Genomic DNA, 57,196 nt, shown 5'->3' on the forward strand with positions numbered 1-57,196 from the left:
GGGGTGGGGCAGTGAGGGGCGGGTGGGCGGAGTGTTCGTGACGGTGACGGTGAAGGCGGCGCCGTCGTCGTCCTGCCCGAGCCGCACGGTGGCGGAGGCGCCGGGTGCGTGTTTGCGGACGTTGGTGAGGGCTTCCTGGACGGTGCGATAGACGGCGCGCTGTGCGGTGGTGCTGACGTCGGACGGGAGTTCGCCGGTCAGCCGGGTGTCGATGCCACTGCTGGTGACGAGCTTGTGCAGGTCGGCGAGGGTGGGCTGCGGGGTGAGCTCGCTGGCCCGGCCGCCGGAGGCGCGGAGCAGGGTGACCATGTGGCGCAGCTCGTCGAGGGTGTCGACGCTCAGGGAGCGGATGGTGCGGGCGCCCTCCTTGAAGTCCGGGTCCTTCGCCGCGACTTGGAGGGCGCCCGCCTGTACGGCGATCAGACTGACCTGGTGGGAGACGACGTCGTGCATCTCGCGGGCGAGCTGGGCGCGTTCGCGGGCGAGGACGGCCTGGGAGTGCAACAGGCGTTCGTGTTCGCGGGCCTCCTCGATCTCGGCGAGGCGGCGGGCCAGGTCCCGGCGGGCCTGGACGAGCTGGCCCAGCAGGACGGGGGCGCCGGCGGCGGCGAGTGTGTAGAAGAAGTAGACCAGGGTCCAGGTGCGTTCGTGCGAGGCGAGGCCGCTCAGCGGCCAGGGCGCGGCGGCGGCGACGGCGAACAGCACCGCGCATGCCACGAGCAGGCGGCGGTCGCGGGAGCGTTCGGCCAGCGTGAACAGGGCGGCGAACGGCGCGAAGACGATGTCCAGCATGAGGCTGGCGGGGAGGGTGAGCAAGAACACCACGAGCGGCAAGCGCCGGCGCAAGGCGAGGGCGGCGCAGGCGAGCGCGGCCACGGCCTGTTCGCGAGGGCCGGTGTCCCCCAGGCTGAACAGGACGTCCACGACGGCGACCGCGACGACCACGGCGTCGACGACCGGATCGGGGATCCGTGTCCACCATGCCCCGGGCGTGGTCATCGCCCGGACTCCGAGCGCCGCCGTCCGTCGCCGAGCAGTCCGGCCCGCTGTGCGAGCAGGGCCGCCTGGACCCGGCTGCCGACGCGCAGTTTGGTCAGGATCGCGCTGACGTGGTCCTTGACGGTGCCCGCGCTGAGGTGGATCCGCGTACCGATCTCGGCGTTGGTGAGCCCCTCCGCGATCAGTACGAGGACCTCGCGCTCGCGTTCGGTGAGCCGGCCGACCCGGGCGGCGTCCTCGTCGTCGACGGTCGCCGCGCCGGGGTGACTCTGCCAGACGGCGCGGGACGCCTTCGGCGACATCACCACCCCGCCCGCCGCCAACGTACGGACCAGCTGCGCGAGTTGGTCGGGCTCGGTGTCCTTGAGCAGGAAGCCGGCCGCGCCGGAGCGCAGCGCGGTGAGGATGTACTCGTCGGCGTCGAACGTCGTCAGCATCGCCACGACCGGCGGCTCCGCGAGCGCGCGCAACTGCCGCAGCACCGTCAGCCCGTCGACGTCCGGCATCCGGATGTCCAGCAGCACCACGTCGGGAGCTTCCCGCCGGACGCTGTCGACGGCTTCGGCGCCGGCTGTGGTCGCGACGACCTCGATGTCGTCGGCCGCGCCCAGGATGAGTTTGAAGCCGGAGCGCACCAGGGCCTCGTCGTCCACCACCATGACCCGGATCACGTGCGCCCTGCCTCGTCGTCGTAGTGCGTACGTCCTCGGCCGCACGTCGGTGTCGATTGTCACCGTTTCGACGGTAGAACGGGAACCGCCTGGTCAGGCGGGTCGGCAGGACATTCCCGCCACCCGGGGGGTGCGTTCCCGCCGTACGGGGGAGACGGCCCCGTCCCACCGCGCGGGCCCGCCGGGTGGCGGGGCGGCACCGGACGGTCGCCCGATACTCCGGGCCGCGGCCGGCTTCCAGCGTGGAACGCATGACCCACGACGCAGACCAGTCGAAGGCCTCGACGCGGCCTACGCGGGAGTCGCCGAAGACGTCCTCCCCGCGGTTCCCCGCAGGGCACGCGTCCGGGAGCCGACCACGGCCCGGGCCAGCACCTTGGGGTTCAGCAGCACCGACGGGGGCGCCGCCCGCATGCCGAACATCGCGAGGCGTCGGGCGATGTCCGGATCGGTGACGGCCGCGGTGCGGACGGCACGCCGGAGCGGGTCGGCTGGTCGGGCGAGGGCTTCCTGCCGGCCCAGGGCGTCGTACTTGTCGATGAAACGGTGGGCCCGGCGGTAGGAGCGCAGGGCGCGCCGCAGGTTCCCGCCGTCGGCGAGGGGCACGGCGGTCGCGTCGGCCAGCCAGACGGCGCTGCGGAACGCCCAGCCGCAGCCGACCGCCGGGACGGGGTCGGAGGCGGTGGCGGCGTCGCCGATCAGGGCCAGGCCGGGCCGCGGTGTGGGGTCGCGTCGTATGCACGGGTAGTCGGTGGTGCCGACGAGGTTCGACACGCGTCGTGCCCCGGCGAGCGAGGGCCCGTCCGGCAGACGTGCCACGAACCGGTCGAAGGCGGCGACCCTGTCCGCGGTGAACTCGGCGAGCCGGTCCTTCGCCGGGAAGACGCCCACCTGCGTCAGCCCGCCGTCGACCGGGATGCACACGGCGATGTCCGGGTCCAGGGACCAGACCTGGCCGTCGCCGGGGCCGTTCATCGTGGCCCCCTCGTAATAGGTCCAGAAGAGGAAGCGCCGGTTCGGGGCGCTGTCCTCGGCGACCCCGGCCAGCCGGGCGACCGTGGAGTGGTGGCCGTCCGCGCCGACGACCAGACGGGCGCGCAGGGTGGCGCGTTCGCTCCCGCCGACCGACGTGACGACTCCCGCGACGGCGCCCGTGCGGTCCTCGACGAGGTCGACGACCCGGTGGCCCCGCAGGAGATCCACGCCCGGGGTCGCGGCGGCGATCTCGCGCAGCAGCGGGTCGAGCGCGCTGCGGCGCAGACTGATCGCCGGCGGGACCCCGCTGTCCGGCCGGGGGACGACCCAGCCGGCCCCGGTCCGGACACCGAGCCCGCCGGTCACCGCCGCACCCCGTGCGAGCATCGGCTGCCAGAAACCCATGCGTTCCAGGACGCCGTGCGTGCCGCCCAGCACGAAGTGCCCGCACAGCGTCTTGTGCGCCCGGGGGCTGCGATGCCGTTCGACCAGTGCAACCCGCAGTCCGGCGCGTCCGTAAGCCGTCGCCGCCGTGCAGCCCGCGATGCTCGCGCCCACAATGATCACGTCGTGTTCCATGGCCGTCTCCGCTGCTGAGGTCCGCCTCCCGGTCCTCTCTCGTCCCGGGGTCTTCACGCAGCATGCGCGGGGCTGCCGAACGCCGACATCGGTGGTGAATACCCATCCTTGCGGGCCGTCGCCCAGCTACCGCCGCGAACCGTCGCCTGCCTACCATCGAGAACGTGAGGATCGGCGAGGGGACGCTGGCCGAGCGGGACGGCGAGTTCGCGGCACTGTCCCGCTGGTGGGAGGAAGCGGCCGCCGGAACCGGGCGTCTCGTCCTCGTCGGGGGCGACGCGGGCGCGGGCAAGACCGCGCTGATCCACGAGTTCGGCCGACGGCTCGGCGACGTGCGACTGCTCAGCGGCAGCTGCGAACCACTCACCACGCCGCCTCCGCTCGGTCCGCTGCGCGACATGGCCGACGCTCTGCCCGCCCCACTGGGCGAGCTCCTCCTCGGCACCCCCGACCCGGTGGCGGTGCGCCGTCGGCTGCTCGACGAGCTGCGCCGGGGCGGCACCCCGACGCTCGTCGCGCTGGACGACGCGCACTGGGCCGACGAGGCCACGCTGGACCTGCTGCGCTTCCTGGGCCGCCGCCTCGGAGGGTGCCCGGCCATGGTCGTCGTGGCCTACCGGCAGGACGAGGTGGGGCCCCGCCATCCGCTGCGGGTGCTGGCCGGCGACCTGGCGGCGCTCCCCGTGGTCCGGCGGCTGACGGTGCCGATGCTGTCGGAGGCGGCCATCGCACGTCTCGCCGCCGGCACCGGCGTCGACCCCGCCGAACTGCACCGCCGTACCGGAGGCAACGCGTTCTTCGTCACGCAGGTCCTGGGCGACGGCCGCGCGGCGGTACCCGCCACGGTCCGGGACGCGGTGCTCGCCCGCGCCGCGCGGCTGGGACCGGGGGCGCGGGACGCGCTCGACGCCCTCGCCTGCCTCGGGATGCGAGCCGCCCCCTGGCTGGTCGAGGCGGTCTCCGGCCGGTCGGCCGCCGAACTGGACGAGTGTGTGGAGCGCGGCATGCTCACCGCCGACCACGGCGCGGTCGCCTTCCGGCACGAGCTGGTCCGGGTGGCGGTGGAGGAGGCGATTGGGCCGGGGCGGGCGGCGCACCTGCACCGGCGGGCGCTCGCCGTGCTCGCCGCACGCCCGCCGGGCGAGGTGGAACCGGCGCGACTCGCCGATCACGCGCAACGCGCCGACGACCGGGCCGCCGTACGCGCCTACGCACCCCTCGCGGCGCAGCGGGCGTCCGCGCTGGGGGCTCACAAGGAAGCCGCCGCCCATCTTCGCCGTGCCCTCGACGTGCTCGGGGGAACGCCGCCGGCCGACCGGGCGGGGCTGCTCGAGGAACTCGGCCGGCAGTGCCATCTCGCCGACGATCTCGAAGCCGCCCTGCGTGCCCGGGAGCAGGCCGCCGACGCCTGGCGGGCGGCCGGTGACGAACGCCGGCGGGCCGGGGCGCTGGCGGGGCTCGCGATCACCGCGGCGCATCTGGCACGGGAGATCCCGCGCGGGGAGAAGGCGTGCGACGAGGCCCTCGGGCTGCTGACGGCGCTGCCACCGGGACCCGAACTCGCGCTCGCCTGCGCCGTCCGCGGAAAGTTGGCCGCCATGGCCTTCCGCAACGCGGAGGCGATCACCTGGGGCGAGCGGCTCCTCGCCATGGCCGGCGAGGACGCGGGCCCGCCGCAGCGGGCGCTCGCGCTGCTGGCGATCGGCATCGGCCGCGCCCAGGAGGGCGACGTGGCCGGCCTCGACCTGATCGGGCAGAGCGTCCGACTCCTGCGCGAGACCTCCGCCGACGACCAGGCGGGGCTCGGCTACTTCTGGCTCCAGTTGATCTGCGTGACCCGCCGCTGGTATCGGGAGGCGGAACGCTGGTACGGCGAGGCCCTCGCCTTCACCGACGAACACGGCCAGGAGATCTGGCGCCAGTGGCTGCGCGCGTTCCGGGCACGCGCGATGCTCGACCAGGGGCGCTGGGACGAGGCCGAGGCGCTCGCGTCGGAAGTGCTGCGCACGGCGGGCGCTGACGACGGGCGCAAGATGCTCAGCATGGTGGTGCTCGGCCGGCTGCGCGCCCGGCGAGGCGATGCGGACCCCCGCCCCCTGCTGTCCCGGGTCCATGCGGCCATGGTCACCGCCGAGCCGGTCGTCGGCTGGATCATCGGCTCCACGCCCGCGTTGGCCGAGACCGCCGCGTACGCGGGCGAGAGCGACCGGGTACGGGCGATCGTCACCTCCGCGCTGCCCGCCGCGGAGAAACAGGGCGAGCCCTGGCTCGTCGGCGAACTCGCCCACTGGCTGTCCCATGCCGACGGACCGGCCACCGTGCCGGCGCTCGCCGCCGAGCCCTACCGACTCCAACTGTCCGGCCACCGGCGGGAGGCGGCCGAGCGCTGGCAGCAGATCGGCTGCCCCTACGAGTCGGCGACGGCCCTCGCCGACTCCCCGGAGGAGGGCGCGCTGCGTGAGGCCCTCGCGGCCTTCGACGGCCTGGGCGCGCGGCCGATGCGTGACATCACCGCCCGTCGGCTGCGCAGGCTCGGAGTACGCGACATCCCCAGACGCCCGGTTCGCGCGGCCGGCCCCGAGGGGCTCAGCGCCCGCGAGCAGGAAGTCCTCACCCTGCTCGCCGACGGGCTGCGCAACGCCGAGATGGCCGAGGCCCTGTTCCTGTCGCGGCGCACCGTCGAGCATCATGTCGCGGCCGTGCTGCGCAAACTGGGAGTGGACAACCGGGGCGAGGCGGCCCGGTACGCCCGACGCAACGGCGTGGCCGTCCGGTGACGAGGCGCGGTGCGGCGGTACCGGAGTGAGCGGGACGTGGCGACGTCGGCCGATCATGAAGGTTTCGTTGCAGGCCGGCTCTTCCGCGCTCCGGGCACCGATACTGGCCGGGGTGTCGAGGCGGCGGGGGGAAAGCGGGGGCGGCGGTGGACTGGACGGTGCTGGGAGGGCTGGCGTCCGGACTGCTGATCGCGACCGTCACCGCTCCGGTCGGTGTGTCCGGGGCGGTCTTTCTGCTCCCGGTCCAGCTGAGCGTCTTCGCCGTGCCCAACCCCGCCATCACGCCGACCAACCTGCTGTTCAACGTGGTCGCCGGACCGGGAGCCCTGTGGCGGTACCGCCACGACGACGCCCTGCGCGGCGACCTCGCCAGGCGCCTGGTGTCGGGCACGCTGCCGGGTGTCGTCCTGGGCGCCGCCGTCCGTGTCTTCGCCCTGCCCGGACCGGATGTCTTCCGGCTCCTGATCTCCGCCCTGCTGCTGCCCCTCGGCCTCTGGCTCTGTCTGCGCACACTGGCCCCGCAACGCCACCGGCCACCGCCCGAAGGCGAGTTGTCCCCGCGGACACTCACCGGCCTCGCCCTGGCCGTCGGAGTGGTGGGCGGCGTCTACGGCATAGGCGGTGGTTCCCTGCTCGGACCGGTCCTCGTGGGGCGCGGCCTGCCCGTCGCCCGGGTCGCTCCGGCCGCGCTCGCCGCCACGTTCGCCACCTCCGTGGTCGGCGCCGCCGCCTACGCGCTGTTGTCGCTCATGGGTTCCGGGGACGCCGCCCCCGACTGGTGGCTCGGCCTCGCCTGCGGCACCGGCGGCCTGATCGGCGGCTACCTCGGTGCCCGCCTCCAACCCCTCGTGCCCGAACGTGCCCTGCGTCTGCTGCTGGGCACACTCGCGGCAGCCCTCGGCACGCTGTACGCCACCGAGGCCCTGGCCTGAGCCACCGCGGCCCGCTCTATCGGAAGGACCGCAGACGCAGACTGTTGGTGACGACGAACACCGACGAGAAGGCCATCGCGGCCCCGGCGATCATCGGGTTGAGCATGCCGAGCGCGGCCAGCGGCAGGGCCGCCACGTTGTAGCCGAAGGCCCAGAAGAGATTGCCCTTGATGGTGGCGAGGGTCCTGCGGGACAGCCGGATCGCGTCGGCGGCCACCCGCAGGTCACCGCGTACGAGCGTGAGGTCGCCCGCCTCGATCGCCGCGTCCGTGCCGGTGCCCAGGGCGAGGCCGAGGTCGGCGGTGGCCAGGGCGGCCGCGTCGTTGACGCCGTCGCCGACCATGGCGACCGTACGGCCTTCCGCCTGCAGTCGCCTGACCACGTCGACCTTGTCCTCGGGCAGGACTTCCGCGATCACCTCGTCGATGCCGACGGCCCGGGCGACCGACTCGGCGACGAGCTGGTTGTCACCGGTCAGCAGGACCGGCTTCAGGCCGAGCCCCCGCAACTCCGCCACCGCTTCGGCGCTGGTCTCCTTGACGGCGTCGGCGACGGTGAGGACGCCGCGCGCCTCGCCGTCCCAGGCGACGGCGACCGCCGTCCGCCCCTCGGCCTCCGCGGCGGCCTTGGCCTCGGCGAGTTCCCGGGGCAGTTCGACGGCCCACCGCTCGAGGAGCTTCTCCCGGCCGACGAGTACGGTGTGCCCGTCCACGACGCCCCGGACGCCGAGGCCGGCGACGCTCTCGAAGTCCTCCGGCACCGGCAGGCTCCCGGCATGCTCGGCGGCTCCGGCCGCGATGGCCTGGGCGATCGGGTGCTCGGAGGCGTGCTCCAAGGCACCGCTCCCGCGGCTTCACCACCGGCGCCGTCGTGGCCGCCGTGGCAGCGGTCGTGGCACTGGTGCTCACCCCGGGCCGCGGTCCCCGAGAGCACGTCCAGCAGCCGGAGGCGGCGTGATGTGACGGGACTCCTGGTCGATCACCGCCGGCGAGCCGCTAGGATCACGGCATGGTTACGGCTTGGTCGCCCTGGCGCATCGTCAGGACCCGCTCCGGTGCGGGTCCGCTGCTGCGCGTGTCGGCTCTGGCCGTGCTGCTGTTCGGCTTCCTCGTGACGCACGGCATCCACGCGGAGAGCGTCCAGAGACACCTCTCCACCAGTGCGACCACCCCCGCCGCCCGGCAAGCAGGCGGCGTTCACCACGCGGCCGACGAGCCCGCGCGGCTGTCCGCCGCCGACGCCGAGGACCGTCATGGCGGCCATGGGCCGTCCCACCCCGGCGAGCACTGCGCGTCCGGGCAGCCTCAGCAGGGTTCCGCCCTGGCATCGCCCTGCTCCGCGGCGTCGGTTCGCGCGTCGAGCAGTTCCCAGGACGCCTCGACCGTCCACGGGCCGGCCGCCGGCAGGCCCGTGGACGGTGCGTCTCCCGCGGCCCTGAGAGCGGCCTCCGTGGTGCGGCAGGTCTAGGAGCACGGACTCCTCCAACCGGCCTGCCGGCTGTCACCGGTTCGGCTGGTATCGCGCGACGAACGTCCCCTCCCGCGCTCATGATGGGTCGTCACGTTCGTCGAAGGCGTCCTGCCCCCACCCATGTCTGCGCCTCGCTCCGGCCTCGCCGGAGACATGGCAGCAACGCGGAGGACCTGTGCCGACACATTCCCGTACGCCCGCGAACGCCCCCTGGGCCACACCCGGCTCGCCCTCATGGCGTCGACTGGTCTCGGCGGTCCGCGGCACCTTCGTGATGACGCTCATTCTCTGCGCCGTCCTGCACGGCGTCTCCGAGGAGACGCACCCGCCGGTGCCCGTGACGGCCGGATTCTCGGCGACGGCCGCGGGCGAGGACCCGCACGGCCCTCACGCTCCCCACGGGACCGAGGACTGTGCGGCCGACGTGATCGTGCGCACCGCGGCCCAGTCGAGTGAGGACCTTCCCCTCGGCGCGCTCGCCGTCGTCGTCCTCCTTGCCGTGTCCCTGGCGGCGGCACGACCCCTCGTCCGGCATACGGGCCGCAGACGTCGCGGCACCCGCCCCGGCCGGGCTTCGCTCGTCGTCACGTCGCGATGGCGGATCTAGACCACCCGCTCGCAGCCGACCGACTTCGCGGCTGCCGCGTGCCCATGACCTGAGCGCGGACTCCCCGTCCGCCCCACGGCCATGACACGCGAGATGAACCCGCACCCGTATTCATCGAGCGAGAGTGAACACAAAAGACATGCAGTCATTGACCAAGACCGCGGTCGACGCGGGCCGGTCCGCCCTGTCCGGCCTCGTGGGCAACACCCCACTGCTGCGGGTGTCGGAGCCGCTGGCCCCGGCCGGACGCGGCTTCTGGGCGAAGCTCGAAGGGTTCAACCCCGGCGGCATCAAGGACCGTCCGGGCCTGCACATGGTGGAGCGGGCCCGCGCCCGTGGCGATCTGCGGCCCGGCGGACGGATCATCGAGTCCACCAGCGGGACCCTGGGCCTGGGGCTGGCGCTCGCCGGAATGGTGTACGGCCACCCGGTCACCCTGGTCACCGACCCAGGGCTCGAGTTGGCCATGACCCGGCTGCTGACGGCGTACGGCGCCCAGGTCAACGTCGTCTCCGAACCGCACCCGACGGGCGGCTGGCAGCAGGCCCGCCGCGAGCGGGTGCAGCGGCTGCTGGAGCAGCACCCGGACTCCTGGTGCCCGGACCAGTACAACAACCCGGACAACGTCGCCGCCTACACCCCGCTGGCCCTCGAACTCGCCTCCGAGCTGGGGCACATCGACGTACTGGTGTGCAGTGTCGGCACCGGCGGCCACTCCGCCGGCGTCTCCCGGGTGCTGCGCCAGCTCTACCCGGAGCTGACCGTCGTGGGCGTGGACACCACCGGTTCGACGATCTTCGGCCAGCCCGCCCGGCCCCGTCTGATGCGCGGACTCGGCTCCAGCATCTACCCCCGCAACGTCGCCTACGAGAACTTCTCCGAGGTGCACTGGGTGGCCCCGGCCGAGGCGGTGTGGACGTGCCGACAGCTGGCCGCCTCCCACTACGCCACCGGTGGCTGGAGCGTCGGCGCGGTCGCGATGGCGGCCGGCTGGCTGGCCCGGACCATGTCGGCGGACGCGCGGATCGTCGCGATCTTCCCCGACGGTCCGCAGCGCTACCTGGGCACGGTCTACGACGACGACTACTGCGCCGCCCACGGCCTGCTGGACTCACCACCGGCACTCGAACCGGACCTGATCGGCAGCCTGGACGAGAAGGAGGTCACCCGCTGGACCCGGTGCACCACCGTGGTCGACCCCCTCGCCTCCGAGGAGGACCGGTGATGGGGCTGTTCACCCAGGTCCGGTCGTACGAACGCGGCGTCCGGCTGTTGATGGTGAACCAGTTCACCATCAACCTCGGCTTCTACATGCTGATGCCCTACCTGGCCGCCCACCTCTCCGGCACCCTCGGCCTGGCCGGCTGGATCGTCGGACTCGTCCTCGGCGTACGGAACTTCAGCCAGCAGGGCATGTTCCTGGTCGGCGGCACCCTCGCCGACCGGCTCGGCTACAAGCCGATGATCGTCGCCGGCTGTGTGCTGCGGACCCTCGGCTTCGCGACCCTCGGTCTCGTGGACTCGCTGCCCGCGCTGCTCGCCGCCTCGGCGGCCACCGGGCTGGCCGGCGCGCTGTTCAACCCGGCCGTACGGGCGTACCTCGCGGCCGACGCGGGGGAGCGCAGGGTCGAGGCGTTCGCCCTGTTCAACGTGTTCTACCAGGCCGGCATTCTGCTGGGCCCCCTCGTCGGCATGGTCCTGACCGGGGTCGACTTCCGCGTCACCTGCCTGGTGGCGGCCGGGATCTTCGCGCTGCTGAGCGTCGTACAGATCCGCGCGCTGCCCGCCCGGCGGGCCGAGGACGCCGAGCGGCAGGAGAGCCACAGCGGTCAGAGCGTGCTCGCCCAGTGGCGCGGCATCCTCGCCAACCGGCCGTTCGTACTGTTCTCCGTCGCCATGATCGGCTCCTACGTCCTGACCTTCCAGGTCTATCTGGCGCTGCCGCTGGAGGTGCGCCGGCTGGGCGGCGACGGGCAGTTCGGCACGGCGGCGGTCGCGGTGCTGTTCGCCGTGTCCGGGCTGAGCACGATCCTCGGCCAGACACGGGTCACGGCATGGTGCAAGCAGCGGTACGAACCCGGGCAGGCGCTCGTGCGCGGGCTCGCCGCGATGGGCCTGGCCTTCGTCCCGCTGCTGGCGGCCACCGCCGTACCCGTACCGGAGTCCCGGATCGGGCTGTGGCTGCTCGCGGCGGTTCCGCCGACCCTTGCCGCCCTGCTGCTGGCCATCGGCACGATGATCGCCTACCCCTTCGAGATGGACACCATCGTCCGCCTCTCGGGTGACCGCCTCGTCGCCACCCACTACGGGCTGTACAACACGATCTGCGGCATCGGCATCACCGTCGGGAACCTCGGCACGGGCGCCGCACTCGACGCCGCCCGCGCGGCCGGAATGCCCGCCCTGCCGTGGATCACGCTGACCGTCCTGGGCCTGGCGTGCGCGACCGCCCTGTACGGCCTGCACCGCACCGGCCGCCTCGCGACGCGCCCCGCTCCCGCCCCGCTCACCACGACCGCCTGACCCACCGGCCCACCGACCCAGGGGGCGGGGCACCGCACGGTGCCCCGCCCCCGCCGGGATGTGGCGCCGGAGTCGGGGTCCTTCCCGAGGTAGTGGAATGGTGATACCCCCAGGGGGTAGCGTGCGAAGGGTGCCGAGAACGGAGGTCGGGCGCGATGGACACATGGCAGCCGATGCTGGTCCTGCTCGGCGTGATCGGCGCCGGTCTGGCCGCTCTGTACGGGCTGGGCCTGTGGCTGGCCGCGGCGCGAGCGCCCCTCGACACCGGACCCTTCGCCGGAGGTCTCGAGCCGGGCGAGCACGCCGTGTCCCGGTTCCATGTGCGCTGGTACCCGGTCACCATGATCTTTCTGGCCTTCGACATGGAGATGCTCTTCATGTACCCGTGGGTGAAGGTCGTCTCGGAGGTGGGCACTCCGGCCGTCGTGGAGATGTTCCTCTTCCTCGGCATCCTGTTCGCTGCGGTGGCGTACGCCTGGCGCGAGGGGGCCCTGCGATGGACCTGAGAGGCGCTCTTCGGCGTACGGCGATGACACGCCCGGCGGTGCTGGCGGTGACGCTGCCCGGAGCGACCGAACTCCGGCTGGAGGCCGAGGCGGAGGTGCGCCGACGGGGGTGGCCCGTCGTGGATGCCCCGGCTGCCGCCGACCTGTTGGTCGTCTGCGGCGACCCGGCGTCGGATGACACGCCGTGGCTGGACGGCATCGAGCGGTCGATGCCGGAGCCCGCCCTGCGCATCGTGGCGGGGGAGAGCGGGCAGCTCGCCGACGCGCTCGACACGGCTCGCAGGGACCTGATCGACAAGGCCGCGACTCGGCGCGCGGCCGAGGTGGCCGAGGTAGCCCACGTGGCCGACGTGTCGGACGAGCCCGGCGGCCATGAGCACGGCGATCACGAGGGGCACGGTGACGGCCACGACCACACCATGGGCGAGGTGGCGGGCCTTCCGATGGCCGAAAGGGGCGACGACCGGGACGAGCTGAGGCTCGATCGGCTGCATGTGCCGATCGGTCCCGCGTCGAGCGACTGGCCGGCAGGGCTCGTTCTCCGTCTCACCCTGCAAGGCGACGTCGTACAGGGCGTCGAAGTGGATCACCTCCCCCTACCGCCCAGCCCTCGACTCCCCTTCTGGGACGAGCCGTGGCTCAGGGCGGCGCACGGCGATGAGGTCAGCAGGGGCAGCGCGGTGCGCCGGCGTTGTGCCGCGCATCTGGACAGTGCGGGACGGCTGCTGGCCGTCGTCGGCTGGGACGACGTCGCGGCCCGGTGCCGTCGGCTGCGGGACGAGGTGCTGTCGGGGGCGTCACGTGAGAGCATCGGCGGCGATCTGCGCCGTACGGTTCGCCGCGTCGAGCGGTCCCGGCCGCTGCGCTGGTCGATCGCCGGACTGGGGGAGTTGCCGGCGGACCGGGCACGGGCGGCCGGAGTGAGCGGACCCGCGCTCGCCGCGGACGGGGACGCGCACGACAGGCTGCTGAAGTGGCTGCACGAGGTCGAGCGCGGCCTCGAAGGGCTCGACGACGCACGGCCGTTGGCGCCGGATGACCGGACCGGCCCGCGTGGTCGGCTGGACGGACCGCAGCCGCCGTCGCGGGCGCTGCTCGACATCCTCCCCGAGTTGCTGACCGGCGCCGAGTTCGCCTGCGCCCGGATCATCGTGGCCAGCCTGGACCCCGACCTCGACGAACTCGCCCTCGCGCCCGTCTCCGGAGCGGCCCATGCCTGACGCAGCGCCCCTGTGGGCGACCGTCGTCCTGCCCGTCGCCCTGGCGGTGGCCGCCGTCGTCGCGGCCGGGTTCGACGCCATGCTATCCGGGTCGGCCGAGCGCGGCCCGGCCGGGAGCGTCCGGGAGGCCGGGCTGCGGGCGCTGGCCCCCTTGCGCGAGGCCCTGCGGCTGCTCGTCCAGCGGCCGCGCCGTACGACGGCCGCCGACCGGCTGCTCGGACGGCTGGGCGTGGTGCTGGTCCCGGTCGCGGCGGTGCTCGCGGGTGCCGTACTGCCGTGGGGCTTTCGCGCCGTGAGTGATCCGTCCGTCGGCATCGTGTGGTTCAACGCGATGGAGGCGCTGGCCTGGGCGGCGGTGTGGCTGGCGGGCTGGGGGCCGAACTCGGCGCTGTCGCTGGTCGGCGGGTACCGGTTCCTGGCGCAGGGTCTGGCGTACGAACTGCCGCACATGTTCGCCATCACCACCGCTGCCCTCGGCGCCGAGTCCCTGCGGGTCGGGGACGTGGTCGCGGCGCAGGACGGCCTGTGGTTCGTGGTGTGGATGCCGGCCGCGTTCGTCGTCTATCTGCTGAGCGCGCTCGCGATGTCCTTCTGGGGGCCGTTCGAGCACCCGGTGTCGCGCGACGCGGCCGGTGGTGCGGCCGCCGAACTCGCGGGCGTGGACCGGCTGGTGTTCCTGGGCGGGCGGTGGCTGCTGCTGGTGGTGACCGCCGGGTTCAGCGTGCCGCTGTTCCTCGGCGGCGGCCACGGCCCGCTGCTGCCCGGCTGGGCATGGACGCTGGTCAAGACCGTCGCCGTCCTGGCGCTGCTGGTCGCCGGGCGCCGGGCACTGCCCGTGCTGCGGATGGAGCGGTACATGGAGGTGGCCTGGATGGTGCTGGTGCCGCTGACGCTGCTTCAGGCGCTGTTCGTGGCCGTAGTCGTCCTCAACCGATGAGCGAGAGGCCATGCCTGACGAAGTGATCTTCTGGGTGCTTGCCCTGGTCGCCGTGGCCGCCGGAGTCATGGTCTTCCGGTTCGACTCCATGGCCCGGGCCACGTACGCACTGCTGACCTCACTGCTGTGCGTCGGCGGCGAGGTGCTGCTGCTCGGGCTCGACTACCTCGGCGTGGTGATCGTGCTGATGATGACCATCGAGATGGCCATCATGGCCGTCTTCATGGTGATGTACATGATGAACCCGGCCGGGCTCATGCCGATGACCATGGTCCACAACAAGAAGGGCGCGGCCGCGATCTGCGCGGCGGTCTTCGCCGTCCTCGCCGCGGGAGTCCTGCTCGCCCCGTGGCCGTCCCGGCGCGGCAGGCCGTCAGCCGACCCGACCATGGACCTGGGCCTGTCGCTGATGGGCCCTCAGATGCTCACCATGATGGCCCTGGGGCTCGCCCTGTTCGCCACCATCGTCGCGACCGTCGTCCTGGCCACCCGTCGGGGCCGCTACGACCGCTTCGGCGACGACCTGAAGGCGCGGACCCCCGACGACGCCGTACGAGGAGGGACGGGCCGATGAGCCTTGAACTGTTCCTGCTGCTCGCCGCCGCCCTGTTCAGCATCGGTCTGTTCGGCGCGCTCACCCAGCAGTCGATCGTGATGCTGATGATGGGGCTGGAACTGATGCTGGGCGGCGTCATCGTCGGCGCGGCGGCCGTCTGGCACTACATCGCCCCGGCCGCCGCCGACGGGCAGGTGCTCGTCGTCCTCGCGGTCACGGTCATGGCGGTGGAGATGGTCGTCGGGTTCGCCGTCGTCACCGCGCTGTTCCGGTCCCGCGAGGTCGACATGACCGACATGGCGGCGGAGTTGAAGGAGTGACCGCGCTGTTGTGGGCGCTCGTCGCGCTGCCACTGACCGTGGGGACACTGCTCGCGGTCGCCGGCCGCCAGGCCGACCGGTACGCCCCCACGGTCGCGGTCGCAACGGCCGTAACCGCCCTCGGCCTCGCCGTCGCGGCGGCGTTCGAGCACCCGAGGGCCGAGGCGCCGCTGCTCGAAGGGCTCCCGGCCGGGCTCGCGGTCGACGGGCTCTCGGGCCTCATGGTCGTGACCGTCACGGCGGTGACCGCGGCAGTCCTCCTCTTCGGCGTCGCCGACATCGGACCGGGCGAGGCACGCGCCCGCTTCTTCGGGCTGATGCTGCTGTTCAGCGGCGCGATGCTGACGACGGTCACCGCGACCACGCTGCCGGTCCTGCTGATGGCCTGGGAGGTGATGGGCGCCACCTCCTGGGCCCTGATCGGCTACTGGTGGCGCGACCCGGAGCGCGGGAACGCCGCCAATACGGCCTTCCTGACCACCCGCGCCGCCGACCTCGGCCTCTACCTCGCCGCCGGAGCGGCCCTGGCGAGCGGGCAGGCCGGCTCCCTCGCCCTCGACGAACTCCCGGACGCCACCGGCGCGTGGTCGGCGGTCATCACCGCCGGCGTCATCGCGGCCGCGTTCGGCAAGTCGGCCCAACTGCCGTTCAGCTTCTGGCTGTCCCGGGCCATGCAGGGCCCGAGCCCGGTCTCCGCCCTGCTGCACTCGGCGACCATGGTCGTGGCCGGGGCGTATCTGCTGCTACGGCTGGAGCCGCTGCTCGCGGGGTCCGGCTGGGGCGGGCCCGTCGTGGCGTGGACGGGCGCGGTGACGGCGGTGGTCCTCGGCCTGGTCGCCGTCGCGCAGAGCGATCTCAAGCAGCTGCTCGCCGCCTCGACCTGCGCGCAGATCGGCTTCATGGTGCTGGCCGCCGGGGCAGGTACGGTCACCGGCGGAACCCTGCAACTCATCGCCCATGCCGCCGCGAAGAGCCTGGCCTTCCTCGTCGCGGGCGCCTGGCTGACGACCCTCGGCACCAAGGCGCTGCCCGCCCTGCGCGGTGCGGCCCGACGGCACCGTACGGCCGGGATCACCTTCACCGTCGGGGCCCTGGCGCTGGCCGGAGTCCCGCCCCTGTCGCTGTGGGCGGCGAAGGACGTGCTCCTCGCCGGTGCCCTTGAGGAGAGCACCGCGCTGTACGTCGTCGGGCTGGCCGGCGCGGTGATCTCCGCCGTCTACAGCGCCAAGGCCCTCTGGTTCGTCTGGCAGCCCGCTCCCGTACCGGACGACCGCGAGGAGCCGATGCCGCACGCGACCCGGCTGCCGCTGGTAACCCTTGCCGTCGCCTGCGCCGCCCTGACGGTCACGTCCTTCCCGCCCGTGCGCGACGCGGTCGAGCGGGTCCTCGGCGACGAGGCGCAACTCAGCCCGTACGTATGGGAGTTCGTCCTGTCAGGCGCCCTCGCGGTCGCGGTCTCCGCCGTGATCTGGATCCGCGGTCCGCAACTCCTCGCCCTCCCCGGCCGGCTCACCGCCCTGGCGGCGGAATGGCTCGGTCTGGAGACCGCCGCGCGCACGCTCCTCGTACGTCCGGTCATGCGCCTCGCCGACGCGCTCGCCGCCTTCGACGACCGGGTACTGGACCGTGCCGTCGAGGGCGGCGCACGCGGCTCGGTCCGGCTGGCTCGGTGGACCGACTCCCAGGCCGAGCGGCTCGTCGACGGCGCCGTGGAAGGCGTGGCGGACGGCGCCCGTGCGCTCGGCCGCCTGGCCCGACGACCGCAGACCGGGCAACTGCACCAGTACCTCGCTCAGGCCGTCGCCGCCTTCACCGTCCTCGCCGTCGTCCTCGTCCTCGTGAGGTGACCGCCGTGCTCACGGCCCTCGTCCTGCTCCCCACCGCCATGGCGGCCCTCCTGCTGTGCGTGCCGCGCGGCGCGCCCCGCACGCTGTTCCTGACGGCCTGGGCGGCGACCACCGCCGCCGAACTGGTCCTGACGGTGATCGTCTGGACGGGATACCGGGCGGGCGACGGCATGCAGTACGAGACGCGGGCCCGCTGGATCCCCAGCGCCGGCATCAGCTACCACGTCGGAGTCGACGGCCTGTCCCTGCCCCTGGTGGCCGTCACCTGCGTGCTGTTCCTCGCCTGCGCCGCGTACGCCTGGCGCCAGACCCGTCGGCCCAGGGAGTTCGTGGCCCTGTTCCTGTTCCTGCAGACCACCTGCCTCGGTCTGTTCGTCGCCCTCGACCTGATCCTGTTCTTCGTCTTCTTCGACCTGTCCATCGTGGCGATGTACTTCATCATCGCCGGGTGGGGCCACAAGGGCGCCGCCCGCGCGGCACTGAAGTTCTTCCTCTACACCTTCATCGGCTCCCTCGCCCTCCTGCTCGGCTTCATCGGCCTGTACCTGGCCGCCGACCCGCACACCTTCGACATCATCGAGCTGACCGACGCCGACCCCCTGGCCGGACGCGCGACGTACGGCGCCCTCGTCCTCCTCGCCATCGCCGTCGGACTGGCGGTCAAGACCCCGACCGTGCCCTTCCACACCTGGCTGCCGCCCGCGCACACGGACGCCCCGGCCGCCGGGTCGGCGATCCTGGCCGGGGTGCTGCTGAAGATGGGGACGTACGGTTTCCTGCGCATCGCCATGCCCGTGCTGCCCGACGCCTGGCGCGAGTACGCCCTCGTCCTCGTCGTCGTCGGCGTGGTCTCCGTGCTCTACGGCGCGCTGGTCGCCCTCGCCCAGACCGACTTCAAACGGATGGTCGCCTACACCTCCGTCAACCACATGGGCTACATCATCCTGGCCATCGGGGCGGCCGGGGCGGTCGGCGCGGACCAGGAGGAGGCCCGCCGCCTGGCCGTCACCGGCTCGGTCTTCCAGATGGTCAGTCACGGGCTGCTGACCGGTGCGCTGTTCCTGCTGTCCGGCGTGCTGTACGAGCGGGGGCGCACGTACGAGATGTCCGCGTACTCCGGTGTGGCCGGGCGGGCGCCGGTGTTCGCCGCGCTGACCGGCGTCGCCGCCTTCGCCTCGCTGGGGCTGCCGGGGTTCTCCGGCTTCATCGCCGAGTTCCAGATCCTCACCGGGAGCCTGGGCCCGCAGCCGGTGGCGACCGGCCTTGCCGTGCTCGGGATCCTGCTCACGGCCGGCCTGTTCCTGCGCGCCCTGCAACAGGTCTTCCTCGGACCGCTGCGGCTGCCGGTCGCCGCGCCCGGCACCGACCGGCCGTTCCCGGACATCCGTCTCCACGAAGGACTCGCGATCGTCCCGCTGCTGGCCCTGGGCGTCGTCCTCGGCCTCGCCCCCCGGTTCGTCCTCGACGTCATCGAGCCCGCCTCGCGCACCGTGCTGGAGCTGCTGGCGCGATGAACGAGATGACCGGCATGAACGAGAACCCCCTCGACCTCCTGCCCGAGGTGCTGCTCGCCGCGTCGGCCGTGCTCGGTCTGCTGCTCGGGGCGTGGCTGCCGCGCCGTCGGCAGTGGCTGACCGGAGCGCTGGCGTTCGTGGCCTGCGCCGCGGGGATCGTGGCAGCCGCCGTCGCCGCGGCCGGCCCCGTGGAGACGGCCTTCGGTGAGTCCTTCGCCCTGGACACGCTCACCGCCACCAGCCGGATCGTCATCCTCGGCGCCACGCTGCTCGTCCTCGCGCTCGCCATGCCGCGCCTGTACGCCGACCCGCGCGAGACGGAGTTCTACGTCCTGCTCCAACTCGCCTCCGCGGGCGCCCTGATGATGGCCGGAGCCCAGGACCTGCTCCTCCTCGCCGCCGGTTACCTGCTGGCCAGCGTGCCCGCCTACGCGCTCGCCGGGTTCCGCAAGGACGGCCCCGGCACCGAGGCGGCACTGAAGTACTACGTCGTGGGCGCACTGCTCGGCGTCGTGATGCTCGCCGGCGTCACCGTCCTCCTCGCCGCCGGGCGGACCACGTCGTACGCGACGCTGCGCACCGAACTCGCCGAGGCGCCGCCGGGACTCGTCGCGGCCGGCACGCTCGCCCTGCTCGCCGGGGTCCTGTTCAAGGCCGGCGCCGTGCCCGGCCACTTCTGGGTGCCGGACACCGTCCAGGGCAGCTCGGCGCCGGTCGCCGCCTTCCTCACCACCGTCCCCAAGATCGGCGCCCTGGCGGCGTTCCACCGGCTCGCCGCCGTGCCGCTCGCGGACGCCGGCCTGCCGTGGGCCGACCTGGTGGCGGTGCTCTCGGTCGCCTCGATGACGTTGGGCAACCTGGCCGCCTTCTTCCAGCAGGACGTCAAACGGCTCCTCGCGTACTCCACGATCAGCCAGGTCGGCTACCTCCTGCTGCCCGTGGCCGTCGCCGGCCGCACCGACCTCGACCAGGAGGCCCTGCTGTACTACCTGGCCGGGTACGCGCTGACCAACCTCGGAGCCTTCGCCGTCGTCTGCGCACTCCCCGACGCCCACACCATCGACGACTACCGCGGCCTGGCCCGGACGCACCCGGCCCTCCTGGCCTCGCTAGTCGTCTGCCTGCTGGGCCTGGTGGGCACGCCGCCGACCGCCGTCTTCCTCGGCAAACTGGAAGCCTTCAGCGCCGCCTTCGACGGCGGCTACGCATGGCTCGCGGTCGTCGCGGCCGTCAACACGGTGGCCTCCCTCTTCTACTACCTGCGCTGGATCGCCCCGGCCTTCCTCGCGCGCGGCCCCTCGGACACCTCCCGTACGACATCGGGGACGACCGCCGCGGTCGCCTACGGAGCGGCCACGGGTTCCGTCGTGCTCGGGCTGCTCGGCGGCACCGTCCTGGACGCGCTGAGCGGTCCGCTCGCGCGGTGACCGGCAGGGTGCGCGTCATCGCTGCTGAGCAGGGGTACGCGTACGGTGTCCGTTCTGCGTCTTCTTGGGCCGGGCTCAAGGAGGTTCCCATGACCGAACATGCCAACATCGCCGTGTTCAGGCGCGCCATGGACGCCTTCTCCGCAGGGGACATGGACGCTCTGGCGGAGGTGTTCCACCCGGACGTGCGGTGGCACATCTCCGGCCGGTCCCCGCTGGCGGGCGACTTCCAGGGCCGTGACGCCACCTTCGCCACGTTCGTGCTCGATTTCCGGTTGTCCGGCGGCACCTACCGCCCGCAGCTCCACGATGTGCTGGCCAATGACGCGCACACCGTCGCCCTGCTGCATGCGACGGCGTCGCGCGACGGAAAGAAGCTCGACATGGACTACGTCATCGTGTTCCACATCAGCGACGGAAGGATCACCGAGGGCTGGGAGCTGTGGGCCGACCAGCGGGCGTTCGACGCCTTCTGGTCGTAGCGAACGCCGCCTGGGAAAGCGTCCGGACGCAGCCGCCCGGCCGCCGTTCTAAGAAGCGGCTTAGTAGTATGTCGGCATGGCGAGTGCGAGCAGGCGGATGCGTGTGGGCGGGGCCTTCGGGTACCTCCTGCTGGTCGCCGTGCTCACGTTCGGTGTGTTCGCCATGCACACGATGGGGCATCCGGAGCACTCGTCCGGCTCGGGAGCGGACGGCGCCCTGCATTCCGTCGCCGGCGGGCACCAGGGCGACATGACCGAGAGCGCTGCCGGCACTCACGGCACTCACGGCACCCGAACGTCCGCCGAGGCTGCGGCCATGGCGGACCATGAGGCGGTTTCACCGGCCGCGCCGTCGGTGGACGAGCCCGTGATCACCATGGACGTGATGTCCGTGTGCGTGGCGGTGCTCACCGGATGGCTGCTCTGGCTCTTCCTGGGTGCGGCGGCTCGCCGGAAGGAGCGGCTGACGGCCCTGCTCGCCCGGGCGATGGCCGCGCTGCCTCCCCTCCCGCCACCCCCCAGACCTCTCCTCGCTCAGCTGTCGGTCCTGCGGATATAGGCCGTACCCGCGGCGCGGGCTCCGTCATGCCCGCGCACACCGCGTGTACCGCCCCATTCACCGACAGCACCGATCAAGCGAGGTACCACGCACATGACCGCCCACAACACCGCCCACCACCCTGCCCCGCGGCGCCGTCTTCGTCGCCGTATGGCCATCGTGAGCACCGTCGCGGCAGGCGGGCTGCTGCTCGCCGCCTGCGGCGGGGACGGCATGGAGGGCATGGACCACGGGAGCGGCAGCTCCGCCTCCGCCACGTCCACCCCGACGGCGGGGGACGACGCGGCGGCCGGCGCCTTCAACGACGCGGACGTCACGTTCGCGCAGATGATGATCCCGCACCACGAGCAGGCCCTGGAGATGTCCCGGCTGGCGGACGGCCGGGCCTCCGACGCGGAGGTCAAGACCCTGGTCGCGGACATCGAGAAGGCCCAGGATCCCGAGATCCAGACCATGAAGTCCTGGCTGAAGGCCTGGGGCAAGCCGGAGTCCGCCCAGGAGAGCATGCCCGGCATGGACCACGGGTCCGGCGGAATGGATCACGGGTCGGACGGAACGGACCAGGGGTCCGGGATGCCCGGGATGATGTCCGAGCAGGACATGCAGAAGCTCCAGGCCGCCAAGGGCACCGAGTTCGACCGGATGTTCGCGGAGATGATGATCGAGCACCACGAGGGCGCGATCACCATGGCGGAGGACGAGCAGAAGAACGGCCGTGACGCCGCGGCCAAGAAGCTCGCGGCCGACGTCGTGAAGACCCAGTCCGCCGAGGTCGAGAAGTTCAAGAAGATCCTCGACCGGCTCTGATCCACCTCACCCCCACTGACCGCCCAGGGCTCCCGGGCACGCGCCCGCGGAGCCCGGGCGGTCACCTCCCCATGCGCCCACGACCGCGATCGGCCGACGCCGCTCCGGCGCACCCACACGCTCCGAGGAATCATGAACAAGCGCCCTGCCGCCCTGGCGGCCACTGCCCTGGCTCTCGCCCTCGCCCTGGCGGCCTGCTCCGAAGGCGGAGGCAGCGGAGGCAGTGAAAACAGCGCGGACTCGACGACAGGCAGCTCCGCGGCCGGGACGACGGTGAGCCACATCCACGGTCTCGGCCTGGCCCCCGCCGACCAGCGCCTCTACGTCGCCACCCACGAAGGCGTCCACACCCCCGACGCCGACGGGAAGCCCGAGCTGGTGGGCGACAGCAAGGACGACTTCATGGGCTTCACCCTGGCCGATGACAAGACCTTCTACGCCAGCGGTCACCCGACCTCCGGCGGCAACAAGGGGCTCATCAGGAGCACCGACGCGGGCAGGACCTGGAAGTCGCTGTCCCTGTCCGGCGAGGCCGACTTCCACGCACTGGACTTCGCCCACGGCACGGTCTACGGCTACGACTCCACCAACGGCCTGGTCCGCACGACCAAGGACGGCGTCTCCTGGAAGGACGGGGCCCGGCTCGAAGCCCTCGACATAGCGGTCAGCCCCACCGACCCCGGCGTCATCCTGGCCACCACGGCCGAGGGGGTCGCCCGAAGCGGCGACGGCGGGAAGACCTTCGCCCCAGGGCAGAAGCCCGCGATGACCTTCCTCTCCTGGAGCACGAAGGACGCTCTCTACGGCATCGACCCCTCCGGCGGCCTGCACCGCAGTACGGACGGCGGCACCACGTGGAAGAAGGTCTCCGCCGTGCCGGGCGGCCGGCCACAGGCACTCACGGCCGTCGCCGCCGAGCACGTCCTGGCCGCCACTCGGACCGGGGTGTTCGAGTCGAAGGACGGCGGCCGGACGTTCGAGAAGCGGATGGCCGTCACGTCGAGCGGCGGCCACTGATCGGTCCGGGCGCCGCGACCCGGGTGTGCGCCGGAGGGACCGCGACGGGCGGTCGTAACGCTCCTCGGAAGGTTCCTCAGACAGCCATCATGACGAGCATGGCGCACATCGTGCCGCCCATGCCGATATGGGCCGTCAGAGCCGCGCCCGGCGACGTGCCCGGCGGGCGGCGCCGGCTCCGGTTGCCCCCTGCCGCATGGCGCCTGGTCGCTCCCGGCCGGGCCCGGTCCCAGACGGAGAGGGCCAGGGAGGCGACGAACACCACGACCGCGTCGGGCAGGGCGAGCAGCCGCCGTGCCCAACGGCTCCTGTCCGCACCGCGGCCCACACCCGCGCGCCGGTCGGTGCCGCGGACCCGCGCCCACACGGAGGCGACGATCGACAGCAGGAAGTACACGGCCAGGGCGACGAGAACGCCCCGCCAGACGGAGGCCGAACCGCTCACCGCGGCGCTCTCGGTGGCCCCGGCCGTCATGTCGTGGGCGGTCATCCCCGAGGAGTGGTCCATGCCTTCCGCGCCCCCGGCCGTCCCCGTCATCCCGTGGGCGTCGGCCGCCCCGGCGGATCCGTGCCCGTGGCCGTGACTCACGCCGGCCATCGAGTGGCCGCCCAGCGCGAGGACCGGACCGGAGTCGGTGCCCGGCATGGCGAGCGTCATGATGACCATGGCGGCGCTGCCGAGCACGTGATGCGTCCAGCGGCGGCCCTGTCGCCAGCCGTGCAGCCGAGCCTGACGTACGGACAGGGCCACGCTGCCGAGCCCGACGGCGGTGAAGCCCGTCACCCACCACAGGCTGTGGTCCCCGAAACCGGCCGCCGTAGCCGGCAGGAACATCGCGGCCATGCCACCGGCCATGACGACATCGCCTCCGGCCGCGAACCGGGCCTCTTTGCTGTCGGCGGCGGCCAGCCGGGCCGCGCTCAGCACGGCCACGAGCGCGGCCACCGAGGCCAGCGTCCAGGTCAAGGCCGGACTTCCCATCACTGCCCTCCGCTCACTGCCCTCCGCGCCGCTGTCTACGGATGTCCTTAGTACGTAGGGAGGTCGGGAGGTGTTCAGGAGGGAGTGTTCGGAAGGGAGTTCTCCTTGAGCCCATGCTTACCCCCTACGGGTATATTGGCGGCCAGTCGTCTGACCGGACACTCACCGATCACGCAGAGGCAAGTGATGACACGACCGGGAGCTTGGGCGCGTGCTGCCCTCATCGCTCTCCTCGCGGCATTCGCCGTACTGGTTCATCACGAGTCGCCGGCGGTGCCGGTCGGCCCGGCCGCCTCGCCCGCCGCGCATGTGATGACGCCCGCCGGACACGAAAGTGCCGCGGCACGTGCCGCAGAGCCGATCGCGGCCGCCCTGTCGACGGCGATCAGCGCTCATGGCCCGGCCTGCGACGGCATGCCCCTGCAGCACTGCTCGACCGCCAGCCTTGAGGTCGTCAAGCTCGCGCCACCCGCTCGGTCCCCGGCGCCGCAGGATCCTGCCGCGCACGAGGCGGTCACCTCCGGGGCGACGGCCGCCGGGACGGTGGGCCGGGCGCCCCCGGACCTGTCTGTCCTCTCCCAGTTGCGCATCTAGGCCGTGCCCAACGGCTTCCTCGCGCCCCTTTTCCGCGCCGAGGAGCCGTCCCAGCACGCCAACTCCCGTATGCGCACACTGAGATCGAGGACACTCATGAACAGCATCAACCGCCGCTCCGTCCTGCTCGCCGGGCTCGGCGTCGCGGGCGCCGGCACGCTCGCCGCCTGCAGCGGCGACTCCAGCCCGACACCCGTCCTGGTCGATCCCTCCGGCTCGGCGGTCGCAGCGACCGAGAAGAAGCGGAGGAGCACCGGCAGGACGCGGAACGTGACCCTGACCGCGGCACCGGCCGTGCTCGACCTCGGCGGCGGGGTCACGGCCAGGAGCTGGGCCTACGGCGGCCAGGCCCCCGGCAAGGAGATCCGCCTGTCCGTCGGCGACACCCTGGCCGCCGAACTCTCCAACCAGCTGCCGAACCGGACCACCACGTCCATCCACTGGCACGGCCTCGCCATGCGCAACGACATGGACGGCGTGCCCCCGGTGACCCAGCAGTCCGTCCGAGCGGGCGCCAAGTTCACCTACCGCTTCGTCACCGACGCCCCCGGCACGTACTTCTTCCACCCCCACGTCGGCCTCCAGCTCGACCGGGGCCTGTACGCGCCGCTGATCGTCGAGGACCCCGAGGAACCGCTGGCGTACGACGACGAATGGGTCGTCGTCCTCGACGACTGGGTCGACGGTGTCACCGGCACCCCCGACGAGGTCCTCGCCGAGCTGCGGCAGGGCATGGGCGGCATGGACGGCATGTCGATGAAGTTCATGCTGATGGGCGCCGAGAGCGAGCTGCTCTGCGGCGACGCCGGCGACGTGAGGTACCCGTACCACCTGGTCAACGGCCGTGTCCCCACCGACCCCGCCGTCCATCGGGGCAAGCCCGGTCAGCGGGTCAGGCTGCGTCTCGTCAACGCGGGCGGCGACACGGCGTACCGGGTGGCGCTCGGGGGCCACAGGATGACCGTCACCCACACCGACGGGTTCCCCGTCGAGCATCAGCAGGTCGACGCCCTGCTGATCGGCATGGGGGAGCGGTACGACGTCCTGGTCACCCTCGGCGACGGTGTGTTCCCGCTCGTCGCGCTGGCCGAGGGCAAGGACGCCACCGGCATGGCACTGGTCCGTACGGCATCCGGCGGCGCGCCGAGGGCCACCGTCCGCCCGAAGGAACTGGACGGCAGGATCCTGACGGCGTCCCGGCTGCGCGCGGCCGACGACGTCCGGCTGCCGTCCAGGAAGGTGGACCGGGTGCACCGGGTCGAGCTGACCGGCGGCATGGACAAGTACGACTGGGCCATCAACGGCAAGCCCTACGACATGGCCGACCCGACCGCGAGTCCGCTCACGATCGAGGAGGGGCAGCGGGTCCGGCTGGACTTCGTCAACGGCACGGAGATGTGGCACCCGATGCACCTGCACGGCCACACCTACCAGCTCGGGAACACCGGCCCGCGCAAGGACACCTCCATCGTCCTGCCCAGGGGGAAGCTGTCCGTCGTCTTCGACGCCGACAACCCGGGCCGGTGGATGCTGCACTGCCACAACGCGTACCACGCAGAGGTCGGCATGATGGCGCTGGTCGCCTACCGGAACTGAGCGCCGGCGTTCACGGCCGTGTGGCGGCGAAGTACGGCATGGAGTCGAGGTTGGTGATCTCGATGTTCTTGCCGGTGCGCGGGGCGTGTATGGCCTTGCCGTCGCCCACGTAGAGGCCGTTGTGCTGGCTGTCGTTGTACCAGTAGATGATGTCGCCCGGCTGGAGGTCGGCGCGGGCGACCTGCCGGCCGGCGTTGTACTGCTCGTTGACCGTCCGCGGCAGTGCGACGCCGGCGGCACGCCAGGACGCGCCGGTCAGACCGGAGCAGTCGTAGGAGTCGGGGCCGGTCGAGCCCCACTCGTAGGGCTTGCCGAGCTGCGCGTAGGCGAATTCGAGCGCGGTGCGGGCGCGGCCGCTCGCCGGGCCGTTGTAACTGGCGGCGCTGTCGCTGCTGCCGGCGGCCCGGTCGGCCTCGGCCTCGGCGGCCCTGAGTTCGGCGCGCTGCTCGGCAGTGAGGCTGTTCAGAAGCCTCTGGGCCTTGCGGAGCTTGCTCTGGATCTCCTGCTTCTTCTCGCTCATCCGCTCCTGTGCCTCGCGGGCCGCCGCAAGCTTCTCCAGCGCCTCGGCGCGGGTCTGGGCGAGTTCCCGCTGCTTCTGCTGAAGGCTGTGGAGCAGGGTGGTCCGGCGCGAGCTCGTACGGTCCAACAGCTCGGCCTGGGACAGGTAGTCGTCCGGGTCGGCCGACAGGAAGAGCCGCACGCTCGGGTCCAGGCCGCCGTCCCGGTACTGCGACGCGGCGACCGGGCCCATCTCGGCGCGTATCTCGTTGATCTCGGCCTGCCGGGCGGCGACCTTTTCCTGCGCCGCGTTGGCGGCCTTCTGCAGGTCAGCCTTCTTCCCCTGAGCGCTGTTGTACTCCTCGGTGGCGGCCTCCGAGTCGTGGTAGAGCTCCTCGACCTCCTCGCGCACCTTCTCGATGGAGGGCTTCGGGTCGGCCTGGCTCTGCGCGGTCGACAGCAGGGAGAACGCCCCAGCCGACGCCGCCAGTACGGCGAGCCGGGGACGGGTCGGCGGCTTGGGTCGGCGGTGGTTTCCCATCCTGCGGCAACTCCTCTGTAGTGCCCGCGCGGGCGATGGCGCGGTTGCGCGCGCGGTGTCGCCGGCCTCGATCAAGGACGCTAGCAACTTAGTAGATTCGTAGATGAGGTCGCAATGCGGGACCGCGAAGCCGGGGATCCGCCGACCGTGGAGCGGGCGATTCGTCCGGCTATCCGAGGGTGGGTACGCAGCCGAACAGCAGCGGAATCACCGGCACCACCGCTGCCGCGGCGGCGACCGTCCCGCGGAGCGCGACATGCGGTCGCCGCTGAGGCGCGAGCACCCGCCGCATCCGGACCACCGCGCTCGGACCGCCCACCGCGAACGCGCCCACGGGCGCCGCCTTGGCCGCCGCCATCTCGTACATGGCCGTGGCCAGCTCCTCGCGGGACCGACGGCGCAGCGCCCGGTCGTCGGCGATCATCTCCAGGAGCACGGAGGTCTGCTCCTTGCCGTGGCGGGCGAGCGGCAGCCGTCGGAAGACCCGGGCGAACGCCTGCGTGGCGGCCATGACCAGATGGTGGCGGCCCGCGATGTGCGAACGCTCGTGTTCGAGTACGGCTTCGAGCTGTCCCGGGGACAGCAGCCGCAGGGCGCCCGCGGTGATCACTACACGCGGTTGGTGTCCGGGGAGGCAGTAGGCGGCGGGCCGGTCGTGTTCAAGGACCGTGGCGCACAGGTGGGGTGAGCGTCGCCCCACCATGTCCAGGACCTCCCGGTGGCGGGAGCGGGTACGTCGGCCACGGAGCACTTCGAAGACGAAGCAACCCAGCACGAGCAGCACCACGGAGAGCGGGAGAGTGATCGCCAGGCGGTCGGCGACCGTCGGATCGGGCGCGGCGGTCGTGGCCGTCGCGGTGGTCAGACCGCAGGAGTGCAGAACGGCGATCAGGTCGGCGTGCAGATGCTCGGTAGGGGCGGCGAGGTGGTACGCGGCCAGGGCGACGGCGATGGTGAACGACACGGTCAGCCCGTGCCAGACGGCCACGGCCAGGGCCGGTGCGCGATGCGGCCAGGCGCTGCGCAGCAGCAGCCGCGGTGCGAGGAAACCGACTCCCGCCGCGTAGCCGAGCAGCGCGGGCGCCGCGTTCACGACTCGGCCCGCCGTCCCACCGTGCGCAATGCCTCGCGCAGGGCGCTGATCTCGTCGGGATCCATCTGCTGGACGAAGTGGGCCAGCGCCACCGGGCGGTCCTCGCTCGCGCCGAGCGCGTCCTCCATGAGCGCCGCCGCGTACTCCTCACGGCTGCGCACCGGCGTGTACAGCCAGGCCCGGCCCTGCTTGGTGCGTAGCAGCCAGCCCTTGTTGTAAAGGATGTTCGTCACGGTCATGACGGTGGTGTACGCGAGCGGGCGCTCCTCGTTGATGTCGTCGACGACCTCCCGCACCGTCGCCGGCCGCTGCCACCGCCAGAGACGGTCCATGATCTCCGCTTCGAGGTCCCCCAGGCGCCGCATGATCCGCTCCTTTGCCACCGCAGTACGCAGCGCCATAGTAGAACGTGGCTTCAGGACGGTCGTGACCTGTCAGTCGGGGCCGCTCCAGTCGAAGGGGAAGTACTTGCTCGACCTGCCGGAGCGCTCCCAGGAGAAGCCGAAGGCGTCGGCGCGGTCCAGGGTGGCCCGACCCCATGTGGCGACCTGGCCCGGCCCGACCTCGGCGCCCGGGGCGTTGTGGACCTGGACGCGCGCGCCGTCCGGGGTGGTCGGGCCGGTGAGGGCCTCGGCGGTCGCGGTGACCCGCCCCGGAACCTCGGCCCGCCAGGTCGCGAGGTCCTCGTCGATCTCCACGTGGACGGGGGCGACGTCCATGCCGCGCATCTCCGGGTGGAACATCTCCCCGAACTGCGCCGGCCATCCGCCCGCCTCACCGCCGAAGACGGCCCCGAGCGCGGCCCGCTGCCGGTCGTCGGCCCGTTCGTCGAGGAAGACCGCCGCGTACGGTTCGGTGTGGGTGCCGGCCCACGGGTTGCCCTCGAAGGAGCCGAGCATCAGGACGTTGAGATCGTCGAGCCGTACGTCACCGAAGTTGCCGTCCCGGATGTGCCAGACCAGTACGCCTTCGCAGTCGCCGTAGGTCGGAGGCTGCGCGAACGTGCAGGGACACGGTATGGCGCACTTGCACACATCGAACCAGTCACCGGCCAGGTGCCAGCGTGTACCGGTGGTGGCCTGTTCTGTCATCTCGCTTCCCTCCTGACGAGCCCGAAGGGCTCACTCGGAGTGGCGAGACCGCGTGTCCCGAGCCCGCTCCCGGGATCGGGAGAGTGGCCTCACCTCCAGCTTGCACCTCACCTCGCACGCGGGGAACCCGTCCCCGTGATCCCCGTCCGCGCGCGTCCACGGAACGCGGCCGCACGGGCGGATCACATACCGTCCATCGACGGCATCGAGCCCTGCAGCCCCGGCAGCAGCCAGTCCTGGAACGGTGCGAGCACGGCCAGGACGAGGAAGACGACCCCCACGGCGCGGGCGAGCAGCGGCCCGCGGGACCACAGCTTCTCCACGAGGATCACAAGGGCCAGTCCGGCCATCGCCGCCACGTTCATCACGCCGAGCGGAACGAGGACGACCATCAGCCCGGCGCAGCAGCCGACGCAGTAGGCGCCGTGGTGGACCCCCACCCGCAGATCGCGGGCCGGTCGCCGGAAGCCCGCGTAGCGCACCAACTGGCTCAGCGGGTCGCGGCAGTGCCGCAGACAGACGTTCTTGAGGGGACCGAGCTGGTACAGGCCCGCGAGCAGGAAGGCGATCGAGCCGATCCAGCGTCCGGCGGTGGGATGGTCCTCCACCAGGTCGCCGGTGAAGGCCAGAGCGGCGTACGCGAGCAGGCCGAAGGCCGCCCAGACCAGCAGATATCCGCCCATGAACGCCCCGGTGCGGGCGGTCCGTGCCCAACCGGAGGACTGCCGGCCGATTCCCCGCACCCAGGTGATGGCCACCGGCGCCATGGACGGCAGCATCATGGCCGCCATCATCGTCACCCAGAGCAGCAGGAACAGGGGCAGCGCCATCCCCATCGTGCCGGGCTCGACCCCCATGTCCCGGGCCTGACCTATCGTCAGCACCCAGGCGGGCACCGCGATCAGCACCACCAGGAGCCAGGCGGCCGCGAGCTCCCGCGCCGGCAGCAGTCTCCCGCCCGCTCCGGTCGGAGCGGGCGACCGGGTGGATACGAGGGTGGAGATCCGGATCTGGCGCATCGGTGTTCCCCTGCGGATGCTTCCAGGAGAGCACGCCTCCACCCGCGATGCGACCTGGTCAGACCGGACTCCTACGGGACCCGGGCGAGTGACCCGGGCCCCACGGCGTGATCAGGGGCGGACGAGACCCACATCCGAGGGTGCGGACTCGGCGGGTGTGCCGGTCGCGTGCCGCATGGTGTACGGACGCAGGTTCCAGGCCCCGACCGTGTAGCGGAGGCTTCCGCCGCCTCCGGAGCGGGCCTCGATCCGCCAGGGTGTGCCGCCGACGGGGTAGAACCGCAGGGTCAGGGTCTGCCCCGATGGCAGGTAGAGCTCGGCGACGGAGCGGTCCACCACCAGGCGCAGTTCGACCGGGGCACCGGCCGCGGCCTTCGCCTCGGGGCAGGGGACGCGGAACGTGCCGCCGTGGGCGCGCGGGTCGAGGGAGGAGTGATCCCGGTCGACGACGAGTTCGCCGGCCTCGGGGTCGATCCGGATGTCCAGGTACTCGGTGCCGTCCGCCGAGGTGACCAGCCGTAGCCCGGTCGCCGAGGTCGCGGTGCGGGGTTCCAGGCGGGCCGTGAGATCGAAGCTCGGGCCCACCGTGCCCAGTACGGCGGTGCCGCTGGTCTCGCCCGTGGCGGTCACCGCGCGCTCGTCGCGCAGCGCGAGGAGTTCCGCCGCAGGGCGCTGGCGTACGGAGCCGTCCTCGGCGAGGGTCACCTCGCGCGGGAAGGTCAGCAGCCCGGACCAGCCCGCCTCGCGCACCCACTCGGGGTCGCGGGCCTCCCAGGCCCAGCCCCACAGCAGCCACCGTCCGTCGGGGGCGGACAGCAGCGCCGGGGCGTAGAAGTCCGGGCCGTGGTCGAGCAGGGCGGGGGTGTCGGCGAGGAAGCGGCCGTCCTGCTCGCGGCCGGGGAAGGCCACGGTGCGGCGGGGTCCGAGTTCCGGGTCCCAGGCGCCGACGAGCAGCGCGCCGCGTCCGTTCGCGTGCAGGTACTGCGGGCACTCCCAACCCAGCCCGGTGTCGCCGTCCGGTGCCACCGTCCGCGGCGCCCCGGCCAGGAACGGCCCCCGGTACTCCCACCGTTCGAGGTCGTCGGACTCGTAGAGCAGCGCAGCGGCCCGGCCGTCCGCCAGGGCGGCGCCGACCAGCATGCGCCAGCGGCCCGCCTCACGCCACACGTACGGATCGCGGTACATCGTCGCGCCGTCGGGCAGGTCGGGGATGAGCAGGCTGCCGCGCGGTGTCCAGGTGACACCGTCGTCCCGGGACTCGGCCGTGGTGACGGGCTGTGCCCAGCGGTCGGTGCGATAGGCGGAGTAGAAGGCGATCAGGCGGTCGCCGTGGGAGACGGCGTTGCCGGAGAAGCAGCCGTCGGCGTCCTCGCCGCCCGGCGTGGGCGTCAGGGCGACGGGCAGTTCCTCCCAGTCGATCAGGTCGGGGCTGCGGAAGTGGCCCCAGTGCATGTGCGCGTGCTCGGGTCCGTACGGGTTGTACTGGAAGCACACGTGGTAGTGGCCGTCGTGGAAGGCCAGTCCGTTGGGGTCGTTGATCCAGTTGCGGGGCGGGCGCAGGTGCGCGACGGGCAGGTGGGGGTCTGCGGGCAGGACGGACACGCAGGGGTCCTTTCGGGTGGGGGAGTCGAGGAGCGCGGTCAGCCCTTGACGCCGGTGGAGGCGATGCTGTTGACGAACGAGCGCTGGAAGGCCACGAACAGGGCCAGGATCGGCACGGTGATCATGGAGGAGTACGCCATGATCTGGCCCCAGCCGACGTTGAGTTGGAAGAAGTAGGAGATGCCGACCATCACCGGCCGCAGCTCCTCGCTCTGGACGACCATGAGCGGCCAGAGGTAGGAGTTCCAGGCGGGCAGGAAGGTCAGGATCGCGACGGTGGCGACGGCCGGTCCCGACAGCGGCATGACGATGCGGCGGTAGATGGTGAACCAGCCGGCGCCGTCCACGATGGCCGCCTCGTCGATCTCCTTGGGGATGCTCTGGAAGTACTGGTGGAAGAAGAAGATCGAGAAGGCGTTCGCGACGAACGGCACGATCTGCACCTGGTAGGTGTCCATCCAGCCGGTCGTCCACTCCAGGTGGAAGCCGTTGACACGGAGCAGCGGCAGCTGGTTGACCCACCACACCAGCGGCAGCGCGAAGGTCTCGAACGGCACGATGAGCGTGGCGATGACCGCGGTGAGGACGGCCTTGCGGCCGGGCCAGCGCATCCGGGACAGGGCGAACGCGGCCAGGCTGTTGACGACGATGCCGAGCACCACGGTGATCGAGGAGATCAGCACGGAGTTCAGCAGGAACCGTGCCGCGGGGACGCGCTCGAAGACGCCGGTGTAGTTGTCGAGCGACAGGGCGCCGACGGGGAGGAAGGCGCGCGGGGAGCCGAGGTCGCCGAAGATCTGGTCGTCCGGCTTGAACGACGAGACCAGCATGAACAGCAGAGGGAGCGCGAAGACCAGGGCAAGGACGATGCGGCCGGCGTGACCGGCGAAAATCCGCAGGAAGGAGGTCATGTCAGTCCTTCTCCCGGGTCAGGAAACGCTGGACGAGGGACACGGCGAGCACCAGCACGAAGAAGACGAGCGAGATCGCCGAGGCGTACGCGGTCTGCTGCTGGTCGTAGCCGGTGTGTACGGCCTGGTGGACCACGGTGGTGGTGGAGTCGAGCGGGCCGCCTTGCGTCATCACCCGGATCTGGGTGAACAGGCTGAACGCCGCGATGGTGATGGTGACCAGCACGAAGGTGCGGGTTTCGCGCAGGCCGGGCCAGGTGACATGGCGGAACCGGTGCCAGCGGGTGGCGCCGTCCAGGTCGGCGGCCTCGTACAGCTCGGCGGGGATGGTCTGGAGCCCGGCCAGCCAGATGATCATGTGGAAGCCGACGCCCTGCCACACCGACATCAGGATGACGGCGGGCATCGCGGTGGCCGGGTCGCCGAGCCAGTCCGGGCCGTCGACGTGGCCGAGGGTGAGCGCCGAGAGGACGCGGTTGACCAGGCCGTCCTGCCGGTAGAGGAAGGTCCACAGCAGGGACACCACGACCATCGAGGTGACGACCGGCAGGAAGTAGACGGTGCGGAAGAAATTGACGCCGCGCACCTTGGCGTTGACCAGCAGCGCCAGCACCAGGGCGAGCCCGGCCTGGAGGGGGACGACGACGGCGGCGAAGTAGGCCGTGTTGCGCAGGGACTTGTAGAAGACCGGGTCTTCGAAGAGCCGGGTGAAGTTGCGAAGGCCCACGAAGCGGGCCGGGGTGGGCGAGATGAGCCTCGCGTCGGTGAACGCGAGGGCGAAGGCGAGGGCGACCGGTACGACGAGGAAGACGATCAGCAGCACGACGGCCGGGGTGGCCATGCCGAGGGCGGTGAGCCCCTCACGGCGGCGGGCGTTGGTCGTTCGGGTTCGCCGGACCGGACGCAGCCGGCCGAGGGCTGCGATCATGGTGGTCACGGTGGCTCCAGGGGAAGCCGGTCCGGTTCGGGCGCGCGGGGAGAGCACAGGCGGGGCCCGAACCGGACCGGGGTGGGTCAGCCGGCGTAGTTGTCGTTCGTCCTGAGGTTGTTGTCGATGTCCTTCGCGGCCTGGCCGAGCGCGGTCTTCGGGTCGGCCCCGGCGAGGACGTCCTGCGCCGCCTTCTCGAACTCGGTGGAGATGTAGGGGTAGGCCGGGGTCACCGGGCGCACCACCGCGAACTTCCGGGCGTACTCGACGAGTTCGCTGAACTTCCCGCCCGGCTGGTAGCCGTCGACCTGCTTGGCGGCGGCCTCCGTGCCGGGAAGGGTGCCGGTGGCCTTGGCGTAATCGACGAAGTACTTCGTCTGGCGGGAGAACTTCAGCCACGCCTGCGCCCCGTCCTTGTTGGAACAGCTGGAGCTCATCGCCCACTGCCAGGACGCACCGCCGATCTTGGGTCCGTCGCCGAAGTCGACCGGCGGGATGATCGCCAGGTCGTCGCCGAGCTTCTCGGCGTTCTTGGCCGCGTTCCAGCTGCCGTCCCACTGGATGGCGCTCTTGCCGGCCAGGAAGTCCTTGTTGGGGTCGGCGCCGGACTTCTTCGCCATGTAGCCCTTGGACACCAGGGAGCGGAACCAGGTCGCCCACTCCACGGACTTCTCGCCGTCGAGCGTGCCCGAGGCGGACTTGTAGCCGTCGCGGTCGATCAGGTCGCCGCCGAAGCCCTGCAGCTGCGGGGAGTAGGCGTACGACCACCACTCACCGCTGCCGCCGGTGCCCATCTCCAGCGGGTACTGGAACTTCCCGCTCTTCTTCAGCTTGGCCAGCGCCGCGTCGAACTCGTCCTTCGTCCACGGCTTGTCGATGCTCGGTATGCGGATGCCGTTGTCGTTCAGCACCGACTTGCGGGCGAAGAAGGCCAGCGAGACGTCGTAGAAGCCGAACCCGTAGACCTTGTCCTTGTAGCGGCCGACGGTGCTGGGCAGCTGGTCGGACAGCGGCACCTCGGCGCCGGAGACGTCGATGGGGGCGAGGTAGCCGCCCCAGGCCCAGTTGGCCACGTTGGGGCCGTCCACATCGAGCAGACAGGGCAGCTTGCGGGCCGAGGCGGCGGCCACGACGGAGTTGTTGTAGTCGCTCTGCGGGAACGCCTGGAGCTTGACCTCGTACGTGCTCTGGGAGCCGTTGAAGTCCTTGATGATCTTCTTGACGACGTCCAGCTCGGCCGAGTTGCCGGCGTTGTGCGTCCACAGGGTGAGCGTGTCGCCGTCGGCTCCGGACGAGCCGCTGCCGCTTCCGGTCGCGCATCCGGCGACCAGTGCGGTCGCCGCGAGGGCGGCTACACTCGCACCCGCGAGGCGCCTGGTTCTGAACACCACGAGGTTCCTCCATCTCACTGAGACGGGTCTTGCCGGACCCGCCCTGGCGACCGGTTGCCACGGTCGCTGTTCTTGGTGGTCGTCCCGCCGCCCGGGTCGCGTCCGGGCGGCGGGACAGCCGTCTTCGGGTGTGCCGCCTCAGCCCGCGGCGGGTGCACCGATGGAGGCACGCTCCCGCAGCGGCATGGGCACACGGTGTACGACCGCTTCGAGCGGCCCCCTGCGGAGGATCAGCTCCACGGCAAGGCGGCCGAGCTGGTGATGCGGCAGCTTCAGCGTGGTGAGCGCAGGGCGCAGGACGGCCGCGATGTCCTGGTCGTCGAAGGAGACCACCGACACATCGCCCGGCACCGACAGACCCGCCTCGCCGAGCGCCTGGTACGCGCCCATGGACACCCGGTCGGTCAGGCACACCAGTGCCCGGGGCCGGTGCCCCGCCGCGAGCAGCGCGGACACCTCCCGGAAGCCGTCGCGCGTGTCCCAGTCGCACTCGACGACACCGTCCAGACGCGCGCCGCCCTCCCGCAGGACCTCCTCCAGACCGCGCATCCGCTCGTTGCCTGCGATGATCCCCTCGGGCGTGGCCGGAACGGCCTGGTGGCCGCCGATCGCCCAGATGCCCTCGGTGTGACCGGCGGCGAGCAGGGCGCGGGCCGCGTCCCGGCCCGCCTCCAGCTCGTCCGGCACGACGGACGGCGCGTCGAAGCCTGGGGCCAGGCAGTTCAGCAGCACGACCCGGCGCCCGAACAGCTCCTTGGGCGGAGTGACGTACCGGGTGAACATGGACGCGTAGATCACCGCGTCGACCTGCCGGTCCAGCAGCGCGTGGACCAGCGACGACTCGGCATCACGGTCGCCGCCCGCCTCCGTGATGAAGAGCAGGTTGTCCCGCTCCCGGGCGGCCTCCATCGCGCCGCGGATCACGTCGCCCGCGAAGGGCGTCGTGGTGATCCGGTCGGAGACGAACCCGATGGTCTGGGTGGACTTGGTGCGCAGGCTGCGAGCGGTCACGTTGGGGCGGTAGCCCAGCTCCCGGGCGGCCTCCAGCACCTTCTTCCGGGAGGCGTCGGAGATGCGCATGTCGGTGCGGCCGGACAGGGCGAACGACGCGGTCGTCGGCGAGACGCCCGCCCTGCGGGCGACGTCGGCCATGGTCACGCGGCGTTCGGACATCAGCGGCTCAGCTCCGTTGTTAAATCGGATTAGCAAGTTGCGACGAGAGTGGGCCGCGCGTGGCCTGATGTCAACACTCCGGCTATATCGAATGGGAAACGGTGACTATATGAGCCGTTTTGCGGGGCCTTTGCGTGACGCCGAAGTAAAACGGCATGCATTAGCTCTTGCGTTAGCAGGAGCGGCGCGCGAACGATGCCGAGCCATCCGGTTAAACCGATTTGGCATGCCGTCCGGCCCTGCCGCGCAGCACCCAGGAGTCAGCCATGAGGAGAAGAACAGCCCTCACTGTCGTGTCCGCCGCCATCGGCGGCGCCGTCGTACCGCTCTCGTTCGCTCCCACCGCCACGGCCGCCGGCGAACCGCGCGGTCCGCAAAGCCCCACCGCCCGCTGGGACTTCGACGAGCGCACCGGCACCGTCACCCGCGAGGCCGTCTCCGGATCCGACGACCCCGTCGCGTATGTCTTCGCCGACGCCCGCTACAAGCCCGACAGCGATCCCGTGCGGCGCCGCGGCGTGAGCGGCAGGGCGCTGTACTTCGACGGCTACTCCACCTTCGTCACCGCCGACGGCCCCGGCGAGCTCGACGCCGGCGGGGGAGTCACCGTCGACACCTGGATCGCCCCGTACGCCTACGAGCACGGCATCGACGGCAAGCCCCAGGCCCTGGTCAACCAGCACGACCCGGACACGAGGACCGGCTTCCTGCTCGGCCTGCGCCGTTTCGGGCAGATCGTCTTCCAACTCGGCTTCGGCACCGACCTCGTCGAGGTCAGGGGAGCCGCCGACCAGCCCGCCGCCAAGGGCCGCTGGACCCACGTCGCCGCCACCTACGACCCGGCCGCCCGGCAACTGCGCCTCTACCGCGACGGCCGGCCCATCGGCACCGCCACGACTCCGGACGAGGCGCCCCAACTGGCCGCGAAAGAGCCGCTGTTGATCGGCCGACACAACCGCCCCACAGTGCTCAACGGCGAGTTCCACGCCAACATGTACATGGGCCTGATGGACAGCCTCGTCATCCGCCCGGGAACCCTGGACGACGAGACGGCGCGGCGCGAGCACGCCGAGCGACTCGCGGCACTCCCCGGCAATCGTGTGCCCCGCCCGGACACGACCCTGGACGGGGCCCGTCTCGACGGCGACCGGCACCGCCCCCAGTTCCACATGCTGCCGCCCTGGCACTGGATGAACGAGCCGCACGCGCCCGTGTACTTCAAGGGCAAGTACCACATCTTCTACCAGCACGACCCGCTCGGCCCGTACTGGGGCCAGATCCACTGGGGGCACGCGGTCAGCACCGACATGGTGCACTGGCGGGACCTGCCCATGGCCCTCGCGCCCGCCGCCGACTCGGTCGGGCCGGACGGCTGCTGGTCGGGTTCGGCGTACGTCGACGGCGACCGAGGGCCGGTGCTCTTCTTCACCGGCGGCGACGACCGCCTCCCCTACCGCCAGCGCACCGGCATGGCCGTGTCGTCCTACCAAGCCGACCGGGACACGGACCTGCCCACCTGGACGATGAAGTCGGGGCCGGTCACCGAAGCCCCGGCCGGGCTCCCGGCCGGCCCCGGCACGGCATGGGCGGAGAACTTCCGCGACCCGTTCGTCTGGGAGGAGGACGGCACCTGGTACCAACTCGTCGGCAGCGGCATCGTCGACTACGACGGCACCCAGGTCACCAGGAAGTACGGCGGCACCGCACTCGTCCACACCGCCCGCCGCCCCGAGGGGCCGTGGACGTACCGAGGCCCCCTGCACCACAACGACCTCGCCACCGTCCCCGAACCCGGAGAGGCGTGGGAGCTGCCCGTCCTCCTCCCCCTGCCCGGCCCAAAGGGCAGCCGCACCGGCAAGCACATCCTGCTGGTCAGCCCGTGGTGGGAGGCGTTCCACCCGAACGCCGTCAAGCACACCTACTACTGGATCGGCACCTTCGACAAGGACACCTGCCGCTTCACGCCCGACCACGACAAGCCCCGCGAGTTCGACTTCGGCGAGCACTTCACCGGCCCGTCCGGCTTCGTCACCCCCGACGGCCGCTCCGTCCTCTTCAGCATCACCCAGGACCGCCGCAGCGAACAGCAGCACGCCCAGTCCGGCTGGGCGCACAACGCCGGCATGCCCGTCAGCGTCTGGCTCCGCCCGGACGGCACCCTCGGCGTCGAACCCATCGCCGAGGCGGCCCGTCTGCGCGGCAAGCAGCTCGCCCGGATCCGGCAGACCTCCGTCGAGGAAGCCGACCGCCGGCTCGCCGACGTCTCCGGCGACATGCTCGACATCGAGGCCGTCATCGACCCGCGCGACGCCACCACCATCACCCTGGCCGTCCGGGCGAGCGCCGACGGCAGCGAACAGACCCTGCTCTCCTACGACACGACCGAGCACCGCTTCTCCCTCGACCGCGGCCGCTCCAGCCTCGACCCGGACGTACGCAAAGGCGTCCACGCCGGGACGGTCGAACTTGACGGCGGACAGCTGAAGTTGAGGGTGCTGCTCGACCACTCGATGCTGGAGGCGTACGTCAACGGCACTAACAGCCTCACCAGCCGCACCTACCCCACCCGCGAGGACGCCACCGGCCTGCGCCTGACCGCCGAGGGAGGCGCCGCGCAGATCGTCTCCCTGGACGTCTGGCGCATGAACGGCGCCTACGACACCGCCGTCGCCCCCGCCGCCTACGACCCGCCACGCCCCACGGACGTCGACGCCCTCCCCAACCACGACTTCGCCACCGGCGACCTCACGGGCTGGACCGTCGTCTCCGGCACCACCTTCAGCGACGCCAACGTGACCACCCGCACCGACTGGGGCTGGGGCGGCCCGTTCTACCAGTCCGAGACCCCCGCCGACCCGACCGGCCACCACCTGTGGGGCTTCAACCCGGACGCGGGCGGCGACGCCGCCACCGGCGTACTCCGTTCCGCCACCGTCGTCCTCGGCGGAGACGGCGTCGTCGACCTGCTCGTCTCGGGCGGCAACGACCCCGACCGTCTCTACGCCGCCGTCGTCCGCGCCGGCGACGGCAAGGTACTCGCCAAGGAGACCGGTCGCGGCACGGAGCAGTACCGCCGCGTCGTCTTCGACCTCGCGGCCCACATCGGGGAACGGATCTACGTCGAGGTCGTCGACGAGGCGGCGGGCGGCTGGGGCCACATCAACATCGACGATGTCAACGTGCCCGTCCGGCGGACATGACAGTGCGGGGGACGCCGGCGGCTCAGGCGGCCGCCGGCTTCCGGATGCGCGGGTGGTTCTCCAAGGCCCAGCGCACGGCCTTCGGCGGGCGTCCGTGTTCGTCAGCCGGCCAGCCGGTTCATCCTGCGGATCTGCTTGTCGAAGACCCCGGCGGGAGCCAGGCGGCGCAGTACGCGGGCGCGTCCGGCCAGGGGGCCGGCCGTGTAGCGCGGCTTCGGCTTCCTGTCGGTCGCCGCCGCGACGATCGCCTTGGCGACGACGGCCGGGGCGTCGCCGTCCCTGACCGCCTCCGCCATCACACGGTCGACGGCCTGCCGCTGCTTCGCGTACGCGTGCAGGGGGATGTCGGGCTTGGCGCTGTTGGCCTCGAACCCGGTCCGGGTGTAGGCGGGTTCGACGATGAGGGCCCGGACGCCGTGGTCGCGGACCTCGTGGTCCAGGGACTCGGTGTAGCCCTCGATCGCGTGCTTGGAGGCGGCGTAGGCGGCCGCCGAGGCGCAGGGCGATGAGCTGATCGGTGAGGTCGTCCGGGCCGGCTGGATGAGGGTCTGGGAGACCGTGCACCAGTCGCTGGGCGCTGATGCCGACAGCACCGCAGGCTTCTTCGCCTGCGGCATGCTCGGCAACACGCTCGCGGCCATCGGGCTTCCCTCGGCCGCCGGGCGGTGAGTGGGGGTGTTCCGGACGCGGAGGCGTCAGCGCACGCCTGCCGTGTCGAGCAGGGTGGTCACGGTGGGCGCGACGAGCCCGGTCAGGTTGTCGGCCTGAATCCCCGCGCGGGCGCTCGCGCCGTCGAAGACCAGGCTGAGCTGCCGGGCCAGCAGATCCGGATCGCCCGCCCCGCCCTGTTCGGCCTCGGCGCGGAAGAAGGCTGTCAGATTCGCCTTGACCTCATGGGCGACCTGGCTCGCGGGGTGGCTCTGGTCCTTGAGCTCGATCTGCACGGCCAGAAACGGGCAACCTCGGAACTCGGGCGCCCCTGCCTGCGATTCCACCTGCTCGAAGACGTGCAGGATCCGCTCGCGGGGTGACCGACCGTCGTCCGCCGTGGGCAGGAGGGTCGCCACATAGGCGGAGGTGCGCTCCTTCAGGCTCGCTGCCAGGAGCTCGTCCTTGCTCTCGAACAGCTGGTACATGGAGCGCTTGGACACGCCCGCCGCCTTGCACAGTGCTTCGACGCCGATGCTGACGCCGTCCCGATAGGTGAGCGTGGCCGCCGCCTCCAGTAGTCGCTCCCGGGGGCTTTGCTTCACTTCGGTCGTCATACCGCGAGGTTAACCCGAAGCGGACAAAATGAAAACCGATCGGTTTTCCGGAGGGAGGCTCCTGGTGCCCCGTGGAAGGGGTGAACGTCACTCATGACGTACGGGTCTCTCGGTCGGAGGACGCGGAGCGTTTCGCCGGGGGATGCCAGCCGCCGGTGACTTCCTTGACGGGCTTGTGGGGGAAGCGGCGCCGGGCGTACTCCTGCGCGTGGGAGCCCGGCAGGACGTAGAGGGTTTCCTTCTTCTCCTGGAGCGGTCGCAGCACGGTGTCCATGAAGGTCCTGCGGTCGTCCAGGTAAGGGCCCAGGACGTCCTCGCCGGCCGGGCAGACGGCGAGGCAGTAGCCGGACTTGTAGCCGGGCGGTGAGCTCAGGCTCTGCCACATGGAGGCGCTCTCGGAATCGCTGACCCGGGAGCGGTAGTCGGCGGCGTCCTCGCTGTCGGCCACGGTCTGCGCCCAGTCGGTGAACCCGCTCATGAACTCCCGGTAGTTGTGCGTGGTGCAGGCCAGCGCGTCGAAGGCGCCGTCCTTGGCGATGGCGCCGACCGGGCAGGCGGCCACGCACAACTTGCAGTCGATGCAGGGGTTGTAGTCGAGCGCCTGCCCGTACGCGCTCACTTCGGCGTCCATCAGGACGGTGACCAGCAGGATGAAGCTGCCGAACTTCGGGTGGATGACGTTGCGGTGCAGGCCCATCACACCGAGCCCGGCGGCCACCGCGACCGTCTTGTGCGCCACCACCCAGATCCGCTCGCTGGGGAAGCGGTCCATCTCCTGCGGGAAGCCGACAGAGGGATTGAGCGCGCGGTAGCCGGCGTCCTGGAGTGCCTGGGTGACGGTGCGGGCGGCGTGGTTGGCCTGTTCGTCGGTCTGGTGGAACTCCTGGTTGGCCACGCTGCGGGCGGGGGAGCGGCAGTTGTCGCGGTTCATCCGGACCGCCATCGCGATCAGAGTGCGGGTGCCGGGCAGCGCGGCCTGCGCGTGCTCGCGCTCGCCGGCCAGGTCGGGGTGGTCCAGGCTGACCGCGGCGGCGTCGTCCGCACCGGCCGCCAGACACAGCTCGCGCAGCCATTCCGCGTCGATCACCTCCGGCGGCTTCGCCCCGTCACCTGCCCCGCGCCGGGCGAGTACGGCCCGCACCGACGGGTGGGCGGCCAGCTTCGCCGGGAGCCTGGGGGTTGCGGCCGGGGCGGCCGGCTGCCTCGCCGGTTGCCCCTCCGCGTCGCGCGTGGCAGTCATCCGTACTCCTGGAGATTCGGGGTCCGAGGCTCGCCCTGACAGCGAGAAACCGATCAGTTTCATCACCGTAAACCGATCGGTTTCCATGGGCAAGGGGACTCTCGCGGCAGTTGGCTGCGGCCGACCGGACCAGGGGCGCGCACATCCGCGACAGCATGCCGGAGTGTCTCGTCGCCCTCGGGGACACGCCCACCCTGGAGAAGGCTCGTGCCGGCTGGCGACACCGCCGACGAGCGGGTCCCCGTCGCCGTGGGCTGAGTCCTGCGAGCGGAGTGCTGGTGATCCGTCGGCATCCCGCCGGGAGTCTGCCGGGCTTGCGCCCGGAAACCGATCGGTTTAACGTACTTGGAAACCGATCGGTTTCTCATTCTCTGGAGACACTCATGACCGTTTTGAAGGGCGCCAACGTCTTCGTCACCGGCGGCAGCCGCGGCATCGGCAAGGCGCTGGTGGAGGAGCTGTACGCGCGCGGCGCCGGCAAGGTCTACGCCACGGCCCGCGACCCGCGCGGCGTGACGCACCCCGACGCCGTCCCGGTCGCGCTGGAGGTCACCGACCCGGCCTCCGTGGCGGCCGCCGCCGAGCAGGCGGGGGACGTCACCATACTGATCAACAACGCCGGTGCCGCGGTCGGCGCGTCCTTCCTCGACTCCCCGGTCGACGACGTACGCCGGGAGTTCGAGACCAACTTCTACGGCCCGCTCCTCGTCACCCGGGCCTTCGTACCGGTCATCGAGCGCAACGGCGGCGGCCACCTCCTGAACGTGCACTCCGTGCTCTCCTGGCTGGCCCTCGGCGGCTCCTACAGCGCCTCCAAGGCAGCCCTGTGGTCGCAGTCGAACTCCCTGCGCCTGGAGCTCCAGCCGCGCGGCATCGCCGTCACCGGCCTGCACGTCGGCTACGTCGACACGGACCTGGCGGCCGATGTCGACGCGCCCAAGTCCGACCCCCGTGCGGTGGCCGCCCTCGCCCTCGACGGCGTCGAGACGGGAGCGTACGAGGTGCTCGCCGACGACGTCTCGCGGCAGGTCAAGGCGGGCCTGGCCGGCGACCTGGCGGGGCTGTACGCCCAGCTGGCGAAGTAACCCCTTCACACACCAGGAGCCGGCGAGATGCCCAGCCACCAGTCACGTCCCACGATCCACGTTCCGGGGACCACCAGCCACACCCTCGCCCCGCGCGCGGGACTCGAGGGCCGCGAGGGAACCCTGCGCTACCTCAAGGCGGGCACCGGCTCCCCCCTGGTCCTGCTGCACACCGTGCGCACCCAGGCCGAGCACTTCCGCCACCTCGTCCCGCTGATCGCGGACCACTACACCGTGTACGCCCTCGACCTGCCCGGCATGGGCTACTCCGAGATCGTGCCCGGCGCGTCCTACGACGAGCCGGCCATGCGCGCGGGCGTCGAGCGGCTCCTCACCGAACTCGACCTCCACGACGTGACGTTGGCCGGGGAGTCCATGGGCGCGGTGCTGGCGCTGACCACCGCGGCCGATCTCCCGGAGCGGGTACGGCGCGTCGTCGCGGTCAACACCTACGACTTCCGCGGTGGAATCGCCCGCTCCAGCCTCCTCGCCCGCGTGGTGGTCAGCGGTGTCCTCGCTCCGGGAGTGGGCCCGGTGATCGCCGGCGTGGAGCCCAGGCCCGCCCTCCGCAAGATCCTCCAGGGCGGCCTCGGCGACAAGAGCGCACTGCGGGCGGACTACCTGGACGAGCTCCTCCAGGTGGGCGCCCGCCCCGGCTACCCGACGGTCGCCCGCGCCGTGTACCAGGCCCTGCCCAGCCTCGTCGCCGCCCGCTCGCGCTACCCCGGGGTCAAGGCGCCCGTCCACCTCGTCTACGGCGAGAAGGACTGGTCCCGGCCCTCGGACCGGGCGGCCAACCAGCAGCTCCTGCCGGCCGCCGACTTCACACAGGTGCCGAAGGCCGGCCACTTCATCGCCCTGGAACGCCCCGACGTGCTGGCCGACTTGTTGAACACGGCGGCCTGACCACCGGGACCACCGACCCGAGGAGCGGCGCACCGGCGGCGGCCCGGCACCTCCCGGCGGTCTCCTCGGTTCCTCCGCTCTACCGGGCTGGTACCGGCGCCCACCACTCCAACGCCGTGCCCCCGTCGGCCGGCCTGCTCAACTCCAGCTCCCCGCCTCGCGCGGCACCCGCGTGTCCACCAGACCCCTCGATACGCACGCTGGGCGCGAAGCCCAGCACGGGCGGCGTGCCGGTCATGGCCCACGACGACGGTTTCCCCTCCCTTCGTCAGGCCGCCCCCACCGCGACGACCTCGTGCTGCTGCCCGCCGAGCACGACCTTGAGGGCGCCGGTGTCGGCGGCGTGGGCGAAGACGTCGTACGCCTCCTCCATGTGCTCCAGCGGGAAGGTGTGGGTGACCAGCCGCGAGGTGGGCAGGCGGCCGGCGGCCGTCATTCGCAGCAGGGTCGGGGTCGAGTAGGTGTCGACCAGGCCGGTGGTGATGGTGATGTTCTTGATCCACAGGTCTTCGAGGTGCAGGGTCGCGGGAGCGCCGTGCACACCGACGTTGGCGACATGCCCGCCCGGCCGCACCATGCGGGTGCACAGCTCGAAGCTCTCCGGCACCCCGACCGCCTCGATGACGACATCCGCGCCCAGCCCGTCGGTGAGGTCGGCGACCAGCTGTTCGGGCGTCTCCCGGGCATCGGCCACCGCGTCGGCGCCGAACTGCCGGGCGGCCTCCAACCGGGCGGCAGCCAGGTCGACGGCGACGATCCGTTCGGGGGAGAACAGCCGGGCCGTGCCGATCGCGGCCAGCCCGATGGGGCCGGCGCCGACCACGACGACCGTGCTGCCGGGCCGTACGTGGCCGTTGAGCACGCCCACCTCGTAGGAGGTCGGGAAGATGTCGGCCAGCAGGACGGCGTCCTTGCTGTCCATGGCGCCGGGCAGTGGATGCACGGACAGGTCCGCATACGGCACCCGGACGTACTCGGCCTGCGTGCCGTCGATCAGGTGGCCGAGGATCCAGCCGCCACCGCCCCGGCACTGGCCGTACGTCCCCTGCCGGCAGTACGAGCAACGCCCGCACGCGGTGATGCAGGAGACCAGGGCGCGGTCGCCCGGCCGCACGGTGCGGACATCGCTGCCGACCTCGACGATCTCGCCGACCGCCTCATGGCCGAGGACGGTACCGGGGCGTACCTCGGGCACGTCGCCCTTGAGGATGTGCAGGTCAGTGCCGCAGATGGTGACTGCCCCGACGCGCACGATCGCGTCGGTGGGCTCTTTGATCGCCGGGTCCGGCACCTCTTCCCACGCGGACTGTCCGGCGCCGTGGAACACATAGCCCTTCATGACGCTCCTCACCCCATCCGATGTGTCGCGGAGCCCGGCTCCGGCGGTGCGGTTTCGGCTGCCAGTACGTCGCCGGCGCCGCCCGCGCCGGAATTGCCCCGCAAGTCCAGCTTGCCCCTCCAGGTCGGTCACGGGACTGTCAGGCGTCCCAGGCCCAGTCGGCGACCTCCGGCAGGTCGGCGCCGTGCTCGCGGATCCAGACGTGGTGGCGGGTGCGGGCGTCGGCCATCGACTGCCGTACGGCCGCGGCGCGCACCGCGAGGCCGGGGACGCGGTCGATGACGTCCATGACGAGCCGGTAGCGGTCGAGGTCGTTGCGGACGACCATGTCGAACGGTGTGGTCGTGGTGCCGGACTCCTTGTAGCCGCGCACATGCAGGTTCGGGTGAGGGTCGTCGCCGCTGACGTGGAGGGGCTCGTGGCCGGGTCCCCGCAGCAGTTCGTCGAGTTCCGCCTCGGGCAGGCGGGACTGGCCAAGCGACCGGACGGGGTCGGCCTTGGACACAGCCGGACCGTTCGGGGAAGGCTGACGCTCACTCCAGGCCGGAGGCCTTGAACACGGCGAGGGCGGTCTCGCGGTCCACGCGCCGGCCGAGGCACCGCAACGCGGTCACGCCGCACAGCAGCGAGCCGTCGGCGGCGGCCTTCCGCGCGCCCTCGTCAAGACGGAGCCACAACTGCGGGTTGCGCACCAGGACCTCGGGGTCGATCTCGACGCGGCCGCCCAGGGCATCCCGCAGCAGGAGCCGCCGGGAGACGCCGTCCAGGCAGCGGACGGACACCAGCAGATCCGTCCGTACCCGATGCCCGCGCACCAGGCGGCGCGAAGCCAGCCAGTTCCCGCCCGCGGACACCCGCGCCGGATACAGCACGACGAAGAGCAGCCCGGCGAGAGCGAACCACAGTGCGGCGCGCCCCGGGGTGATCAGGCCGCAGCCCCGGTCGACCAGGAGAAGGAGAGCGAGCAGTACGCCGGCACAGCGGATCGTGCTCCAGAGCTCCCGCGTCCACTCGAGGTCGTTCGTAGCCTCACCGGGTCCTTCGGAGCCCTTCGCCTGAGCGTCGAGGGGGCCTCCGCCTATGTCGTCACGGCGTCCCATGCCCATCGACGCTAGTGAGCGTCGAAGCATGATCAGCACGCCTTGATGCGGCTCTGACGGATGTCCGACGATTCCTTGCCCGACGGCACTGGCCCAGCAGTCGCCCACGTCACACGCCCATCAAGGTCCCGTCAAGGCCGGCCGGCCGGGCGCGAAGATGCCGCAAGGAGCCGTCGGAGGCGGCGGGAAACGGACAGAACCTGGGTGCACGCGAACACCGCACGAAGGAGCACCCGTTCCATGTCCGTTCTGACCGTCGCGCCGGATGCCGTCCCCGCCGGCGAGGAGCCGCCTGACACCGGTGAGCGCCACCGGCTGACCGCCGTCACCGGTCTGGCCGCCCTGTCCCTGGACGCCATGGCGTCGGTGGCCTACGGCCCTGAGGCGATCGTTCTCGTCCTGGCCGCCGCGGGCGCGCACGGGCTGGGATTCACGTTGCCGGTCACGCTGGCCATCGCGGCCCTGCTGGCGGTGCTGGTCGCCTCGTACCGGCAGGTGATCGCGGCCTTCCCGGACGGCGGCGGTTCCTATGCCGTCGCCAAGACACACCTGGGCGCACGCACCAGCCTGGTGGCGGCGGCCTCGCTCGTCCTCGACTACGTCCTCAACGTCGCCGTCGCCGTCACGGCCGGTGTGGCCGCCCTGACCTCCGCCTTCCCGGCCCTGTACGCCGACCGGCTGTGGCTGTGCCTGGCCGTGCTCGCGCTGATCACGGCGGTGAACCTGCGGGGCATCGTGGAATCGGCGAAGGCGTTCATCGTGCCGACCGTCGTGTTCGTCGGCTCGATCCTCGTGCTGATCGTCGTCGGGCTGTTCCGGTCCGAGCCGGTGAGTACGGCGACCGCGGCCGGCCACCCCTCCGTGCTCGCCGACAACGCCACCACCGTGGGCGCCCTGCTCCTGCTGAAAGCCTTCGCTTCCGGGTGCTCCGCCCTCACCGGCGTCGAGGCCATCGCCAACGCCGTCCCCTCCTTCCGCGTACCCCGCGCCAAGCGCGCCCAGCACGCGGAGGTCGCCCTCGGCGCCGTCCTCGGCGTGATGCTGATCGGCCTGTCGGTACTGATCTCCCGCTTCCATCTCCAGCCGGTCGACGGCGTCACCGTCCTCGCCCAGCTCGCGGACGCCTCGCTGGGCCACAACTGGGCGTTCTACGTCATCCAGTTCGCGACGATGATCCTGCTGGCCCTGTCCGCGAACACGTCCTTCGGCGGCCTCCCGGTGCTGCTGAAGCTGCTCGCCCGCGACAACTACCTGCCGCACGTGTTCGCGCTGAAGGCCGACCGGCAGGTCCACCGGCACGGCGTCCTCGCCCTGGCCGTCGTCTCCGCCGGACTGCTGCTCTTCTCCGGCGGCGACACCAACACCCTCGTGCCCCTCTTCGCCATCGGCGTCTTCGTCGGCTTCACCATCGCGCAGGTCGGCATGGTCCGGCACTGGCGGCTCGAAGAGGGCACCGGTTGGCAGGGCAAGGCCGTGCTCAACGGCATCGGCGGGCTGCTCACCGGCGTTTCGGCGATCGTCGTCACCGCGACCAAGTTCGAGGAGGGCGCCTGGCTGATCGTGATCGCCCTGCCCCTGCTGGTCGCCGCCTTCGAGACCGTGCGCCGCGCCTACACCCGGATCGGTGAGCGACTCGGCCTCGGCCGCATACCCGAGCACCCGCACCGCGACCGCTCGGTCGTGATCGTGCCCCTCTCCTCGATCTCCCGCCTCACCTCCGAGGCACTGACCGCCGCCGCCTCCCTGGGCGACGAGGTCCGCGCCGTGACCGTCTGCTACCCGGACCCCGAGGACCGGGCCACGCTGTACGCCCTGGAGCTGGCCTGGGCGGAGTGGGACCCCGGGGTGCCGCTGGTCCGGCTGAACTGCGAACGCCGCTCACTGGGCCGTCCCATCGCCGCGTACGTCCGTGAGGTGGCCGCCACCGAACCGGGCACCCGCGTCACCGTGCTGATCCCGGAGACCGAGCCGGAGCGGCTGTGGCAGCGGCTGCTGCAGAACCAGCGGGGCGCGGTCGTCGCCCACGCCGTGCGGCGGGAGACGGATGCCGTCATCTGCCGGCTGCGCTTCCGGCTGCCGTAAGGGTTCCGTCAAAGCCGTGCTCGTCGCCGTAAGAGAGCCGTCAACGGACGACCTGATCCGGCCACAGAGGCGCTTTCCTCGAATCGTCCGTTTCCACCGAACCTCACTCCAGGAGTTCGCGATGGCCGATCTGGCCTTCGTCGTCGTCACGATCGCGGGTTTCGCGCTCGTGGCTCTCGTCGCCAAGGGGGTGACGAAGCTGTGACCGCCGAGAACATCGTCGGCCTCGTCGTGGCCGTCGCCCTGCTGGGCTATCTCGTCCTCGCCCTGATCTTCCCGGAGAGGTTCTGAGCAGCCATATGAGTCCCGTACTCGCGGGCGTGCTCCAGCTGCTCGCTCTCATAGCCGCTCTGGCGCTCGCCTACATCCCCCTCGGCACCTACATGGCCAAGGTCTACTCCTCCGACCGGCACTGGCGGGTCGAGAAGTGGATCTACAAGGGGATCGGTGCCGACCCCGACACCCAGATGCGCTGGCCCGCCTACCTGCGCGGCGTCCTCGCCTTCTCCGCCGTCGGCGTCCTCTTCCTCTACGCCCTCCAGCGGCTGCAGGGGGTTCTGCCGGGTTCGCTGGGCTTCTCGTCCATCGACCCGGACCAGGCGTTCAACACCGCCGTGTCGTTCGTGACCAACACCAACTGGCAGTCGTACTACGGCGAGCAGGCCATGGGCCACGTCGTGCAGACGGCCGGGCTGGCCGTGCAGAACTTCGTCTCCGCGGCCGTGGGCATCGCCGTCGCGGTGGCGCTCGTGCGCGGGTTCGCGCGTTCGCGCAGCGGTGAACTCGGCAACTTCTGGGCCGACTTGGTGCGTGGTGTCGTCCGCATCCTGCTGCCGCTGGCGGCCGTCGCCGCGGTCGTCCTCGTGGCCTGCGGCGCGATCCAGAACTTCTCCGGCATCCACGAGGTCGGGCAGTTCATGGGGGGCTCGCAGCAGTGGAACGGCGGCGCGGTCGCCTCGCAGGAGGCCATCAAGGAGCTGGGCACCAATGGTGGCGGCTACTTCAACGCCAACTCCGCGCATCCGTTCGAGAACCCCACCCCGTTCTCGAACCTCTTCGAGATCTTCCTCATCCTCGTCATCCCGTTCGCACTCACCCGCACCTTCGGCCTGATGGTCGGCAGCGTGAAGCAGGGGTACGCGATCCTCGCGACGATGGGCACCATCTGGGTCGGTTTCGTCGCCCTGATGATGTGGACCGAGTTCGCCCACCACGGCCCGGCGTTCGACCTTGCGGGCGGGGCGTACGAGGGCAAGGAGGTGCGCTTCGGGGTCGGCGCCTCGTCGATCTTCGCGACCTCGACCACGCTCACCTCGACCGGTGCGGTGGACTCCTTCCACTCGTCGTTCACCGGCCTCGGCGGCGGTATCACCATGCTCGGGATGATGCTGGGCGAGATCGCGCCGGGCGGTACCGGCTCCGGCCTGTACGGCATGCTGATCATGGCGATCATCGCGGTGTTCATCGCCGGCCTGATGGTCGGCCGTACGCCCGAGTACCTGGGCAAGAAGATCAGCACCCGCGAGATCAAGCTCGCGGCCTGCTACATCCTGATCACCCCGGCGCTGGTGCTGATCTTCACCGCGTTCGCGATGGCCCTGCCGACCCCGGCGAACTCGATGACCAACAGCGGGGCGCACGGATTCTCCGAGATCCTCTACGCCTACACGTCCGCCTCCAACAACAACGGCTCGGCCTTCGCCGGGCTGAACGCGGACACGCAGTGGTTCAACACCACGCTCGGCCTGTGCATGCTGCTCGGCCGTTTCCTGCCGATGGTGTTCGTGCTGGCGCTGGCCGGCTCGCTCGCCGAGCAGCAGCCGGTGCCGGCCACCGCGGGCACCCTGCGCACGGAAAAGCCGCTGTTCACCGGCCTGTTGGTGGGCGCGATCCTCATCATCACCGGTCTGACCTACTTCCCCGCCCTGGCGCTGGGGCCGTTGGCCGAGGGGCTGGCCTCATGACCACCGACGTAAAGAAGCAGGACTCGATGTCCACTCCCACCCTTGCGCCCCACCAGGACGCGCCGACGGGACACAAGGCCCCCGAAGGCCGTGTCGGCGCGGGCCTCTTCGACCCGAAGCAGCTGGTCAAGTCCCTGCCGGACGCCTTCCGCAAGCTCGACCCGCGGGTGATGGTCAAGTCGCCCGTGATGTTCGTGGTCCTCGTCGGCTCCGTCCTGACCACGGTCTTCTCCTTCAAGGACCCGGGCGACTGGTTCGGCTGGACGATCAGTGTCTGGCTGTGGCTCACGGTGATCTTCGCCAACCTCGCGGAGGCCGTCGCCGAAGGCCGCGGCAAGGCCCAGGCCGACACCCTGCGCAAGGCCAAGACCGACACGGTGGCGCGACGGCTGCGGGGGAACGGCTCCGAGGAGCAGGTTCCGGGCACCGACCTGAAGATCGGCGACCTGGTCGTCTGCGAGGCCGGCGATGTCATCCCCGGTGACGGCGATGTCGTCGAAGGGGTCGCGTCCGTCGACGAGTCGGCGATCACCGGTGAGTCGGCCCCGGTCATCCGGGAGTCCGGCGGTGACCGTTCGGCCGTCACCGGCGGCACGAAGGTCCTCTCCGACCGGATCGTCGTCAAGATCACGACGAAGCCCGGCGAGACCTTCATCGACCGGATGATCAACCTCGTCGAGGGCGCGGCCCGGCAGAAGACGCCGAACGAGATCGCGCTGAACATCCTGCTGGCCTCGCTGACCATCGTCTTCCTGCTGGCCGTGGCGACTCTGCCGCCGTTCGCCGACTACGCGGGCACGCACCTGACGATGGTCGTGCTGGTCGCCCTGCTGGTCTGCCTCATCCCGACCACGATCGGCGCGCTGCTCTCCGCGATCGGCATCGCGGGCATGGACCGGCTGGTGCAGCGCAACGTCCTGGCCATGTCCGGCCGGGCCGTCGAGGCCGCCGGTGACGTCTCCACGCTGCTGCTCGACAAGACCGGCACCATCACGCTCGGCAACCGCCAGGCGGCCGAATTCGTGCCGGTGAGCGGGACGACGGAGGCCGAGGTCGCGGACGCCGCCCAGCTGTCGTCGCTGGCCGACGAGACACCCGAGGGCCGTTCCGTCGTCGTACTCGCCAAGGAGAAGTACGGTCTGCGCGAGCGTCACCAGGGCGAACTGGTGGCCGCCGAATGGATCACGTTCACCGCCCAGACCCGTATGTCGGGTGTGGACGTCGACGGGCGCAAGGTTCGCAAGGGCGCCGCCGGTTCGGTCATCGCCTGGGTCGAGGAGCGCGGCGGCCAGGTCGCCGACGACGCGGACACCATCGCCAACCGGATCTCCGAGGCCGGTGGGACACCGCTGCTCGTCGCGGTCGAAGACGCCGACGGGGCACGGGTGCTGGGTGTCATCCACCTCAAGGACGTGGTCAAGGAGGGCATGCGGGAGCGGTTCGAGGAACTGCGCCGGATGGGCATCAAGACCGTCATGATCACGGGCGACAACCCGCTGACCGCCAAGGCCATCGCCGAGGAGGCGGGTGTCGACGACTTCCTCGCGGAGGCCACCCCCGAGGACAAGATGGCGCTGATCAAGCGGGAGCAGGCCGGCGGCAAGCTGGTCGCGATGACCGGTGACGGCACCAACGACGCGCCCGCGCTCGCGCAGGCCGACGTCGGCGTGGCGATGAACACCGGGACGTCGGCCGCCAAGGAGGCCGGCAACATGGTCGACCTCGACTCCAACCCGACCAAGCTCATCGAGATCGTCGAGATCGGCAAGCAGCTGCTGATCACGCGGGGCGCGCTGACGACGTTCTCGATCGCCAACGACGTCGCCAAGTACTTCGCGATCATCCCGGCGCTGTTCGCGGCCGTCTACCCGGGCCTGGACAAGCTCAACATCATGGGCCTGTCGTCCCCGGACTCCGCGATCCTCTCGGCGGTCGTCTTCAACGCGCTGATCATCGTGGCGCTGGTGCCGCTGTCGCTGAAGGGCGTGCAGTACCGGCCGGTCAGCGCGGACCGTCTGCTGCGGCGGAACCTCACCGTCTACGGACTGGGCGGGCTGGTCGCGCCCTTCATCGGCATCAAGCTCATAGACCTGCTCATCTCCCTCATCCCCGGGCTGTAATTCTCGAAAGGCGTGGCTGATCGCCATGAACAACTCGGTTACGAACACCGCCCGGTTGCTCGGGGCGGGCCTGCGTGCCCTCCTGGTGCTGACCCTGGTGACCGGCGTCATCTACCCCCTGGTCGTCACCGGCATCGCGCAGGGGCTGTTCAACGGCAAGGCGAACGGCTCCGAGATCAAGGCGGACGGCAAGGTCGTCGGCTCCTCGCTGATCGGCCAACAGGGCTACAGCCTGGACTACTTCCAGCCCCGTCCCGCGAACGGACTGGGGGAGAACTCGGTCAACACCCAGTACAAGCTGATCCTCTCCGGTGCCACCAACCGCTCCGGGGACAACCCCGAACTGATCAAGTGGGTGAAGGAGGCGAAGGCCAAGGTCGTCAAGGACAACTCCGTGCCGGGCTACACCGTGCGGCCCTCCCAGGTCCCCGCCGACGCGGTCACCTCCTCCGGCTCCGGCCTCGACCCGCACATCTCCCCGGCCTACGCCGACCTCCAGGTCCACCGGGTCGCCGAGCGCAACGACCTCCCGGTCGCCCAGGTCGAGAAGCTGGTCGAGGACCACACCGAGGGCCGCACCCTCGGCTTCATGGGCGAGCCCCGGGTGAACGTCCTGGAGCTCAACGTCGCGCTCAGGGAACTCGTGGCCCGGAGCTGACGGCGTTACGCGATCCCCACGGGAGTCGGCGGCCGCGGAGAGATCCCGGACCCGCCGACTCCCGCGGCCACAAAGGCGGTTGCACCGCCGGCGCGCACGGCCCGACGTACGACAGGAGAGGCACACACCCATGACCCGGGTGCTCGTGGTGGAGGACGACCCGCAGCTCGTGCGGGCCCTCGTCATCAACTTGCAGGCACGTCACTACGGCGTGGACGCCGCCCCCGACGGGGCCACGGCACTGCGGCTCGCCGCCGCGCGCCAGCCCGACGTGGTCCTGCTCGATCTCGGCCTGCCCGACATGGACGGCGTCGACATCATCAAGGGCCTGCGGGGCTGGAGCCGTGTGCCGATCCTCGTCCTGTCCGCCCGTCAGGCGTCCGACGAGAAGGTGGCCGCGCTCGACGCCGGCGCCGACGACTACATCACCAAGCCGTTCAGCATGAACGAGTTGCTGGCTCGCCTGCGAGCCGCGGTCCGCCGCACCGAGGACAACACAGCGGCCCCCGAGACGACGCTGGTCGAGACGGAGGACTTCAGCATCGACCTGCTCGCCAAGAAGGCCGTACGAGGCGGCCGGGACGTACGGCTGACGCCGACCGAGTGGCATCTGCTGGAGATCCTGGTGACCAACCCGGGCCGGCTGATCACACAGAAGCACCTCCTCCAGGAGGTCTGGGGCGTCTCACAGAGCAACAAGACCAACTACCTGCGCGTCTACATGGCCCAGCTGCGCCGCAAGCTGGAGAAGGACCCCTCCCACCCCCACTATCTGATCACCGAGCCCGGCATGGGCTACCGCTTCGAAGGCTGACCGAGGGACGACATGGCACGCGGCAAGCTCCGGATCTACCTCGGCGCGGCACCCGGCGTCGGAAAGACGTACGCGATGCTGTCGGAGGCACACCGCCGTATCGAACGGGGCACCGACTGCGTCGTCGCCTTCGTGGAACACCACCACCGGCCCCGCACCGAGGTGATGCTGCACGGCCTGGAACAGGTGCCCCGCAAGGAGTTCGACTACCGGGGCGGCACCTTCAGCGAGATGGACGTGGACGCCGTCCTGCGCCGCGCCCCCAAGGTCGCCCTGGTCGACGAGCTGGCCCACACCAACGTCCCCGGCTCCCGCAACACCAAGCGCTGGCAGGACGTCGAGGAACTGCTCGCCGCGGGCATCGACGTGATATCCACCGTCAACATCCAGCACCTGGAGTCCCTCGGCGACGTCGTCGAGTCGATCACCGGGGTCCGCCAGCGCGAGACCGTCCCCGACGAGGTCGTACGGCGTGCCGACCAGATCGAGCTGGTCGACATGTCCCCGGAGGCGCTGCGCCGCCGCATGGCCCACGGCAACATCTACAAGCCGGACAAGGTCGACGCGGCCCTCTCCAACTACTTCCGCCCCGGCAACCTCACCGCCCTGCGCGAACTCGCGCTGCTGTGGGTGGCCGACCGGGTCGACGCGTACCTGACCGAGTACCGCAGCGAGCACCGGGTCTCGACCATCTGGGGCTCACGCGAGCGGATCGTGGTCGGACTGACCGGCGGCCCCGAAGGACGGACCCTCATACGGCGGGCCGCGCGGCTCGCCGAGAAGGGCGCCGGTGGCGAGGTGCTAGCCGTCTACATCTCCCGCAGTGACGGTCTCACCGCCGCCTCCCCGAAAGAACTGGCCGTGCAGCGCACGCTGGTCGAGGACCTCGGCGGCACCTTCCACCAGGTCGTCGGCGAGGACATACCGGCCGCTCTGCTCGACTTCTCCCGCGGCGTGAACGCCACCCAGATCGTCCTCGGCGTCTCCCGCCGCAGGAGCTGGCAGTACGTCTTCGGCCCCGGGGTCGGCGCCACGGTCGCCCGTGAGTCCGGTCCCGACCTCGACGTCCACCTCATCACGCACGACGAGGCGGGCAAGGGCCGCGGCCTGCCGGTCGCACGGGGAGCACGCCTGGGACGGTCCAGGGTCATCTGGGGCTGGTTCGTCGGCGTCCTGGGCCCCACGCTCCTCAGCTGGCTCCTGACCAGCGTCTTCCCGGAGGTCGGCCTCGCCAACGACATGCTGCTCTTCCTGACCCTGACGGTGGCGGCGGCCCTGCTGGGCGGGCTCCTCCCGGCGCTGGCCTCCGCCGTGGTGGGCTCCCTCCTCCTGAACTGGTTCTTCACCCCGCCCGTCCACACCCTGACGATCGCCGACCCGAAGAACATCGTCGCCATCGCGATCTTCGTCGGGGTCGCCGTGTCCGTGGCGTCCGTGGTGGACCTCGCGGCCCGGCGCACCCACCAGGCGGCCCGGCTGCGCGCCGAGTCGGAGATCCTCTCCTTCCTCGCGGGCAACGTACTGCGCGGCGAGACCACCCTGGAGGCCCTGCTGGAACGGGTCCGCGAGACCTTCGGCATGGAGTCGGTGGCCCTGCTGGAGCGGATCGGCGAGAAGGACCCGTGGACCTGCGCCGGCAGTGTGGGACCGCGACCCGCCGGGATTCCCGAGGACGCGGACGTGGACGTCCCCGTCGGCGACCACCTGGCCCTGTCCCTGCGCGGCCGGGTGCTGCCCGCCGCCGACCGCCGGGTGCTGGCCGCGTTCGCCGCGCAGGCCGCCGTGGTCCTGGACCGCCAGCGCCTGCAGCGCGAGGCTGACCGGGCCGCGGAACTCGCCGAGGGCAACCGCATGCGTACGGCCCTGCTCGCCGCCGTCAGCCATGATCTGCGCACCCCGCTGGCCGGCATCAAGGCGGCGGTCTCCTCCCTGCGCTCGGACGACGTCGAGTGGTCCGAGGAGGACCAGGCGGAGCTGCTGGAGGCCATCGAGGAGGGCGCCGACCGGCTCGACCACCTGGTCGGCAACCTGCTGGACATGTCCCGCCTGCAGACCGGCACCGTCATCCCCATCATCCGCGAGACCGACCTCGACGAGGTCGTGCCCATGGCGCTCGGCGGAGTGCCCGAGGACAGCGTGGACCTGGACATCCCCGAGACCCTGCCCATGGTCCACGTCGATCGGGGGCTGCTGGAGAGGGCGGTCGCGAACGTCGTGGAGAACGCCGTCAAGTACAGCCCGCCCGGCGACAAGGTCCTGGTGTCCGCGAGCGCCATCGCCGACCGGGTCGAGCTGCGGGTCGTCGACCGCGGGCCAGGCGTCCCCGACGACGCCAAGGACCGCATCTTCGAGCCCTTCCAGCGCTACGGCGACGCGCCCCGCGGTGCCGGCGTCGGCCTCGGCCTTGCGGTCGCCCGCGGCTTCGCCGAGGCCATCGGCGGCACCCTGAGCGCCGAGGACACGCCCGGCGGCGGCCTCACGATGGTGCTCAGCGTGCCCACGGCACCGCAACGCCAGCAGGAGCCGGACCTGCCGGACCTGTCGGCCACGGCCACCTCCTGACGGGCGAGACCGGGGACCTCGGTCGGTCTTCGGGTCCATGGCACCGGCTGGCGCCACTTGGTGCCATGCGGCGCCACTCGGTGCCATGCTGCGCCACTCGGTGCCAACCAGTCGACCAGGAGGGCGGGTGCGCCTGGCGCAACAGGGCTTGCGAATGGTGCCAACATGGCGCCATGATGGCGTCATGGACCTCACGCCGTATGTCGACACCCTCCGCCGCGAACTCGCGGTGGCCGCCGAAGCCGGCGGCGAAGAAGCCCGCGAGCTGGCCGAGCGGCTCACCGCTCCCCTGGAGTCGGCGACCCGGCTGACCATGCTCAACGTGCTCTCCGCCGCGATGGACGAGATCACCCGTGAACTCGCCCCTGGCTCGGTCGACGTACGGCTGCGCGGGCTCGACCCCGACTTCGTGGTGACACCGCCGCCCACCTACGGCGGCGCTCCCGCGGAGCCGCCCGCGACCGTCGACCCGTTCAGGGCGGCCCCCGCCCCGGCCGAGGGCGACGAAGGCGGCACCGCCCGGATCAACCTGCGTCTGCCGGCCCACCTCAAGGCTCGCGCCGAGGAGGCCGCGAGCCGCGAGGGCCTGTCGGTCAACGCGTGGCTGGTGCGTGCCGTTTCGGCCGCGGTCGACGGCGGCACCCAGCCGCGTACGACGGAGAAGAGCCAGACCGTCGGACAGAGCTTCACGGGCTGGGTGCGCTAGCCGCACCCCCG

The 57,196-nt window shown here is 71.6% G+C and carries 50 protein-coding genes and 3 pseudogenes; 32 read left to right on the top strand and 21 right to left on the bottom strand.

Going from position 1 to position 57,196, the window contains the following annotated elements; all coding sequences use genetic code 11:
- The 3 genes from L0P92_RS06310 to L0P92_RS06320 form a co-directional block, all read right to left on the bottom strand.
- Positions 1–999: sensor histidine kinase (locus L0P92_RS06310; protein WP_234761517.1), on the bottom strand; the 999-nt coding region annotated here is incomplete at its 3' end.
- Positions 996–1,658, bottom strand: a complete 663-nt coding sequence (locus L0P92_RS06315) for a response regulator (protein ID WP_234761588.1) — start codon at positions 1,656–1,658, stop codon at positions 996–998. The genes L0P92_RS06310 and L0P92_RS06315, both read right to left, overlap by 4 nt.
- Positions 1,659–1,961: 303 nt before the next feature.
- Complete coding sequence (locus L0P92_RS06320) at positions 1,962–3,224, bottom strand: FAD-dependent oxidoreductase (protein WP_234761518.1); 1,263 nt, start codon at positions 3,222–3,224, stop codon at positions 1,962–1,964.
- Positions 3,225–3,388: 164 nt separating this feature from the next.
- Between L0P92_RS06320 and L0P92_RS06325 the strand changes: the two genes are divergently transcribed.
- Positions 3,389–6,001: an ATP-binding protein gene (locus L0P92_RS06325; protein WP_234761519.1), complete on the top strand. Its 2,613-nt coding sequence runs from the start codon at positions 3,389–3,391 to the stop codon at positions 5,999–6,001.
- A gap of 146 nt (positions 6,002–6,147) precedes the next feature.
- Entirely contained in the window at positions 6,148–6,933 is a 786-nt protein-coding gene (locus L0P92_RS06330) for a sulfite exporter TauE/SafE family protein (protein ID WP_234761520.1), read from the top strand.
- Between the two features lie 16 nt (positions 6,934–6,949).
- Here the strand turns inward: L0P92_RS06330 and L0P92_RS06335 are convergent.
- Positions 6,950–7,783 (bottom strand): annotated as a pseudogene (locus L0P92_RS06335) (HAD-IC family P-type ATPase); the annotation flags it as partial.
- A gap of 158 nt (positions 7,784–7,941) precedes the next feature.
- Here L0P92_RS06335 and L0P92_RS06340 point away from each other — a divergent pair.
- The 16 genes from L0P92_RS06340 to L0P92_RS06415 all read left to right on the top strand — a co-directional run bounded on the left by L0P92_RS06340 (position 7,942) and on the right by L0P92_RS06415 (position 22,725).
- Positions 7,942–8,400 carry a hypothetical protein gene (locus L0P92_RS06340; protein WP_234761521.1) on the top strand — a complete coding sequence of 153 codons (459 nt, stop codon included), beginning with the start codon at positions 7,942–7,944 and terminating at the stop codon, positions 8,398–8,400.
- 178 nt (positions 8,401–8,578) lie between these two features.
- Entirely contained in the window at positions 8,579–9,010 is a 432-nt protein-coding gene (locus L0P92_RS06345) for a hypothetical protein (protein WP_234761522.1), read from the top strand.
- Positions 9,011–9,149: 139 nt separating this feature from the next.
- Positions 9,150–10,235: a PLP-dependent cysteine synthase family protein gene (locus tag L0P92_RS06350; RefSeq protein ID WP_234761523.1), complete on the top strand. Its 1,086-nt coding sequence runs from the start codon at positions 9,150–9,152 to the stop codon at positions 10,233–10,235.
- On the top strand, positions 10,235–11,533 hold the full coding sequence (locus tag L0P92_RS06355) for an MFS transporter (protein ID WP_234761524.1): 1,299 nt from the start codon (positions 10,235–10,237) through the stop codon (positions 11,531–11,533). The genes L0P92_RS06350 and L0P92_RS06355 overlap by 1 nt, the downstream gene beginning before the upstream one ends.
- A gap of 155 nt (positions 11,534–11,688) precedes the next feature.
- Complete coding sequence (locus L0P92_RS06360; protein WP_234761525.1) at positions 11,689–12,039, top strand: NADH-quinone oxidoreductase subunit A; 351 nt, start codon at positions 11,689–11,691, stop codon at positions 12,037–12,039.
- Positions 12,030–13,259, top strand: a complete 1,230-nt coding sequence (locus tag L0P92_RS06365) for a hypothetical protein (protein WP_234761526.1) — start codon at positions 12,030–12,032, stop codon at positions 13,257–13,259. Before L0P92_RS06360 ends, L0P92_RS06365 begins: the two co-directional genes overlap by 10 nt.
- Entirely contained in the window at positions 13,252–14,196 is a 945-nt protein-coding gene (locus L0P92_RS06370; RefSeq protein ID WP_234761527.1) for an NADH-quinone oxidoreductase subunit H, read from the top strand. Before L0P92_RS06365 ends, L0P92_RS06370 begins: the two co-directional genes overlap by 8 nt.
- Positions 14,197–14,206: 10 nt before the next feature.
- Positions 14,207–14,770, top strand: a complete 564-nt coding sequence (locus L0P92_RS06375) for an NADH-quinone oxidoreductase subunit J (RefSeq protein ID WP_234761528.1) — start codon at positions 14,207–14,209, stop codon at positions 14,768–14,770.
- Positions 14,767–15,072 (top strand): NADH-quinone oxidoreductase subunit NuoK, encoded by a 306-nt coding sequence (gene nuoK, locus L0P92_RS06380; protein WP_234761529.1) that lies wholly within the window; start codon positions 14,767–14,769, stop codon positions 15,070–15,072. Before L0P92_RS06375 ends, nuoK begins: the two co-directional genes overlap by 4 nt.
- Complete coding sequence (locus L0P92_RS06385; protein WP_234761530.1) at positions 15,069–16,919, top strand: NADH-quinone oxidoreductase subunit 5 family protein; 1,851 nt, start codon at positions 15,069–15,071, stop codon at positions 16,917–16,919. The genes nuoK and L0P92_RS06385 overlap by 4 nt, the downstream gene beginning before the upstream one ends.
- 5 nt (positions 16,920–16,924) lie before the next feature.
- On the top strand, positions 16,925–18,433 hold the full coding sequence (locus L0P92_RS06390) for a complex I subunit 4 family protein (protein WP_234761589.1): 1,509 nt from the start codon (positions 16,925–16,927) through the stop codon (positions 18,431–18,433).
- A 5-nt stretch (positions 18,434–18,438) separates the two neighbouring features.
- Entirely contained in the window at positions 18,439–19,860 is a 1,422-nt protein-coding gene (locus L0P92_RS06395) for an NADH-quinone oxidoreductase subunit N (protein WP_234761590.1), read from the top strand.
- Between the two features lie 89 nt (positions 19,861–19,949).
- Positions 19,950–20,342, top strand: a complete 393-nt coding sequence (locus L0P92_RS06400; protein ID WP_234761531.1) for a nuclear transport factor 2 family protein — start codon at positions 19,950–19,952, stop codon at positions 20,340–20,342.
- Positions 20,343–20,418: 76 nt separating this feature from the next.
- Positions 20,419–20,901 carry a hypothetical protein gene (locus tag L0P92_RS06405; protein WP_234761532.1) on the top strand — a complete coding sequence of 161 codons (483 nt, stop codon included), beginning with the start codon at positions 20,419–20,421 and terminating at the stop codon, positions 20,899–20,901.
- Between the two features lie 93 nt (positions 20,902–20,994).
- Positions 20,995–21,708, top strand: a complete 714-nt coding sequence (locus L0P92_RS06410; protein WP_234761533.1) for a DUF305 domain-containing protein — start codon at positions 20,995–20,997, stop codon at positions 21,706–21,708.
- A gap of 132 nt (positions 21,709–21,840) precedes the next feature.
- The gene (locus L0P92_RS06415; RefSeq protein WP_234761534.1) at positions 21,841–22,725 is read left to right on the top strand and encodes a F510_1955 family glycosylhydrolase; all 885 of its coding nucleotides are present in this window, start codon (positions 21,841–21,843) and stop codon (positions 22,723–22,725) included.
- 76 nt (positions 22,726–22,801) lie between these two features.
- Here the strand turns inward: L0P92_RS06415 and L0P92_RS06420 are convergent, their stop codons facing one another.
- The gene (locus tag L0P92_RS06420; protein WP_234761535.1) at positions 22,802–23,707 is read right to left on the bottom strand and encodes a DUF5134 domain-containing protein; all 906 of its coding nucleotides are present in this window, start codon (positions 23,705–23,707) and stop codon (positions 22,802–22,804) included.
- Positions 23,708–23,893: 186 nt separating this feature from the next.
- Here L0P92_RS06420 and L0P92_RS06425 point away from each other — a divergent pair, with 186 nt between their 5' ends.
- Together L0P92_RS06425 and L0P92_RS06430 are read left to right on the top strand one after the other, a co-directional pair.
- On the top strand, positions 23,894–24,301 hold the full coding sequence (locus tag L0P92_RS06425; protein WP_234761536.1) for a hypothetical protein: 408 nt from the start codon (positions 23,894–23,896) through the stop codon (positions 24,299–24,301).
- A gap of 96 nt (positions 24,302–24,397) precedes the next feature.
- Positions 24,398–25,897 carry a multicopper oxidase family protein gene (locus L0P92_RS06430; protein ID WP_234761537.1) on the top strand — a complete coding sequence of 500 codons (1,500 nt, stop codon included), beginning with the start codon at positions 24,398–24,400 and terminating at the stop codon, positions 25,895–25,897.
- Between the two features lie 10 nt (positions 25,898–25,907).
- Here the strand turns inward: L0P92_RS06430 and L0P92_RS06435 are convergent, their stop codons facing one another.
- The 10 genes from L0P92_RS06435 to L0P92_RS06480 form a co-directional block, all read right to left on the bottom strand.
- Positions 25,908–26,936: a C40 family peptidase gene (locus L0P92_RS06435; RefSeq protein WP_234761538.1), complete on the bottom strand. Its 1,029-nt coding sequence runs from the start codon at positions 26,934–26,936 to the stop codon at positions 25,908–25,910.
- A gap of 169 nt (positions 26,937–27,105) precedes the next feature.
- Positions 27,106–28,029: a M56 family metallopeptidase gene (locus L0P92_RS06440; protein ID WP_234761539.1), complete on the bottom strand. Its 924-nt coding sequence runs from the start codon at positions 28,027–28,029 to the stop codon at positions 27,106–27,108.
- Entirely contained in the window at positions 28,026–28,394 is a 369-nt protein-coding gene (locus tag L0P92_RS06445; RefSeq protein ID WP_234761540.1) for a BlaI/MecI/CopY family transcriptional regulator, read from the bottom strand. Before L0P92_RS06445 ends, L0P92_RS06440 begins: the two co-directional genes overlap by 4 nt.
- 69 nt (positions 28,395–28,463) lie before the next feature.
- Entirely contained in the window at positions 28,464–29,120 is a 657-nt protein-coding gene (locus tag L0P92_RS06450; RefSeq protein ID WP_234761541.1) for a DUF1326 domain-containing protein, read from the bottom strand.
- Between the two features lie 182 nt (positions 29,121–29,302).
- On the bottom strand, positions 29,303–30,139 hold the full coding sequence (locus L0P92_RS06455; protein ID WP_234761542.1) for a DUF2182 domain-containing protein: 837 nt from the start codon (positions 30,137–30,139) through the stop codon (positions 29,303–29,305).
- A 111-nt stretch (positions 30,140–30,250) separates the two neighbouring features.
- Positions 30,251–31,741 carry a glycoside hydrolase family 32 protein gene (locus L0P92_RS06460; RefSeq protein ID WP_234761543.1) on the bottom strand — a complete coding sequence of 497 codons (1,491 nt, stop codon included), beginning with the start codon at positions 31,739–31,741 and terminating at the stop codon, positions 30,251–30,253.
- A gap of 38 nt (positions 31,742–31,779) precedes the next feature.
- A complete protein-coding gene (locus tag L0P92_RS06465) occupies positions 31,780–32,652 on the bottom strand; it encodes a carbohydrate ABC transporter permease (protein WP_234761544.1) in 873 nt (290 codons plus the stop codon).
- Between the two features lies 1 nt (position 32,653).
- Positions 32,654–33,580: a carbohydrate ABC transporter permease gene (locus tag L0P92_RS06470; RefSeq protein WP_234761591.1), complete on the bottom strand. Its 927-nt coding sequence runs from the start codon at positions 33,578–33,580 to the stop codon at positions 32,654–32,656.
- Positions 33,581–33,666: 86 nt separating this feature from the next.
- Positions 33,667–34,971, bottom strand: coding sequence for an ABC transporter substrate-binding protein (locus L0P92_RS06475; protein ID WP_234761545.1), 1,305 nt, complete (start codon positions 34,969–34,971; stop codon positions 33,667–33,669).
- 138 nt (positions 34,972–35,109) lie between these two features.
- Positions 35,110–36,144, bottom strand: coding sequence for a LacI family DNA-binding transcriptional regulator (locus tag L0P92_RS06480; RefSeq protein WP_234761546.1), 1,035 nt, complete (start codon positions 36,142–36,144; stop codon positions 35,110–35,112).
- 266 nt (positions 36,145–36,410) lie between these two features.
- Between L0P92_RS06480 and L0P92_RS06485 the strand changes: the two genes are divergently transcribed.
- A complete protein-coding gene (locus tag L0P92_RS06485) occupies positions 36,411–39,344 on the top strand; it encodes a glycoside hydrolase family 32 protein (RefSeq protein ID WP_234761547.1) in 2,934 nt (977 codons plus the stop codon).
- A gap of 101 nt (positions 39,345–39,445) precedes the next feature.
- On the opposite strand, the pseudogene L0P92_RS06490 reads toward L0P92_RS06485, so the two are convergent.
- The 3 genes and pseudogenes from L0P92_RS06490 to L0P92_RS06505 form a co-directional block, all read right to left on the bottom strand.
- Positions 39,446–39,832 (bottom strand): annotated as a pseudogene (locus tag L0P92_RS06490) (SDR family NAD(P)-dependent oxidoreductase); the annotation flags it as partial.
- A 207-nt stretch (positions 39,833–40,039) separates the two neighbouring features.
- Positions 40,040–40,609, bottom strand: a complete 570-nt coding sequence (locus L0P92_RS06500) for a TetR/AcrR family transcriptional regulator (protein WP_234761548.1) — start codon at positions 40,607–40,609, stop codon at positions 40,040–40,042.
- Between the two features lie 91 nt (positions 40,610–40,700).
- Positions 40,701–41,849 (bottom strand): 4Fe-4S binding protein, encoded by a 1,149-nt coding sequence (locus L0P92_RS06505; RefSeq protein WP_234761549.1) that lies wholly within the window; start codon positions 41,847–41,849, stop codon positions 40,701–40,703.
- Between the two features lie 383 nt (positions 41,850–42,232).
- Between L0P92_RS06505 and L0P92_RS06510 the strand changes: the two genes are divergently transcribed.
- Positions 42,233–42,934, top strand: coding sequence for an SDR family oxidoreductase (locus L0P92_RS06510; protein WP_234761550.1), 702 nt, complete (start codon positions 42,233–42,235; stop codon positions 42,932–42,934).
- 27 nt (positions 42,935–42,961) lie between these two features.
- Positions 42,962–43,840 (top strand): alpha/beta fold hydrolase, encoded by an 879-nt coding sequence (locus L0P92_RS06515; RefSeq protein ID WP_234761551.1) that lies wholly within the window; start codon positions 42,962–42,964, stop codon positions 43,838–43,840.
- 268 nt (positions 43,841–44,108) lie between these two features.
- Here L0P92_RS06515 and L0P92_RS06520 read toward each other — a convergent pair whose 3' ends face one another.
- From L0P92_RS06520 to L0P92_RS06530, 3 genes and pseudogenes are all read right to left on the bottom strand, one after another.
- Positions 44,109–45,179, bottom strand: a complete 1,071-nt coding sequence (locus L0P92_RS06520) for a zinc-dependent alcohol dehydrogenase family protein (protein WP_234761552.1) — start codon at positions 45,177–45,179, stop codon at positions 44,109–44,111.
- Between the two features lie 139 nt (positions 45,180–45,318).
- Positions 45,319–45,567 (bottom strand): annotated as a pseudogene (locus tag L0P92_RS06525) (phosphoketolase family protein); the annotation flags it as partial.
- A 145-nt stretch (positions 45,568–45,712) separates the two neighbouring features.
- Positions 45,713–46,279 carry a hypothetical protein gene (locus L0P92_RS06530; protein ID WP_234761553.1) on the bottom strand — a complete coding sequence of 189 codons (567 nt, stop codon included), beginning with the start codon at positions 46,277–46,279 and terminating at the stop codon, positions 45,713–45,715.
- Between the two features lie 240 nt (positions 46,280–46,519).
- Between L0P92_RS06530 and L0P92_RS06535 the strand changes: the two genes are divergently transcribed.
- The 9 genes from L0P92_RS06535 (at position 46,520) to L0P92_RS06575 (ending at position 57,185) form a co-directional block, all read left to right on the top strand.
- Complete coding sequence (locus L0P92_RS06535; protein ID WP_234761554.1) at positions 46,520–48,361, top strand: APC family permease; 1,842 nt, start codon at positions 46,520–46,522, stop codon at positions 48,359–48,361.
- Positions 48,362–48,377: 16 nt separating this feature from the next.
- Positions 48,378–48,566: a hypothetical protein gene (locus L0P92_RS06540; RefSeq protein WP_234761555.1), complete on the top strand. Its 189-nt coding sequence runs from the start codon at positions 48,378–48,380 to the stop codon at positions 48,564–48,566.
- Entirely contained in the window at positions 48,563–48,652 is a 90-nt protein-coding gene (gene kdpF, locus L0P92_RS06545) for a K(+)-transporting ATPase subunit F (protein ID WP_016434100.1), read from the top strand. The genes L0P92_RS06540 and kdpF overlap by 4 nt, the downstream gene beginning before the upstream one ends.
- Positions 48,653–48,660: 8 nt before the next feature.
- Entirely contained in the window at positions 48,661–50,325 is a 1,665-nt protein-coding gene (kdpA, locus tag L0P92_RS06550) for a potassium-transporting ATPase subunit KdpA (protein WP_234761556.1), read from the top strand.
- The gene (kdpB, locus tag L0P92_RS06555) at positions 50,322–52,445 is read left to right on the top strand and encodes a potassium-transporting ATPase subunit KdpB (protein WP_234761557.1); all 2,124 of its coding nucleotides are present in this window, start codon (positions 50,322–50,324) and stop codon (positions 52,443–52,445) included. Before kdpA ends, kdpB begins: the two co-directional genes overlap by 4 nt.
- A gap of 25 nt (positions 52,446–52,470) precedes the next feature.
- Positions 52,471–53,103, top strand: coding sequence for a potassium-transporting ATPase subunit C (locus tag L0P92_RS06560; protein ID WP_234761558.1), 633 nt, complete (start codon positions 52,471–52,473; stop codon positions 53,101–53,103).
- Positions 53,104–53,233: 130 nt separating this feature from the next.
- On the top strand, positions 53,234–53,917 hold the full coding sequence (locus L0P92_RS06565) for a response regulator (RefSeq protein ID WP_234761559.1): 684 nt from the start codon (positions 53,234–53,236) through the stop codon (positions 53,915–53,917).
- 12 nt (positions 53,918–53,929) lie between these two features.
- Entirely contained in the window at positions 53,930–56,479 is a 2,550-nt protein-coding gene (locus tag L0P92_RS06570) for a sensor histidine kinase (protein WP_234761560.1), read from the top strand.
- Positions 56,480–56,663: 184 nt separating this feature from the next.
- A complete protein-coding gene (locus L0P92_RS06575) occupies positions 56,664–57,185 on the top strand; it encodes a toxin-antitoxin system HicB family antitoxin (protein WP_234761561.1) in 522 nt (173 codons plus the stop codon).
- Positions 57,186–57,196 lie beyond the last annotated feature (11 nt).

Source organism: Streptomyces muensis (genome assembly GCF_021474425.1).
Taxonomy (GTDB): domain Bacteria; phylum Actinomycetota; class Actinomycetes; order Streptomycetales; family Streptomycetaceae; genus Streptomyces; species Streptomyces muensis.

Bases quoted from the DNA above. Each gene is read 5' to 3' on its own strand.
- L0P92_RS06485 (WP_234761547.1), top strand. From the start codon at position 36,411: ATGAGGAGAAGAACAGCCCTCACTGTCGTGTCCGCCGCCATCGGCGGC.
- L0P92_RS06565 (WP_234761559.1), top strand. From the start codon at position 53,234: ATGACCCGGGTGCTCGTGGTGGAGGACGACCCGCAGCTCGTGCGGGCC.
- L0P92_RS06315 (WP_234761588.1), bottom strand. From the start codon at position 1,658: ATGGTGGTGGACGACGAGGCCCTGGTGCGCTCCGGCTTCAAACTCATC.
- L0P92_RS06415 (WP_234761534.1), top strand. From the start codon at position 21,841: ATGAACAAGCGCCCTGCCGCCCTGGCGGCCACTGCCCTGGCTCTCGCC.
- L0P92_RS06575 (WP_234761561.1), top strand. From the start codon at position 56,664: ATGGACCTCACGCCGTATGTCGACACCCTCCGCCGCGAACTCGCGGTG.
- L0P92_RS06350 (WP_234761523.1), top strand. From the start codon at position 9,150: ATGCAGTCATTGACCAAGACCGCGGTCGACGCGGGCCGGTCCGCCCTG.
- L0P92_RS06400 (WP_234761531.1), top strand. From the start codon at position 19,950: ATGACCGAACATGCCAACATCGCCGTGTTCAGGCGCGCCATGGACGCC.
- L0P92_RS06355 (WP_234761524.1), top strand. From the start codon at position 10,235: ATGGGGCTGTTCACCCAGGTCCGGTCGTACGAACGCGGCGTCCGGCTG.
- L0P92_RS06570 (WP_234761560.1), top strand. From the start codon at position 53,930: ATGGCACGCGGCAAGCTCCGGATCTACCTCGGCGCGGCACCCGGCGTC.
- L0P92_RS06500 (WP_234761548.1), bottom strand. From the start codon at position 40,609: ATGACGACCGAAGTGAAGCAAAGCCCCCGGGAGCGACTACTGGAGGCG.
- L0P92_RS06425 (WP_234761536.1), top strand. From the start codon at position 23,894: ATGACACGACCGGGAGCTTGGGCGCGTGCTGCCCTCATCGCTCTCCTC.
- L0P92_RS06505 (WP_234761549.1), bottom strand. From the start codon at position 41,849: ATGACTGCCACGCGCGACGCGGAGGGGCAACCGGCGAGGCAGCCGGCC.
- L0P92_RS06535 (WP_234761554.1), top strand. From the start codon at position 46,520: ATGTCCGTTCTGACCGTCGCGCCGGATGCCGTCCCCGCCGGCGAGGAG.
- L0P92_RS06370 (WP_234761527.1), top strand. From the start codon at position 13,252: ATGCCTGACGCAGCGCCCCTGTGGGCGACCGTCGTCCTGCCCGTCGCC.
- L0P92_RS06420 (WP_234761535.1), bottom strand. From the start codon at position 23,707: ATGGGAAGTCCGGCCTTGACCTGGACGCTGGCCTCGGTGGCCGCGCTC.
- L0P92_RS06435 (WP_234761538.1), bottom strand. From the start codon at position 26,936: ATGGGAAACCACCGCCGACCCAAGCCGCCGACCCGTCCCCGGCTCGCC.
- L0P92_RS06320 (WP_234761518.1), bottom strand. From the start codon at position 3,224: ATGGAACACGACGTGATCATTGTGGGCGCGAGCATCGCGGGCTGCACG.
- L0P92_RS06430 (WP_234761537.1), top strand. From the start codon at position 24,398: ATGAACAGCATCAACCGCCGCTCCGTCCTGCTCGCCGGGCTCGGCGTC.
- L0P92_RS06465 (WP_234761544.1), bottom strand. From the start codon at position 32,652: ATGACCTCCTTCCTGCGGATTTTCGCCGGTCACGCCGGCCGCATCGTC.
- kdpA (WP_234761556.1), top strand. From the start codon at position 48,661: ATGAGTCCCGTACTCGCGGGCGTGCTCCAGCTGCTCGCTCTCATAGCC.
- L0P92_RS06520 (WP_234761552.1), bottom strand. From the start codon at position 45,179: ATGAAGGGCTATGTGTTCCACGGCGCCGGACAGTCCGCGTGGGAAGAG.
- L0P92_RS06395 (WP_234761590.1), top strand. From the start codon at position 18,439: ATGACCGGCATGAACGAGAACCCCCTCGACCTCCTGCCCGAGGTGCTG.
- L0P92_RS06375 (WP_234761528.1), top strand. From the start codon at position 14,207: ATGCCTGACGAAGTGATCTTCTGGGTGCTTGCCCTGGTCGCCGTGGCC.
- L0P92_RS06455 (WP_234761542.1), bottom strand. From the start codon at position 30,139: ATGCGCCAGATCCGGATCTCCACCCTCGTATCCACCCGGTCGCCCGCT.
- L0P92_RS06405 (WP_234761532.1), top strand. From the start codon at position 20,419: ATGGCGAGTGCGAGCAGGCGGATGCGTGTGGGCGGGGCCTTCGGGTAC.
- L0P92_RS06450 (WP_234761541.1), bottom strand. From the start codon at position 29,120: ATGACAGAACAGGCCACCACCGGTACACGCTGGCACCTGGCCGGTGAC.
- L0P92_RS06365 (WP_234761526.1), top strand. From the start codon at position 12,030: ATGGACCTGAGAGGCGCTCTTCGGCGTACGGCGATGACACGCCCGGCG.
- kdpB (WP_234761557.1), top strand. From the start codon at position 50,322: ATGACCACCGACGTAAAGAAGCAGGACTCGATGTCCACTCCCACCCTT.
- L0P92_RS06510 (WP_234761550.1), top strand. From the start codon at position 42,233: ATGACCGTTTTGAAGGGCGCCAACGTCTTCGTCACCGGCGGCAGCCGC.
- L0P92_RS06515 (WP_234761551.1), top strand. From the start codon at position 42,962: ATGCCCAGCCACCAGTCACGTCCCACGATCCACGTTCCGGGGACCACC.
- L0P92_RS06480 (WP_234761546.1), bottom strand. From the start codon at position 36,144: ATGTCCGAACGCCGCGTGACCATGGCCGACGTCGCCCGCAGGGCGGGC.
- nuoK (WP_234761529.1), top strand. From the start codon at position 14,767: ATGAGCCTTGAACTGTTCCTGCTGCTCGCCGCCGCCCTGTTCAGCATC.
- L0P92_RS06360 (WP_234761525.1), top strand. From the start codon at position 11,689: ATGGACACATGGCAGCCGATGCTGGTCCTGCTCGGCGTGATCGGCGCC.
- L0P92_RS06560 (WP_234761558.1), top strand. From the start codon at position 52,471: ATGAACAACTCGGTTACGAACACCGCCCGGTTGCTCGGGGCGGGCCTG.
- L0P92_RS06470 (WP_234761591.1), bottom strand. From the start codon at position 33,580: ATGATCGCAGCCCTCGGCCGGCTGCGTCCGGTCCGGCGAACCCGAACG.
- L0P92_RS06530 (WP_234761553.1), bottom strand. From the start codon at position 46,279: ATGGGACGCCGTGACGACATAGGCGGAGGCCCCCTCGACGCTCAGGCG.
- L0P92_RS06445 (WP_234761540.1), bottom strand. From the start codon at position 28,394: ATGCGGCGCCTGGGGGACCTCGAAGCGGAGATCATGGACCGTCTCTGG.
- L0P92_RS06410 (WP_234761533.1), top strand. From the start codon at position 20,995: ATGACCGCCCACAACACCGCCCACCACCCTGCCCCGCGGCGCCGTCTT.
- L0P92_RS06340 (WP_234761521.1), top strand. From the start codon at position 7,942: ATGGTTACGGCTTGGTCGCCCTGGCGCATCGTCAGGACCCGCTCCGGT.